Origin of the sequence: Thalassotalea sp. 1_MG-2023 (assembly GCF_030546745.1) — a bacterium.
In the GTDB taxonomy this organism is placed as follows: domain Bacteria; phylum Pseudomonadota; class Gammaproteobacteria; order Enterobacterales; family Alteromonadaceae; genus Thalassotalea_C.
Map to the genome: position 1 here is coordinate 1 of NZ_JAUOPD010000021.1, position 57,671 is coordinate 57,671.

51 protein-coding genes (1 of these 51 running past the window's edge) are annotated in these 57,671 nt (G+C 38.1%); 30 read left to right on the forward strand and 21 right to left on the reverse strand.

The genetic code is table 11. From position 1 onward, the window contains the following. Nucleotides 1-123 precede the first annotated feature (123 nt). The 7 genes from Q4489_RS14325 to Q4489_RS14355 form a co-directional block, all read right to left on the reverse strand. Nucleotides 124-1,278, reverse strand: a complete 1,155-nt coding sequence (locus tag Q4489_RS14325) for a serine hydrolase (protein WP_303481457.1) — start codon at nt 1,276-1,278, stop codon at nt 124-126. Nucleotides 1,279-1,794: 516 nt separating this feature from the next. Beyond that, nucleotides 1,795-2,259 carry a nuclear transport factor 2 family protein gene (locus Q4489_RS14330; protein WP_303481459.1) on the reverse strand — a complete coding sequence of 155 codons (465 nt, stop codon included), beginning with the start codon at nt 2,257-2,259 and terminating at the stop codon, nt 1,795-1,797. An 81-nt stretch (nt 2,260-2,340) separates the two neighbouring features. Then, nucleotides 2,341-4,032: a DUF2326 domain-containing protein gene (locus Q4489_RS14335; RefSeq protein WP_303481461.1), complete on the reverse strand. Its 1,692-nt coding sequence runs from the start codon at nt 4,030-4,032 to the stop codon at nt 2,341-2,343. Then, on the reverse strand, nt 4,022-4,246 hold the full coding sequence (locus Q4489_RS14340; RefSeq protein WP_303481463.1) for an ABC-three component system middle component 6: 225 nt from the start codon (nt 4,244-4,246) through the stop codon (nt 4,022-4,024). Before Q4489_RS14340 ends, Q4489_RS14335 begins: the two co-directional genes overlap by 11 nt. After that, entirely contained in the window at nt 4,236-4,820 is a 585-nt protein-coding gene (locus Q4489_RS14345) for an ABC-three component system protein (RefSeq protein ID WP_303481465.1), read from the reverse strand. The genes Q4489_RS14340 and Q4489_RS14345 overlap by 11 nt, the downstream gene beginning before the upstream one ends. A 10-nt stretch (nt 4,821-4,830) precedes the next feature. After that, nucleotides 4,831-5,070, reverse strand: a complete 240-nt coding sequence (locus Q4489_RS14350) for a hypothetical protein (RefSeq protein WP_096013089.1) — start codon at nt 5,068-5,070, stop codon at nt 4,831-4,833. 158 nt (nt 5,071-5,228) lie between these two features. After that, the gene (locus Q4489_RS14355; RefSeq protein WP_303481470.1) at nt 5,229-5,423 is read right to left on the reverse strand and encodes a hypothetical protein; all 195 of its coding nucleotides are present in this window, start codon (nt 5,421-5,423) and stop codon (nt 5,229-5,231) included. Nucleotides 5,424-5,690: 267 nt separating this feature from the next. Here Q4489_RS14355 and Q4489_RS14360 point away from each other — a divergent pair, with 267 nt between their 5' ends. Continuing rightward, complete coding sequence (locus Q4489_RS14360) at nt 5,691-6,656, forward strand: integron integrase (RefSeq protein ID WP_303481472.1); 966 nt, start codon at nt 5,691-5,693, stop codon at nt 6,654-6,656. A 114-nt stretch (nt 6,657-6,770) separates the two neighbouring features. Here Q4489_RS14360 and Q4489_RS14365 read toward each other — a convergent pair whose 3' ends face one another. Continuing rightward, nucleotides 6,771-9,005 carry an NADP-dependent isocitrate dehydrogenase gene (locus Q4489_RS14365; protein WP_303481474.1) on the reverse strand — a complete coding sequence of 745 codons (2,235 nt, stop codon included), beginning with the start codon at nt 9,003-9,005 and terminating at the stop codon, nt 6,771-6,773. A 144-nt stretch (nt 9,006-9,149) separates the two neighbouring features. On the opposite strand from Q4489_RS14365, the gene Q4489_RS14370 reads away from it, so the two are divergent. The 14 genes from Q4489_RS14370 to Q4489_RS14435 all read left to right on the forward strand — a co-directional run bounded on the left by Q4489_RS14370 (nt 9,150) and on the right by Q4489_RS14435 (nt 24,049). After that, complete coding sequence (locus tag Q4489_RS14370; RefSeq protein ID WP_303481477.1) at nt 9,150-9,293, forward strand: hypothetical protein; 144 nt, start codon at nt 9,150-9,152, stop codon at nt 9,291-9,293. A 219-nt stretch (nt 9,294-9,512) separates the two neighbouring features. Then, nucleotides 9,513-10,763 (forward strand): efflux RND transporter periplasmic adaptor subunit, encoded by a 1,251-nt coding sequence (locus tag Q4489_RS14375; RefSeq protein WP_303481479.1) that lies wholly within the window; start codon nt 9,513-9,515, stop codon nt 10,761-10,763. A gap of 23 nt (nt 10,764-10,786) precedes the next feature. Then, complete coding sequence (locus Q4489_RS14380) at nt 10,787-11,509, forward strand: ABC transporter ATP-binding protein (RefSeq protein ID WP_303481481.1); 723 nt, start codon at nt 10,787-10,789, stop codon at nt 11,507-11,509. Between the two features lie 18 nt (nt 11,510-11,527). Then, nucleotides 11,528-14,032, forward strand: coding sequence for an FtsX-like permease family protein (locus Q4489_RS14385; RefSeq protein ID WP_303481483.1), 2,505 nt, complete (start codon nt 11,528-11,530; stop codon nt 14,030-14,032). Between the two features lie 94 nt (nt 14,033-14,126). After that, nucleotides 14,127-15,500, forward strand: coding sequence for a sigma-54 dependent transcriptional regulator (locus tag Q4489_RS14390; RefSeq protein ID WP_303481485.1), 1,374 nt, complete (start codon nt 14,127-14,129; stop codon nt 15,498-15,500). Beyond that, the gene (locus Q4489_RS14395) at nt 15,497-16,831 is read left to right on the forward strand and encodes a PAS domain-containing sensor histidine kinase (RefSeq protein ID WP_303481487.1); all 1,335 of its coding nucleotides are present in this window, start codon (nt 15,497-15,499) and stop codon (nt 16,829-16,831) included. Before Q4489_RS14390 ends, Q4489_RS14395 begins: the two co-directional genes overlap by 4 nt. A gap of 80 nt (nt 16,832-16,911) precedes the next feature. Beyond that, a complete protein-coding gene (locus tag Q4489_RS14400; protein WP_303481489.1) occupies nt 16,912-17,586 on the forward strand; it encodes a pseudouridine synthase in 675 nt (224 codons plus the stop codon). Then, nucleotides 17,579-18,070 carry an NUDIX hydrolase gene (locus Q4489_RS14405; protein ID WP_303481491.1) on the forward strand — a complete coding sequence of 164 codons (492 nt, stop codon included), beginning with the start codon at nt 17,579-17,581 and terminating at the stop codon, nt 18,068-18,070. Before Q4489_RS14400 ends, Q4489_RS14405 begins: the two co-directional genes overlap by 8 nt. Before the next feature lie 108 nt (nt 18,071-18,178). Further along, nucleotides 18,179-19,021 carry a hypothetical protein gene (locus Q4489_RS14410; protein ID WP_303481493.1) on the forward strand — a complete coding sequence of 281 codons (843 nt, stop codon included), beginning with the start codon at nt 18,179-18,181 and terminating at the stop codon, nt 19,019-19,021. Between the two features lie 131 nt (nt 19,022-19,152). Beyond that, nucleotides 19,153-20,307, forward strand: a complete 1,155-nt coding sequence (gene mnmA / locus Q4489_RS14415) for a tRNA 2-thiouridine(34) synthase MnmA (protein WP_303481495.1) — start codon at nt 19,153-19,155, stop codon at nt 20,305-20,307. Between the two features lie 14 nt (nt 20,308-20,321). Then, entirely contained in the window at nt 20,322-20,945 is a 624-nt protein-coding gene (gene hflD, locus Q4489_RS14420) for a high frequency lysogenization protein HflD (protein WP_303481497.1), read from the forward strand. Between the two features lie 20 nt (nt 20,946-20,965). Beyond that, nucleotides 20,966-22,336 (forward strand): adenylosuccinate lyase, encoded by a 1,371-nt coding sequence (gene purB / locus Q4489_RS14425; protein ID WP_303481499.1) that lies wholly within the window; start codon nt 20,966-20,968, stop codon nt 22,334-22,336. 97 nt (nt 22,337-22,433) lie between these two features. Then, a complete protein-coding gene (locus Q4489_RS14430; protein WP_303481500.1) occupies nt 22,434-23,585 on the forward strand; it encodes a cupin domain-containing protein in 1,152 nt (383 codons plus the stop codon). Nucleotides 23,586-23,587: 2 nt separating this feature from the next. Further along, nucleotides 23,588-24,049 (forward strand): GNAT family N-acetyltransferase, encoded by a 462-nt coding sequence (locus Q4489_RS14435; RefSeq protein ID WP_303481502.1) that lies wholly within the window; start codon nt 23,588-23,590, stop codon nt 24,047-24,049. Between the two features lie 36 nt (nt 24,050-24,085). Here the strand turns inward: Q4489_RS14435 and Q4489_RS14440 are convergent, their stop codons facing one another. Beyond that, nucleotides 24,086-24,493, reverse strand: coding sequence for a DUF4826 family protein (locus Q4489_RS14440; protein WP_303481504.1), 408 nt, complete (start codon nt 24,491-24,493; stop codon nt 24,086-24,088). Between the two features lie 271 nt (nt 24,494-24,764). Here Q4489_RS14440 and Q4489_RS14445 point away from each other — a divergent pair, with 271 nt between their 5' ends. Then, nucleotides 24,765-25,808, forward strand: a complete 1,044-nt coding sequence (locus Q4489_RS14445; RefSeq protein ID WP_303481551.1) for a Glu/Leu/Phe/Val dehydrogenase — start codon at nt 24,765-24,767, stop codon at nt 25,806-25,808. 213 nt (nt 25,809-26,021) lie between these two features. Here Q4489_RS14445 and Q4489_RS14450 read toward each other — a convergent pair whose 3' ends face one another. After that, the gene (locus Q4489_RS14450; RefSeq protein ID WP_303481506.1) at nt 26,022-29,087 is read right to left on the reverse strand and encodes an FAD-binding and (Fe-S)-binding domain-containing protein; all 3,066 of its coding nucleotides are present in this window, start codon (nt 29,085-29,087) and stop codon (nt 26,022-26,024) included. A gap of 240 nt (nt 29,088-29,327) precedes the next feature. Between Q4489_RS14450 and Q4489_RS14455 the strand changes: the two genes are divergently transcribed. Continuing rightward, entirely contained in the window at nt 29,328-30,149 is an 822-nt protein-coding gene (locus tag Q4489_RS14455) for an alpha/beta hydrolase (RefSeq protein ID WP_303481508.1), read from the forward strand. A 64-nt stretch (nt 30,150-30,213) separates the two neighbouring features. Here the strand turns inward: Q4489_RS14455 and ppsA are convergent, their stop codons facing one another. After that, nucleotides 30,214-32,586: a phosphoenolpyruvate synthase gene (ppsA, locus tag Q4489_RS14460; RefSeq protein ID WP_303481510.1), complete on the reverse strand. Its 2,373-nt coding sequence runs from the start codon at nt 32,584-32,586 to the stop codon at nt 30,214-30,216. Between the two features lie 147 nt (nt 32,587-32,733). On the opposite strand from ppsA, the gene Q4489_RS14465 reads away from it, so the two are divergent. The 5 genes from Q4489_RS14465 (at nt 32,734) to Q4489_RS14485 (ending at nt 37,117) form a co-directional block, all read left to right on the forward strand. Continuing rightward, nucleotides 32,734-33,543, forward strand: coding sequence for a pyruvate, water dikinase regulatory protein (locus tag Q4489_RS14465; protein WP_303481512.1), 810 nt, complete (start codon nt 32,734-32,736; stop codon nt 33,541-33,543). Nucleotides 33,544-33,926: 383 nt separating this feature from the next. Beyond that, the gene (locus Q4489_RS14470; RefSeq protein WP_303481513.1) at nt 33,927-34,979 is read left to right on the forward strand and encodes a 3-deoxy-7-phosphoheptulonate synthase; all 1,053 of its coding nucleotides are present in this window, start codon (nt 33,927-33,929) and stop codon (nt 34,977-34,979) included. Nucleotides 34,980-35,078: 99 nt separating this feature from the next. Continuing rightward, nucleotides 35,079-35,495 (forward strand): Rcs stress response system protein RcsF, encoded by a 417-nt coding sequence (rcsF, locus tag Q4489_RS14475; protein ID WP_303481515.1) that lies wholly within the window; start codon nt 35,079-35,081, stop codon nt 35,493-35,495. Then, on the forward strand, nt 35,446-36,213 hold the full coding sequence (tsaA, locus tag Q4489_RS14480; protein ID WP_303481516.1) for a tRNA (N6-threonylcarbamoyladenosine(37)-N6)-methyltransferase TrmO: 768 nt from the start codon (nt 35,446-35,448) through the stop codon (nt 36,211-36,213). Before rcsF ends, tsaA begins: the two co-directional genes overlap by 50 nt. 7 nt (nt 36,214-36,220) lie before the next feature. Further along, nucleotides 36,221-37,117: a DMT family transporter gene (locus Q4489_RS14485; protein ID WP_303481518.1), complete on the forward strand. Its 897-nt coding sequence runs from the start codon at nt 36,221-36,223 to the stop codon at nt 37,115-37,117. 55 nt (nt 37,118-37,172) lie between these two features. On the opposite strand, the gene Q4489_RS14490 is transcribed toward Q4489_RS14485, so the two are convergent. The 3 genes from Q4489_RS14490 to Q4489_RS14500 form a co-directional block, all read right to left on the reverse strand. Continuing rightward, complete coding sequence (locus Q4489_RS14490) at nt 37,173-38,462, reverse strand: amidohydrolase family protein (protein ID WP_303481553.1); 1,290 nt, start codon at nt 38,460-38,462, stop codon at nt 37,173-37,175. Nucleotides 38,463-38,629: 167 nt separating this feature from the next. After that, nucleotides 38,630-39,112, reverse strand: a complete 483-nt coding sequence (locus tag Q4489_RS14495) for a peptidylprolyl isomerase (RefSeq protein ID WP_303481520.1) — start codon at nt 39,110-39,112, stop codon at nt 38,630-38,632. A 60-nt stretch (nt 39,113-39,172) separates the two neighbouring features. Beyond that, nucleotides 39,173-40,060 (reverse strand): DMT family transporter, encoded by an 888-nt coding sequence (locus Q4489_RS14500; protein WP_303481521.1) that lies wholly within the window; start codon nt 40,058-40,060, stop codon nt 39,173-39,175. 229 nt (nt 40,061-40,289) lie between these two features. On the opposite strand from Q4489_RS14500, the gene Q4489_RS14505 reads away from it, so the two are divergent. Then, nucleotides 40,290-42,335 (forward strand): TonB-dependent siderophore receptor, encoded by a 2,046-nt coding sequence (locus Q4489_RS14505; protein WP_303481523.1) that lies wholly within the window; start codon nt 40,290-40,292, stop codon nt 42,333-42,335. 206 nt (nt 42,336-42,541) lie between these two features. On the opposite strand, the gene Q4489_RS14510 is transcribed toward Q4489_RS14505, so the two are convergent. Together Q4489_RS14510 and sbcD are read right to left on the reverse strand one after the other, a co-directional pair. Beyond that, on the reverse strand, nt 42,542-46,285 hold the full coding sequence (locus Q4489_RS14510; RefSeq protein ID WP_303481524.1) for an AAA family ATPase: 3,744 nt from the start codon (nt 46,283-46,285) through the stop codon (nt 42,542-42,544). Then, on the reverse strand, nt 46,282-47,541 hold the full coding sequence (gene sbcD / locus Q4489_RS14515; protein WP_303481526.1) for an exonuclease subunit SbcD: 1,260 nt from the start codon (nt 47,539-47,541) through the stop codon (nt 46,282-46,284). Before sbcD ends, Q4489_RS14510 begins: the two co-directional genes overlap by 4 nt. 145 nt (nt 47,542-47,686) lie before the next feature. Between sbcD and Q4489_RS14520 the strand changes: the two genes are divergently transcribed. Both Q4489_RS14520 and ybaK read left to right on the forward strand, forming a co-directional pair. Continuing rightward, the gene (locus tag Q4489_RS14520; protein WP_303481528.1) at nt 47,687-48,055 is read left to right on the forward strand and encodes a VOC family protein; all 369 of its coding nucleotides are present in this window, start codon (nt 47,687-47,689) and stop codon (nt 48,053-48,055) included. A 15-nt stretch (nt 48,056-48,070) separates the two neighbouring features. Then, on the forward strand, nt 48,071-48,538 hold the full coding sequence (gene ybaK / locus Q4489_RS14525; RefSeq protein ID WP_303481529.1) for a Cys-tRNA(Pro) deacylase: 468 nt from the start codon (nt 48,071-48,073) through the stop codon (nt 48,536-48,538). Nucleotides 48,539-48,596: 58 nt separating this feature from the next. On the opposite strand, the gene Q4489_RS14530 is transcribed toward ybaK, so the two are convergent. Together Q4489_RS14530 and Q4489_RS14535 are read right to left on the reverse strand one after the other, a co-directional pair. After that, nucleotides 48,597-49,136: a hypothetical protein gene (locus Q4489_RS14530; protein WP_303481531.1), complete on the reverse strand. Its 540-nt coding sequence runs from the start codon at nt 49,134-49,136 to the stop codon at nt 48,597-48,599. A 210-nt stretch (nt 49,137-49,346) separates the two neighbouring features. Continuing rightward, nucleotides 49,347-49,520 (reverse strand): hypothetical protein, encoded by a 174-nt coding sequence (locus Q4489_RS14535; protein ID WP_303481533.1) that lies wholly within the window; start codon nt 49,518-49,520, stop codon nt 49,347-49,349. Between the two features lie 326 nt (nt 49,521-49,846). Here Q4489_RS14535 and Q4489_RS14540 point away from each other — a divergent pair, with 326 nt between their 5' ends. From Q4489_RS14540 to Q4489_RS14550, 3 genes are all read left to right on the forward strand, one after another. Next, on the forward strand, nt 49,847-50,302 hold the full coding sequence (locus tag Q4489_RS14540; protein WP_303481535.1) for a methylglyoxal synthase: 456 nt from the start codon (nt 49,847-49,849) through the stop codon (nt 50,300-50,302). Between the two features lie 87 nt (nt 50,303-50,389). Further along, nucleotides 50,390-50,749 carry a helix-hairpin-helix domain-containing protein gene (locus Q4489_RS14545; protein WP_303481537.1) on the forward strand — a complete coding sequence of 120 codons (360 nt, stop codon included), beginning with the start codon at nt 50,390-50,392 and terminating at the stop codon, nt 50,747-50,749. A gap of 290 nt (nt 50,750-51,039) precedes the next feature. After that, entirely contained in the window at nt 51,040-51,519 is a 480-nt protein-coding gene (locus Q4489_RS14550) for a DUF2947 domain-containing protein (protein ID WP_303481539.1), read from the forward strand. Here the strand turns inward: Q4489_RS14550 and Q4489_RS14555 are convergent. The 3 genes from Q4489_RS14555 to Q4489_RS14565 form a co-directional block, all read right to left on the reverse strand. Continuing rightward, nucleotides 51,516-52,571, reverse strand: coding sequence for an AI-2E family transporter (locus Q4489_RS14555; protein WP_303481541.1), 1,056 nt, complete (start codon nt 52,569-52,571; stop codon nt 51,516-51,518). The genes Q4489_RS14550 and Q4489_RS14555 overlap by 4 nt on opposite strands. A gap of 105 nt (nt 52,572-52,676) precedes the next feature. Then, the gene (locus Q4489_RS14560; protein ID WP_303481543.1) at nt 52,677-55,232 is read right to left on the reverse strand and encodes an ABC transporter permease; all 2,556 of its coding nucleotides are present in this window, start codon (nt 55,230-55,232) and stop codon (nt 52,677-52,679) included. After that, nucleotides 55,232-55,969 (reverse strand): ABC transporter ATP-binding protein, encoded by a 738-nt coding sequence (locus Q4489_RS14565; protein ID WP_303481545.1) that lies wholly within the window; start codon nt 55,967-55,969, stop codon nt 55,232-55,234. Before Q4489_RS14565 ends, Q4489_RS14560 begins: the two co-directional genes overlap by 1 nt. On the opposite strand from Q4489_RS14565, the gene Q4489_RS14570 reads away from it, so the two are divergent. Beyond that, entirely contained in the window at nt 55,968-56,585 is a 618-nt protein-coding gene (locus Q4489_RS14570) for an arylesterase (protein WP_303481547.1), read from the forward strand. The two genes, Q4489_RS14565 and Q4489_RS14570, sit on opposite strands and share 2 nt — an antisense overlap. Nucleotides 56,586-56,599: 14 nt before the next feature. After that, nucleotides 56,600-57,671, forward strand: the 5' portion of a protein-coding gene (locus Q4489_RS14575) for a cation:proton antiporter family protein (protein WP_303481549.1). The gene runs 512 nt beyond the window's last position; 1,072 of the gene's 1,584 nt are visible here — the first part of the coding sequence; the start codon lies at nt 56,600-56,602; its stop codon lies beyond the right edge, outside the window.

Below are 57,671 nucleotides of genomic sequence, written 5' to 3' on the forward strand. Positions count from 1 at the left end.
TTCGATGCTCAGAGACGGTGTAATGTGGGAAGCGCCAAAAGTGTAAAATTAACTATTGACGCCATAGTCTCTTGTTAGTTGCCGATACTATGAACTTTTATTTTTTGAATAACTAAAATCATACTAAAATATTGCAGGGTCAGTCACATCCCATATTCTAAGTTTAGTTAGAATTTTTGGTATTTCGTAAGTAAAAACATTTGCATCGAGTGAGGAGCTATTACACATAGCAACAAAGGCTACTTGCTCCTTGGGTCTACGGATATAACTAGTACTTGTGCCCATCCATCCGCCATTGTGCAGCGTATAATTTGGCTCGATATATTGCCCGTTAGCATAAAAAGTTATTCCGTTGTTTTCGTAGGAGTGTTGACTATTTGGCGTATTAAATTGAGTCATAATTTTGTTAGGGGCATCACCTAATTTCGGGGTATAAAAGTGATTATCCCAAATCAACATATCTTCGAGTGTCGTGTAAAGACCACCGTCACCCACAACAAAAATATTTGTTTCATAACGCTTTAATCCATTATCTTTGAATGTTCTATATCCTTCGGCACGGTTAGGTACTATCTCTCGCATATCATCAGCGAAAAAAGTGTTGCGCATACCAAGTGGTTCAAAGATGTATTTTGTAGTGTACTCACGCATGGACATACCACTGGCTTTGGCCACTAACTCCGACAATAAAAAGTAAGCGAAGTTGCTGTAGGCCTGCTGAGTATTAGGTTGATGCTCTAAAGGAAGCGATTTTATAACATCGTAGTATTCTTCTTTGGTCAGGTAGTCCTCATCACCAAGTCTGAACGGACCACCAGCGGGAGACAGTAATGGTTTGGGTAAAAGCGATTTTAGTGTATCGTAATCTGCCATCCCTGAAACGTGTCCTAACATTGAGTTGATAGTTACTTTTACACCATAGTCTTTCAAATCTGTAAGATGTTTCCGTATATCATCATCAAGGTTAATTTTACCTTTTTCGGCTAATAACAATACCGCAAATCCGGTGAATTGTTTGGATACAGATGCCATACGAAATACTGATAATGAATTGAGTGGAACCTGATGTTCGATGTTTGCCAAACCGTAGCTTTTCTTAAATAAAAATTGTTGATTCTTAATAATACCTACAGAGCACCCCGGTCCATTAGTTGGAATTGACTCTTCTGCAATTCTATCAATTTCCTTTTCCAGCAGCGTTAGTTGGGTTGGGTTTCCCATAGCAGCAAATGAAAATAACAAAATAACCCCAGCGATTCCTTGAACATTTTTATACATTAATTTTCCCTTTTTTTATTATTAATCATTCTGATATTTGTATCTCTTTCCTATACAGCAATCAGTTAAACCAACTACGTAGAACCTCGTAGGTTTGCTTTTTTTTTTGAAAAAGTCAACAAAGTGATGAAATAAGATAAACCGGATGCTCACAATTATTGTTATTGACACTGAAGACATATTTCGAAATTTTCGATTACGACAGCTTTAGTCTTACAGCCCCTTAAAATTAATAAATAGAAGATTTTCTCTTGCCAAATTTTACATTTTAAAGTGGCTAACCAAAATGCAATTGAATGGTTAGGCTTGATGCAATTGTATTGCACTAATGGTAGATATTTTCCATCAAAACTCAACGCCTAAGGCTACTAACGCCCTAATAATGGGCAAATATCAGTTGGTTAAAATAAGCGACGCAGGAGCAAAAACCAACTGTTATTTGTGATCTTCCCCCACAAAAGTGGAAGGTCTCCACTTTTGTGGGGGAAGATCACTATGCACCTTGTTAGGCATACATTAACCATGGTGTCGGCGGATATGCTTTACTAAACCTGATTCGTCAAACTCTAATGAGACAATATTAGTTTTACTATATTTAATGGTTTTATCTAAATGTGCTGGCTTAACTTTACCCATTTCAGTCATTTTTATAAAAACAACATTAGCTCCTACCATAATTTCGTTTATCTCAATATTGCTGCTTATAACTTCATCTTTTAGCTTACCAACCATATCTGAACGGAGTTTCGATTTATCAGTATACGTAAACTTGAATTTAACATGTTCATCGATGAAGTTATCAGATAATAGTGATATATAATGGTCTATTTCTTTAGTGGTTGTATTTGGTTGTTGGCGAGCATTTTTGGCTGATACAAATGCCTTTGCTTTCTCGATTAATTGATCTGCCGTGAATTTGTCATTTGCAGAACTTGAAAAAGATAAAATAAGGGATATGAATACTAAAGTTAATTTTTTCACTGAACTCTCCTTGTATGCCTAACGCCTCAAACATCGGCGCAGCTTCGCTGCGTCCGAGTGATTTGACTTGTTAGTTTTTGTTTAAACACAAAAGAACTTTTCATCCTCATCAAGAGATAAGATTACATTTTTGGATATCTTCTTGTAAGTTTCTTCTGATATTTTATCTGATAGCATTGACAGAATCTGTTGACCCGGTAGCTTCTTTGCTTCTTTGAAAATATCTTCAATCTGTTTTTTGTCAATATCCTCAATGCTGTCATGAAATATAAAATTTGGTCGATTCAGCTTTAACTCATTAATGGCATGTATATATGCAAAATCAAAAGCAATGACTTCAGCTTTCTTCTTCCCACCCTCAGGATTAGTTGCTGAGTTATTGAGCTCTATAGAACAAATACCGCTATCCTTATTGAATTCTAAGTCTATGCTGTATTCTTCATCGTGAAGACTTTTTGTAAGAGATCCTAAATGTGTATTGAATTTCTTCTCAAACTCATAAACATTGTCAATCTCTTTGGAAATAGCCTCAAGGATTTTTTGCAATTGAACTTCAGCTTCAGTTTGATCTAATTTTGCCTTGGACTGCTGTTCCATTAGACCTTCTAACTTTCCAAGTTCAACTTTAAGCTCACCAAGGCGTTTCAGATTTTTAGTCACATTGTCTAAGCTTTCCTTGGACCTCATATCAGAAAAAACTTGTAACTTATCTTTCCGTATTGAACTGAGCTCCGCTTGAAGACCTTCAGATTCCTCATTCAATTTAGGCAGGTCAATCGTAAGAAAGTGCCTCTTTTTTTCAACGAGATTTCTATGGAACAAAATAACGTCTTCAAGTTCTCTTAAGGCTCCATCAATTGCTACACCAGAGAAACTATATATAGCTTTAAGCTCGTTGATTAAATAACCATCTTTGTCTTTGGATAATAGCTCGATAGTATGATTGATATTGTCTACTTTTCGCTGTATTGATAGAAGCTCTTCGGTATATCGGTCTTCTTTTACTTGTAGTTCTGAAAGCCTTTCTATTGGATTCGAATATTCTGACGAGTATTCGAATGTTAAAAGGTTGCTCTCTAGCTCTTTAGCATCTGCCTTATATTTCTTGATCTCACTTTTTGGCTTTTGCTCTTTCACTAGAGCATTTATTGAAGTGGAATTCCTTTTTCGTCTATTAACCAGATTCGTTGCATCTCTTTTTTCTGTAAGTAGATACGTATTATTGAAACCGAAAAGGTATAAAAAAAGCTCGCTGTAATCTTTTAGCCCTTGTCGTTTATCAAGAAATTTGGTCGTACTTAACATTCTATGACTGTCATTTCTAATGAATTTAGGCGCTACAGCTCGAACAGAGGGCCTTCTAGTAGATATATTAAAGATTTTATCCTGAATAAATGACTCATATCCCTTTTCTTCAACAACTTCACCATTTACCCAGAATTTAGATTCAGATTCTCCACCAATACATAGATTTCGAGAAATTTGATTTATTTTATTTGAGAAGTCAAAAAAACTGAGAGAAGCAGTTACAATGTTGTTCTTAAAAAGCGCTTCTATCTCAAGATTTGGCTTTTTGAACTCTTCATCGATGTAAATATTGTCTATACTTCCTAGCATTAGAAAATCAACCACTCTTGATAATGTTGATTTTCCGACGCTGTTCCCTGTACGACCAGAGTTAGGCTTGTTTGTGATGAGGTTAAGGCCTGTCTCAAATTTAACCAATCTTTTTACTTCGCTATTTATCTTTATTTCAAGGGTATCAAGCTTCATTTATAAAAACCTCTGTTCCATTAACCCCAATAGCCTTAATTGCAAACAACCAATCTAATGACAATATAATGTGATCAATCGATACTTTTAGTTCTGAAGAACAGTCAGTGAGTATCGTATCCAAGGACGGATTTTCCTCTGCCAATTTCTTTAGAATTTTTGCCCCGATACTCACAACATTTATTTCTGGGTCACAACCATTTCTAGGAATCATAAGTTGGATTTTCCATAATTATGCACTCAATAAAAGCATGAGCGACGACGACATTCACGCCCAATTCTACTTGCTCTTTGTAAGCTGGAGTGTTTTTTGATTCAAATACAGTATTTTTTAATCTTTGAATAATAAAATCTAAAATAAACTCTGAGTTTTCTCTGACTTTAGCTATGTTTATATCGCAAGTTAGATAGTCGATTTCAACAGCATCTAAAGCAAGATAATATAAATCGTTTAAATTTTGCAGGATTGTATCTTTTCCAAAAGTTATCAGTGAGTCTATCTCGGAATAGGCTTCTTCTACTTTTGAGGAATGATCTAAGTATTGCTTTATGATATGACTTTTAGCTTTAAGATTATTGTGTTGAATCTTCACAACTGTTTCAGAGGACGGGCGTCTTCTGCTTTTCTTAAACGTAAACGGCTTATTAGCTAATGACTTTAGCAACTCATTTATAGCCGAGCTGATCTCATATTCGGGTGAATCCCCGATTATGATATTTCCAGCATTACGTTCAACTTGAACTGTTTTATTTACAGGGGGGTTACCCCCTTCATTTCCTATGGTCAAGATTCAGTCCTTACATGTCAATTTTCATGCCGCCAGAGTTGTTCTTTGTATAAACATTCTTCTGGCCGTTTTGCATAACACTATCCTGACTATTATCTACTGTCGAATTCTTAGTTATTTCACCAATTTTTATTTTCAACTGTTTATTTTTCTTTGATGTAATCACAGCAAACAATGTACTTCCTACAGTACATAGCCAAGCCAGCGTGACCCCAATGTCTGATTTTACAAATTCAATGAAAGTATCCATTTCTATCCTTGTTGATAAATGATGATGTTGATGAGAAAACTAACGCTCCATTCAGGGGCTGATAATAGCTTGCTAAAATGTGTAGCGAAGCGGAACCGAGCAAGCTGTTAGCAGTCCCGTTACTGTAATGGCTTGTTATGTGTTTGGTCTATTGATTGCTAATCAAAAGTTTCAGAGTTTGATTTAATATATAAGCGTATTAAAAAAGCAACAAACAAATAAAATATGGTCATTATTACGGAGCCTCCCAAAGTTATATTATCGAAAGTTCCTTGAAGATAAATACCTGCAGTAGCAAAAATACAAAATATAATAAAAATGCCCCAAAATGCTTTATTCTGATTATCACTCATAATTCCACTCCATAGAAAAACACATAACAGCTTATTCATAAGAACCGTTCTCGCAAGTAACGCAACGAACAGTTCCTCTTTTCATAAAATTGAAAATTTAAATTATCACTTCTTCCCAATTATATCAACGAGATAGTGCTTTGTTATTCTCGCTTTCTACGATTATTACAAGAATTAACCTCGATTTCTTGCTAAAAACAAGAAAATCACTAAACTGTATATTTGTACAGCAATTATTAGAATTAATTTTGATGAAGGATTATCAACATGGCCTCACCTTTTTTAGCCGCTATCAAAGAGTTTATGTGGACGCGTCGTTACGCGAAAAGAACAATTGAAACCTACTTACATTGGATAAAATACTACATTAACTTTAATAAACAGAAGCACCCTTTAGATTGTCACGACAAAGAAGTTGAACGTTTTCTTAATTATCTAGCAAACCAAGAAAATGTTGCGCCTAAAACGCAAGCAGTTGCATTAAACGCCGTAAACTTTCTTTACAAAGAGTATTTATCTAAGCCTTTGTCATTAGCACTTAATTACAATAAGTCTCGTGTGCAGCCTAAGTTACCTGTTGTATTAACACCAGACGAAATAAAAACGTTGTTTAAATATATTGATAATGATTACAAGCTTCCTTGCGCATTAATGTATGGCAGCGGATTGCGAGTAATGGAGGTAGTTTGTTTACGAATACACGATTTAGATTTTAATTTTCATTGTATTAATGTTTGGTTTGGCAAAGGCGGAAAACATCGCCGTGTTACCCTGGCACCTGAAATTATCAATGATTTAAAAACCCAAGTAAGATTTGCCACTACCTATGTTAAACGTGATTTAAGAAACCCGTCATATTCTGGTGTGTATATGCCTTTTGCATTAGCCCGTAAGTATCCTAATGCGAACAAAGAAGAAGGCTGGCATTACTTATTTCCATCACATAGATTAAGCGAAGATCCAGAAGTAGGCATGCTACGCAGGCATCATATTCATGAAACTATGCTAAGAAAGGTGATAAAGCGCGCCGCTAACAAAGCCTTATTAAAAAAGCCTATTAGTTGCCATACATTACGGCACTCATTTGCTACGCATTTACTGCAACGCGGGGCTGACATTCGTACCGTTCAGGAACAATTAGGCCATACTGATGTGCGAACCACACAAATCTATACCCATGTTATTGAACGAGGTGCAAATGGTGTGAGAAGTCCACTATCTGATTTATACTAAGTTATCCATTCGGTTACATAACACTAAGTTTACCCATGCGGTTACATAACAATAGTCAAACAGAAAAAACCCAGCGCAGGGCTGGGCTTTTTTATACGTGTACTTACTAAGCGCTTATAAAAGGCTAGAAAGAATCGTATTTAATGTTTCACTTGGGCGCATTGCTTTAGTCGCTAAGTCATCAGCAGGTTGGTAATAACCGCCAATGTCTTGTGCTGGGCCTTGTGCTTCATTTAACTCTGCAACAATTTTATCTTCTTGCTTCGTTAATGCTTGAGCCACAGCAGTGAACGCTGATTTTAACTCTTCATCTTCATTTTGAGCAGCAAGCTCTTGAGCCCAATACGTTGCAAGGTAGAAATGAGAACCACGGTTGTCTAACTCTCCTACTTTACGAGAAGGCGATTTATTCTCATCTAAGAATTTACCCGTCGCTGCATCTAAAGTATTAGCAAGTACTTGAGCTTTAGCATTACCTGTGGTGTTGCTTAAATGCTCTAAAGAAGCAGCAAGCGCTAAAAATTCACCTAGTGAATCCCAACGTAAGTGGTTTTCTTTCTCAAATTGTTGAACATGCTTAGGCGCTGAACCACCGGCACCGGTTTCAAATAAACCACCGCCATTCATTAATGGTACAATTGAAAGCATTTTCGCTGACGTGCCAAGCTCTAAAATTGGGAATAAATCAGTGTTGTAATCACGTAATACGTTACCTGTTACAGAAATTGTATCTTCACCTTTACCACAACGCTCTAAGGTAAATTCACATGCTTGTGTAGGAGCAAGAATACGTAGATCTAAACCTTCTGTATCGTGCTCTGGTAAATAGGTGTTAATTTTTTTGATCATTTCAGCATCGTGTGCACGATTTTCGTCTAACCAAAATACCGCTGGTGTATTTGATAAACGCGCACGTGTAACTGCTAATTTCACCCAATCTTGAATAGGTGCGTCTTTCGTTTGACACATACGGAAAATATCACCTTCTTCAACATCTTGAGAAAGTAAAACATCACCAGTCGCAATATTTACAGCACGAATAACACCTTCACCTTTTGCCATGAACGTTTTATCGTGTGAACCATATTCTTCCGCTTTTTTCGCCATTAAACCAACATTAGGAACAGTACCCATCGTGGTTGGATCAAATGCACCATTTTCACGGCAATAGTCTACAACAGCTGAGAAAACACCTGCGTAGTTACGATCAGGGATCATAAATTTAGTGTCTTTTTGCTTACCATCTGGGCCCCACATTTGACCAGAAGCACGAAGTGCAGCAGGCATTGACGCATCAATAATAACGTCACTTGGTACGTGTAAGTTAGTAATGCCACGGTCAGAATCAACCATCGCAAGTGGAGGCTGAACGTCATATACAGCATTTAAATCTGCTTCAATTTCTGCCTTTTGTTCTGCAGGTAAACGTTCAATTTTAGCGTAAACATCACCAATACCATTGTTTACATCAACACCTAACTGTTCGAAAGTAGCTGCATGCTTTGCGAACACATCTTTGTAGTATACTTTAACCGCGTGACCAAAAATCACCGGGTCAGATACTTTCATCATGGTTGCTTTCATGTGAAGAGACAGTAATACGTCTTCGTCTTTGGCTTTTTGTGTTTCCGCTTCAAAAAATTCAACAAGTGCTTTTTTGCTCATCACAGATGCATCAATCACTTCTTTATCTTCAAGCGCTACTTTCTCTTTTAAAACAATAGCGTTGCCAGCAGTATCTACGTATTCAATACGCATATCAGTTGCACCTGCAACCGTCATTGATTTTTCACTGCCGTAGAAGTCACCTGATTCCATATGAGCTACATGAGACTTTGAGTCTTTTGACCAAGCACCCATTGAATGTGGGTTTTTCTTTGCATAGTTTTTAACAGCAGTAGGAGCACGACGGTCAGAGTTACCTTCACGTAATACAGGGTTTACCGCTGAACCTAACACTTTAGCGTAAGTTAATTTAATTGACTCTTCAGCTTCATTTTTTGGCTCTGCTGGATAGTCAGGTAACGCATAACCTTTAGCTTGCAATTCTTTAATTGCAGCTTGCAATTGTGGAATAGACGCTGAAATGTTTGGTAATTTAATAATGTTCGCTTCTGGTGTTTTAGCAATATCACCTAATTCTGCTAATGCATCGCCAATGCGTTGATCTTCTTTTAAATATTGTGGGAAATTAGCAATAATACGACCCGCTAATGAAATATCGCGCGTTTCTACGCCAATATCAGAAGAAGCTGTGAAAGCTTGAATAATCGGGAGTAATGAATGCGTCGCTAATGCTGGCGCCTCATCAGTAATGGTATAAATGATTTTAGATGATTCTGTAGTCATTTTTGGTCCTAGTTATTTTCAGCGAGTATGCAATAAAATGAATAAAAACCCGTAAATGTAAAATTAACATTCATTTTATTGAAAAAAATATTTGCGCGCGCATAGTAAAGGAAACCGCGTTTTAACACAAGAATTCACTCTGCTTTGCTAATAAAAAAGCATGCTATTTTACAACAATTAGTAATGGATACCTTGTTAGCGTATGCGCCGCAATATCGCTATTTATGGGGGTCAACTGTCATTTTTCAAGTAGGCTATAACGCAATTATCGTCATGGAACACATTTAAAGGTTGATCTTCAGTGGTCGTCTCGATTTCGATATTAAACGCCCTATGTTCACGTCTCGATATCGAGACTGCCACAAAATTCTTATCTAACAATAAATGTAATTTATTGAATTTTATATACATTTACATTTTGGCACTGTCTTAGCTTTATCTAGGTTACAAATCGTTCACTGTACTTTAAGCGCCCTGTTCGCTTTCGTTGATGTAAAAAGGAATACGATGGATATCGTTAGAAAAAAACAAAAAAACTTCACCCCAATCATAAAGTGGGCCGTTATTGCCGTGGTTATTATCTCATGTATATGGGCATTAACTTATGCCAGTAATCGTGGTCATAAAGTGTCAGCAAACAATGTGCTGTTTGATACAGTGCAATCTGGCGATCTTACTCTTGACGTTCGAGGCATTGGCGTATTAGTACCAAAAGAAGTCTACTGGGTAGCAACAGAAGTCAACGGGCGCGTTGACAAAGTGTTTAAAAAAGCAGGGGCTGCTGTTAAAAAAGATGACTTAATCATTTCAATGAAGAACTCATCTCTTACCCAACAGTTAGAAGAAAGCCAATGGGAGCTTGAAGAAACAAAAGCACAACTTAACGCTCAGCGTGTTGCGCTTGAATCACAAGTGCTAGATCAAGAAACACTAGTGATAAACAGTCAATTAAACTATGAAAGTGCCCTGCTAACGCTTAACGCTCAAAAAACTTTATTAAGTCAAGGCATCGTTGCCATATCCAAAGTAGAGCATGAAGAAGTTAAAATTGAAGTGGAGCAATTGTTACAACGATGGCAATTAGAAAAAAAGCGCTACGCCAAAGCACAAGAAAACTTAGTAGCACAAAAGCGAGCGTTTAACGCGCGTTTAAAACGGATGGAACGTGGTACAGCAAGAATTCAACACTTGGTGAACAGTTTAGAAATACGTGCATCAATCGATAGTATCGTACAAGAAATGCCATTAGAGTTAGGACAACAAATAACCGCAGGAACGAATGTGGCGCGGTTAGCTCGTAATGATGAATTTATTGCAGAAATTCGTGTGCCTGAAAAACAAATTTATCAAATCGGATTAACTCAAGCAGTAACCCTAGACACGAAAACCAGCAAAGTAAGCGGCGAGGTTATTCGCATTGATCCATCCGTTGTCAATGGTTCTGTACAAGTTGATGTAGCTATTACAGGAACATTACCCAAAGAAGCAAGGCCTGAGCTCAGTGTTGACGGTATTATTCATGTCGCCCATCTAACAAACACTCTTTATGTTAAGCGCCCAATGTATGCCAAAGCAAATGAATCAAGTGCTGTATATGTAGTAAACACTGAAAATAACAGCGTGGCTTTACGAGACGTAACTTTTGGCCGCTCTTCTCAAACTCACATTGAAATTATTTCTGGTCTCTCTGTTGGTGAAAACGTTGTGGTATCAAACGTATCGTCTTGGAAAGACAAACAAATTAACGCAATACAATAGTTAACAATAATAAGGAAAGCACAATGCAAAACCAAGATAATACCCTCGTGGCCTTGAATGCCTTAGACAAAATATTTTATACCGACGATGTAGAAACCCATGCATTAGAAGGAATTAATTTAACTATTCGCCAAGGTGAATTTATTTCAATTGCCGGCCCATCGGGTTGTGGTAAATCTACTTTATTATCTATTTTAGGTTTATTAGATACGCCGACTAACGGTAATTACCAATTATCAGGACACAACGTAACTAGTTTAGATAAAGACGAACGCGCGCTGATCCGCAATGAGAAAATTGGTTTTATTTTCCAAGCATTTAATTTAATCAGTGACTTAACCGTTCAAGAAAATGTAGAGCTTCCTTTATCTTATCGCTCAGATATTAGCAAAAGAGAACGCCAACAACTGGTAGCTGATGCTTTAAAACAAGTAGATATGCAACATCGTGCCAATCATTTTCCCTCGCAATTATCAGGGGGGCAGCAACAGCGTGTTGCAGTAGCACGAGCCATAGCCGGTAAACCCGCTATTATTCTTGCCGATGAACCAACCGGTAATTTAGACTCAAAAAATGCAGGAGCAGTCATGGAATTGCTGGATAAACTTCATGCTAATGGCGCTACCATTTGCATGGTTACTCATGATCCTCGTTCTGCAAGCCGCGCCGATCGCATCATTGAAATTTTCGACGGTAAAGTAGTTGCCGACCGCCCTTCTGAAACCCCAAGCGCTATCGCTATTTAGTGGGCTGAGGATATAAATATGAGCTTATCAATAGAGTTTAAGTATTCAATGCGTATGTTGTTAAAAAAGCCATTGTTTACTTCATTAACTATTTTAATCGTTGCCATAGGGCTCGGTTTAACCGTTTATACTTTTTCATTATTAAACGGCTTGGTCTTCAAACCACTTTATTTAAATGGTGAAAACGAAATTGTCGCCATTGAAGCACAGTTTGATCACAACCATTTATCGCGTCGTGCAGCTGATCCATATCACGTTAATTTAGCGGCAAAACAACTAGGCATTTTCGAAAACCATGGTTTTTTTACTGAAGGTACTACTTTCATTGGTGGAAACTCTAGCCAGTATTCAGCACTTTTTACGGCTAAAAAAATGAACGCCAGCTATACCAGTGTCAACATATTCGACATGACAGGTATACAACCATTACATGGAAGAGGCTTTATTCAAGATGATTTTGTTGATGGTGCAGAGCCTGTGGTGGTACTTAGTTATGACGTATGGCAACAGTATTTTAATGCCGATCCAAAAGTAATAAATCAACAAGTCGCTCTAGATGCCATGCCTGGTAGAATTGTTGGCATTATGCCGGAAGGTTTTTCATTCCCAGATAAAGCACAAATATGGCAACCATTAAATGAACGTATTGTTAATCCCGTTGAGGCTACTTTTAGTAGTTATTTGGCATTTGCTCGTTTAGCTGAAGGAGTAACAATAGAAGAAGCGCAAGCTGGTTTAGATGCTATAAATCAACAAATTGCATCTTCCATAAAAGAAGACTTCAATTTTCGTATTCCAGATGACGGTAGGTACTTAAATGTTTTACCGTACAAACAAGCAAGCATTACCCAGTACTACAACATTTTTATCGCTTTATTAATTGTTGTTTTTCTCATTCTACTACTTGCCTGTATTAACGTGAGTAATTTGTTACTTGCTCGAGTGAATGAAAGAATAAAAGAAGTAGCTATTCGTTTAGCACTAGGTATTCCACGTAAAAAGCTCATGATTCAAATGCTTTGGGAAAGTGTGTTTATTTGTACCATTGGTGGTTTTCTTGCCCTACTCTTCGCTGCATATGGCATTGAACTGACTAACAACATGTTCAACCAAGCGTTTGCCATTAATAATGAAAAACCGTTCTGGTGGACCTTAAACATTGATAGTCAAGCTATCGTTATTTTGGTGTTTTCCATTATAGCAATGGTATTGATCACCGGTCTATTTCCAGCTTATAAAGCATTAAAAAGTGATTTTAATGCGGTAATACGTGACGGTACTCGAGGAGCATTAGGTAAAAAAGCAGCTAATATTGGTAAAGCATTGGTCATTTCTGAAATTGTTTTATCTTGTGTAGTGCTCGTAATGGCAACCGTTTTATTATCAACAGGCTATTTCGCAAGTAAAGCTGACTACGGTGTTGAAACGACTTCGCGTTTAACTGCTCAGTTACAGTTACCACCCGAAAAATATCCAGTAAGACGTGATACCGAGCATAATTATCAAGATCGTATCAATCGCTCACAGGTTTTTTATCGAATTAAAAGCGCAATAGACGCCATGCCTAACATTAATGCAAGTGCCATGATGACGCAATTACCTGGTACAGGTGAAGGTACTAGTTTCTTTGAAATTGAAGGTAGGGCTGCCGCTGTTTATAATGAAAACCCTTACAGTAATAATGAATTAATAGCCAGTGACTCTTGGCGAGCTTTAGGTATGAAAGTCATTCAAGGGCGAGACTTTGATCACCGTGATGCCGAAGATGGTGCGCTTAGTATTATTATTAATCAATCAATCGCAAGTGCTTTCTTCCCAAATGGTGATGCCGTTGGAAAACGCGTTCGGCGTGCAGGTCGAAATGGCCAACGTGGTGATTGGTTTACTATTGTCGGCGTAGTGTCTGACACTTTCCATGGTTCAACCATGAGCTCGTCAAGTGCTTCATATAACTCGTATCATTCTATGGACAACTTGGGCCCAATGAGACAATACATTGCCGTACATTATACGGGTGATGAAAAAACAGCGACCGCAGCGTTAATGCAAGCGGTTGCAAGTGTAGACTCTGATGTCGGAATTTATCATATTCAAACTTACGACAACCTGATCCAACAGCCAATGAAACTGTTACTTTCCGTCAGTAAAATATTTCTATTTTGTGGGGTTGTTGCAGTAATTCTAGCGGCAAGCGGAATATATGCAATGGCTTCAAACAGCATATTAACGAGAACACAGGAGATCGGTGTTCGTCGTGCAATTGGTGCTCCTGATAAAAAAATTATGCTGATGTTTTTAAAGCAGGCTGCAACACAGTTGCTTATTGGTTTAGCATTAGGCATTACTTTATCTATTGTGTTAACAGATTACATGTCTAATACTATTGTGATCAATCCTGAAAGCTATGGAATTGCGCTAGTTGGTATTCCATTATTGATCACATTTATGGTGATAATAGCTACCTATATTCCATCACGTTCAATTTTACGGTTGGAACCAAGCGACGCATTACATTATGATTAACAAAACATAACAATCCTACAAGTGGCGGTCATTGACCGCCTTTCTAATGTTAACAATGTCTTGAGCAACAAGCAGTAAAGTGAATGAAAATATAATGAGCCATTCCAAACCGAGTATTTTAATCGCAGACGACGATGAAAACGTGCTTTCAGCATTGACGCTTGCGTTAAAGAATGAAAATTATCAAATAATCAAAGCAACAACCCCTCATCAGGTAATCACCCTTTTATCACGCAAACAGTTTTCCTGCTTATTGCTCGATTTAAATTATACTCAAGATACCACCTCTGGTTCTGAGGGCATGCAACTAGTTGAAGCGATACGTAATATCGATAGCCATGTGCCAATTATCGCAATGACAGGCTATAGTAGTGTAGATATTGCTGTTGAAATGATGAAACGTGGCGCAAATGATTTTATCGAAAAGCCATGGAGAAATGCTCAGTTAAGCAATAAAATAAAACAGCAAATTGAACGAGTAAACATTGTTCGTAAAAATGAAAAGCTATCGCAAGCTAACGCCCTGCTGACTAATAAACAACGAGGTGTTATTGCACATTCTGCTGAAATGCGTCAAGTATTAGCACAAATAGAGCGTATTGCAGTAAGCGATATGAATGTATTGTTTACCGGTGAAAATGGTACCGGTAAATCTATGCTGGCACATTATTTACATCAACATTCAACGCGAAACAACAATAGCTTTATTACTGTAAATATGGGCGCGATCAGTGAACCTTTATTTGAAAGCGAAATGTTTGGCCACGTTAAAGGTGCATTTACCGACGCAAAAGAAGATCGCATAGGTCGATTTGAGCTTGCATCACAAGGCACTTTATTTTTAGATGAAATCGCCAATATTCATCTTAACCAGCAAGCAAAATTACTTCACATTTTAGAAGAACGTAAGTTTGAGCGTGTTGGTTCCCACATCACATTAGACGCTGATGTTAGAGTGGTTTCTGCAACCAATGCTAATCTTGAACAATTGGTTTTAGAAAAGCAGTTTAGGCAAGACTTATTGTATCGGTTAAACACGGTAGAAATTCGTATCCCGTCACTAAAAGAACGCGTAGATGACATTATTCCCCTAGCAAACTACTTTATAGAACAGTATTGCCAAAAATATCGTATGCAGACAAAAACATTAAGCAAAGAAGCAGCACAAGCAATGATGTATTACCAATGGCCAGGAAATATTCGTGAGTTAAGTCATACCATTGAACGAGCATTATTTTTGTCACCTGAACAAACCATACAACTAAACGATTTAAATTTACCCACAAACAAAGCGACCATTAGCCAATGTTTACATGAGAAAACCCTTGAAGACATAGAAAAGCAAATTATTATTGAGCGTTTACAACGTTTTCAGCATGACCCACACAATACGGCTAAATCTCTTGGGCTTTCGAGAAGTTCGTATTACCGCAGGCTTGAAAAGTACCAGTTAACGAACGCTCAATGACCGATAAAACCTCATCAAGCTCATTTGAAAATAAACTTACTCTACAAAGTTTATATATTGCCTTAGTCCCTACTTTATTATTATTGATAGTACTTTGGCAGATATCTTTATCGTTTTATCTGAAACTTATTATCACTATTTTCACTTTATCCTTTGTTGCTATCGGTAATTTATTAATTTGGCGACGTATTCGCAATCAATTACGAACAACAACCAATGTGGTTGAAGCATTAATTACCGGTGATACAACCATGCGTCCGAGCTCGGCAATCAAAAGCGGAGCACTTGCCGAGTTAAATTCAGTGATCAACACCGCGGCTATTCAATTAGCCGAACAACGTTTAGTGTCTAAAGAGCATCACATTGCCATGGCAAAAGTATTAGAACACATTAACGTTGCCGTGATTTGTTTAGATGAACATGCTGTGGTTACACTATTAAACCCAAAAGCCAAGCATCTGTTTGCACTGCAAAATGAAATGATAGGTATGCCAGCACGAAGTTTCGGCATTGATAAATCTTTATTAACACAACAAGTACAGCAAGTCGTTACAATTACCACAGATAAAATAGAAAAACGGGTATACCTTCAAACAGATAGCTACCGATTGTATGGCAAAACTTATACCTTATTATTTCTTAACGACGTACAAAAACTATTGCAAAATGAAGAGCGCGTTGCATGGCAACGTTTACTGAGAGTGCTTAGTCATGAAATTAACAATTCCCTAGCGCCCATTGCTTCCATCGGTGAATCACTCACTCAAGTGGTTAGTACGGCTAATTTGGAAGCTGAAATATCTGATGACCTTAGCGACGGCTTACGGATCATAACAGAACGAGCATTAACATTAAATAGTTTTATTAAGCAATATCAATCACTAACACATCTACCTACTCCTGATAAAATCACTTTTTCAATCAAGAACTTTATTTACGATCTCTGTGAATTATTTCCGGAAACTTCCATTGAAATAAACACACACAATGATATGGAAATTTTTGCAGATAAAAGCCAGCTATCACAAGTAGTCGTAAATTTATTAACAAACGCAATGCAAGCCAACCCACCAAATGAATATTGTCTTATCGAATTAAGTTGGCAAGTTAACAACGACATGGTGCAAATTATTATTTGCGATAACGGTGATGGTATAAAAAACCCTGACAACATTTTTGTGCCATTTTACACGACTAAAAAGCATGGTAGCGGTATAGGGTTAGTGTTATGCCGTCAAATTATGTTTAATCATGGTGGTGATTTAACCTTGACCAATAGACAACTACAAACGGGTGCAGTTGCCACTATTTCATTACCAACAACAATATGATCATTACTTTAATTGCAATGAATTGGGCAGCATCAACAATTAACGCTAGCGAAAAATTTCTCACCCTCTAAAATAGTGGGATGAAACAAGAATACTCAAGAACTTCACGTAAAACTGCCACAACCAAAAAGCGGCTAACCAATCAGCGTTTACGTCAGAACAAAAAAGTTAGTAAACCGCCCATTGCAGAAAAAGATCGTATAATTGTGCTGTTAAACAAGCCGTTTAATGTGCTCAGTCAGTTTAGTGATAATAACGAATTACATCACGAAAACCGACAATCATTAAAAGCCTTTGTTCCCATTAAAGATGTATATCCTGCAGGACGCTTAGATCGTGACAGCGAAGGATTATTACTATTAACCAATGATGGAAAGTTACAGCATAAGCTGGCTAACCCAAAACAAAAAACAGAAAAAACTTATTGGGCACAAGTAGAAGGCGCTCCAACAGATCAAGATATTCAACAATTAAGAGACGGTATTACGCTTAAAGACGGAGATACCTTACCGGCGAAAGTTAGCATTATTAATGAGCCTACACTTTGGCCAAGAACCCCACCCATACGTGAGCGTGCAAATATTCCAACAACTTGGTTAGAGATAAAAATTACAGAAGGACGTAACCGACAAGTACGCCGAATGACAGCACATATTGGCTTCCCTACGCTTAGACTGATCAGATACGCCATTGGTAAATACACCATTGAAGGGATTAAAAACGGTGAATACCAGGAAATACAACCTTATGGATAATTCGAGTTACTGCACACCATCGGTCCACGGGAGCGAGCAATTTAAACCAAATACAACGGTCGCTGCAGTAGTATTTGCAGAAAATAAATTCTTATTGGTAGAAGAAAAAGAAAATGGACAAACGGTCTATAACCAACCGGCAGGTCATCTTGAAGCGAATGAAAATTTAGTATCAGCTTGCAGCAGAGAATTATATGAAGAAACAGGCTTAGCTTTAACACCTGATTACTGCTCAGGGATTTATTATTTTCATCGTCCTGAATTAAACCTATATTTTTTAAGGTTTTGTTTTGTAAAAACCTTAAGCAAAATACAAACATGTACGCCGCACGACAATGAAATCATTGCCTGTCATTGGTTTACTTACGAACAAATAATTGCAATGAAAGAACAACTGCGAAGCCCTATGGTGTTGCAATGTATTGATGATTTTTTGTCAGGGCAAAAAATTCCTTTATCAATGCTTAGCTCTAATCTTCAATAAAAACATTGCTAAATAAAATTTTTTGTATAAATTAAGAACATATACTGTTGATTTATAAATCACTTACGTACTTGGTAATGAAATAAACGGCGAGTAAAAGGAGATGATATGGTATTCAGTCGATTAGTCGCTAGTTTTATTGTGTCTAGCACTTTATTGTTCTCGATTAGTCATGCAGCTGAACAACCGATTCAAATCAATATCGCTGCCTTCGATAAAAACCACTTATTCAGAGAACAAGGACCCATTAGGCTGTTATTAACTGAACATGTAAACACCTATTTACCACAATATCAACTAGCGTATATTGATACAAATTTCACTGAATTTTGGCATTCGGTTCAGCGTAAAGAATCTATTTGTCACGTATTTGCCAATCCCCATATTAGCGATTTAAACACAATTAGAAGCAAACGCGCAACGCTATTAACACCTATGCCAGCGGTAGTTATGCATAATCGTTCACTGGAAAAACTATCATCGCAAAACGCCTCTGCTGAAGCTATTTTACAGCAAGAAAAATTCGTTGGTGGTTATAATGCAGGCCGTCGCTACCCTAGCTATTTACAACAGTTAATCGATGATAAAATAAGCGATAGAAACTCATCTTTATTTGGCGGACATTTCGCCATACACCAACTGCATCAGCACACAAACGATGGCCAGCTTGATTATTTTATTGGGTTGCCACAAATTATGCCGACAATTTCAGGTATCAGCCTTAACGATTTCACCATTATTCCCTTTGAAGTACAAACACCACAAGCGTTGTATTTTGTCTGTAATGACTCCCCTAAACACAAAACGTTTTTAGAGCATTTCGATCGCACCGCTTTCCATTGGTATCATAATGCGCAGTTTCATCAGATTTGGCAGCTTCTATTCCCATTAGACACCGCAAAAGAATTCTCTTTATTAAATCAATTTATTGATCAACAAATGCGTGATTAATTCAATATAATGTAATGGTCCATTCATTAAGGAAATTTAATCTCGAAAGTTCACTCCTCGCTAGTGAATTTCTCTAAGATAAATGCTACAATCTCGCGCCATTTTTTAGCAAGTTTGATTAAATTTTCAAAATGACCAATAGCTGTTTAACTGCAAACTCACCCGACACACGCGCACCAAAAGACATTCGCGTTATTGTTGGTATGTCTGGTGGTGTTGATTCTTCCGTTTCTGCGTACTTATTACAAGAACAAGGTTATCAAGTAGAAGGCTTGTTCATGAAAAACTGGGAAGAAGACGACACAGACGAATACTGTGCTGCTACAGAAGATTTAGAAGATGCCCAGAAAGTATGCGAAAAATTAGGTATAAAATTACACACCATCAATTTTGCCACTGAATATTGGGACAATGTGTTTGAGTATTTTCTTGCTGAGTACAAAGCAGGAAGAACACCAAATCCTGATATTATGTGTAACAAAGAAATCAAATTTAAAGCGTTTCTCGAATTTGCTTGCGAAGATTTAGGTGCCGATTACATTGCAACGGGCCATTATGTACAACGTGAATATCGCGATGGACAATGGCATATGTTACGTGGCCTCGATCAAAACAAAGATCAAAGTTACTTTTTGTATACCTTAGATGACAAACAAGTTGGGCAAACACTTTTTCCTGTTGGAAATATTGAAAAGCCACAAGTACGTTCGATTGCTGAACAAGCTGATTTGATCACACACAACAAAAAAGACAGTACAGGTATTTGTTTTATCGGTGAGCGCAAGTTCAAAGATTTTTTACAGCAATATTTACCTGCACAGCCTGGCAAAATAGAATCTGCAGAAGGTGATGTCATTGGTGAGCATGATGGTTTAATGTACCATACGCTTGGCCAAAGAAAAGGTTTACGCATTGGCGGCTTGTCAAATGCTGGTGAAGCTCCGTGGTATGTTGTTGATAAAGATTTAACGCGTAATGTTTTAATTGTTGGTCAAGGGCATGATCACCCACGTTTGTTTTCAACAGGCTTAATTGGTAATCAGTTACATTTGGTCAGCAGAAAACCACTTACCGATTCTATCTCCTGTACAGTGAAAACGCGCTATCGACAGCAAGATGTACCGTGTACCTTATCCCCTATTAAACAAGATGATGAATATACTGATGAATATATCGTTACCTTTGAAACACCACAAAGCTCAGTAACCCCTGGACAATCAGTGGTTTTTTATCAGGGTGATGTTTGTTTAGGTGGCGGTATTATCAACACTTTAATTCGCCAATAACGTTGACGAACACTATGCAAAATATACAAGAACAAACAATTACTTTAGCCGCAATTTGCCAAATTAGTTTTCTCGTGCAAAAGCTTGCACGCCAAGGACAAACTGACAATGAATCATTGTCTACCATGCTCAATAGCATCATGGTAACGTCTCCTGAAAACACGATGGAAGTGTATGGCGGAGAACTACAAAATATTCGTAAAGGGTTATCAACACTGGTAAGCCATTTAGGCAATGGTGAACAGCAAAAAGATCCTGAAGTGACTCGATATGTTGTTAGCCTTTTAAGCTTAGAACGCCGACTAACAAAAAATAATAAGCAACTAGCAGCGCTTGGTAGTCGAATTGAGCAATGCCAACGTCAATTAGATCATTTCTCTATTGAAAGCGATACGATCATTGCAAGTTTAGCGAGTATTTATAGCGATATAATCAGCCCGTTGGGTACGCCTATTCAAGTGGCAGGAAACCCCGAAATTTTAAAAAACACAGCAAACCAGCATAAAATCAGAGCGTTACTCCTAGCAGGAATGCGTTCTGCTGTGTTATGGCGACAACTAGGCGGTAAACGCCGCAGTATTTTATTTTCACGTGCAAAGATTGTTGCATGTGCTCAACAGTTACTTAAACAAATGTAAATATTATTCAGGAATCTACTATGGAACTTTCAGCATTAAGTGCTATTTCACCCGTTGATGGTCGATACGGCAGTAAAACCAAAGCCTTGCGTCCTATTTTTAGTGAGTTTGGTCTGATTAAATACCGTGTAACGGTAGAAGTGCGCTGGTTACAGAAACTTGCTGCTACGGCTGAAATTTCAGAAGTACCTGCATTTGGTGATACTGAAAACGCCCTGCTTGACGCCATTGTTGCTAACTTCAATGAAGAAGACGCACAACGTGTTAAAACCATTGAAGCAACCACAAACCATGATGTTAAAGCGGTTGAATACTTCTTAAAAGAAAAAGTAGCCGCAAATGACGCATTAAATGCCGTTTCTGAATTTATTCATTTTGCCTGTACTTCTGAAGATATCAATAACCTATCACACGGTTTAATGCTTAAAGAGTGTCGTGAACAAGTTTTGTTACCTGTTCTTGATGAAATATTAGCGGAAATTAAAGCTTTGGCGATTGAATATCAAGCCATTCCTATGATGTGTCGTACACATGGACAGCCGGCTTCTCCAAGTACTATGGGGAAAGAGTTTGCTAACGTTTATATTCGTTTAAAGCGTCAGCGTGACCAAATTGCCAACGTTGAATTACTTGGTAAAATTAACGGTGCTGTCGGTAACTACAATGCTCACCTTTCTGCATACCCTGAGGTTAACTGGCACCAATTTTCAGAGCAGTTTGTTACCTCATTAGGTTTAAGCTGGAATGCATTTACCACACAGATTGAACCGCATGATTACATTGCTGAGCTGTTTGATGCTGTTGCACGTTTTAATACCATATTAATTGATTTTGATCGTGACGTATGGGGATATATTGCTTTAGGTCACTTTAAACAAAAAACCGTTGCGGGTGAAATTGGCTCTTCAACTATGCCGCATAAAGTTAACCCAATTGACTTTGAAAACTCAGAAGGCAACTTAGGCATCGCTAATGCCTTGTTTGCCCACCTTGCGCAAAAATTACCTATTTCGCGCTGGCAACGTGATTTAACAGACTCAACCGTTTTGCGTAATTTAGGTGTTGGTTTTGGTAACTCGCTTATTGCCTACGCTGCAACCCTTAAAGGCATGAGCAAACTTCAAGTAAACGAAGAAAGCTTACGCGCTGAACTAGATAAAAACTGGGAAGTACTTGCTGAGCCAGTACAAACAGTTATGCGCCGTTACGGTATTGAAAAACCATACGAAAAGTTAAAAGAACTTACTCGCGGTAAGCGAGTTGACGGCGATGCAATGCGTGTGTTCATCGATAACTTAGCATTACCTGAAGAAGCAAAAGCTGGCTTACGTGAAATGACACCAGCAAGCTATATTGGCCGTGCAGTTTCTTTTATCGCTGAGCTTGACTAAGCTTTATAAACTGTTGAAAAAAGGAACCTCAGGGTTCCTTTTTCTTTGCAGAAATGCCAATACCTATTTGATCTAGAATGAACCAAGGAACACAGTGATGATGGAAATTTCTTGGGGTGACTTAACACCCGAAAAATTTTTACAAGAATATTGGCAAAAAAAGCCATTGTTAATCAAACAAGCGGTAGCTAACTTTCAAGACACTATCGAAGCAGATGAGCTTGCCGGCTTAGCTATGGAGCAAGAAATAGAGTCCCGTATTATCAGTCATGATGGTAATAATCAGTGGCAGGTGAAACATGGCCCCTTTACTGATTTTAATCAGTTTGGTGACAATAACTGGACTTTACTCGTTCAAGCCGTTAATAACTGGTCACGTGAAACTAACCAACTGTTATCTTTAGTTAATTTTATTCCTCGATGGCGCGTCGATGATGTCATGGTCAGTTTCTCAACACCTGACGGCGGTGTTGGTGCACATTTAGACCAATACGATGTATTTATTTTACAAGGTGAAGGACGTCGTCGTTGGCAAGTAGGTGCACCTGATGAAAGTTTAACGACGTTATTGCCCCACCCTGATTTAAAACAAGTATCAGCCTTTACGCCTATCATTGATGAAATTACTGAGCCCGGTGATTTGTTGTATATTCCACCCAATCATCCACACAATGGGGTAGCGATTGAAAATTCATTAAATTTTTCAATCGGTTTTCAAGCACCAAACAGCCAAGATCTTTGGTCTGGCTTTGCCGATATGTTAATTGACAAAAATCTCGGTGAAGCACGATTTGCTGATAAAGATCGTAACGTGTGTAACGATCCTAGTTTACTTGATGAAAATGACATTAGTGGTTTACAGCAATTTATGCTTACGCAAGTCAACCAACCAGACGTATTCAATGAATTTGCAGGGAAGTTTTTAACCCAAAGTCATCACGCCCTTGAGTTGTTAATTCCAATGGAGCCTTTTGAACCTTCATATGTCATCGAACTTTTAGATAACGATGAAATACATTTAGCGTCTGTTTCTGGCGTTAAAGCATTGATAATTAATACCCCAACACCACAACTTTTTATTAATGGAGAAGTGTTTAATTTAAGTGAGGAAACGAAACAACTCGCAATTAAATTAACAAAAAGCGAACCTTTGACTACAAAAGAGCTAAAAAGTTTCACCGTTTGTTTGAAAAACATACAATTGTTAACTAGTGTTTTAAATAAGGGCTATTGGTTCATCGAAGAGTAAGCATGTCATATAGTATTAGTCGGGTAAAATGGGAGCAAGCGGCTCCCTTATTAAAAGATGTTAGAGAAAAGGTATTTATATGTGAGCGGCGAATACCAAAACATATCGAGTTTGATCGAAAAGATAGATTTGCCTCTCATGTATTGGTTTGCGACGATAAAACACAAGAGCCAATAGCAACAGGTAGAATACTCGCTACTGGCGAAATTTCTCGAATCGCCGTATTACTGCCATATAGAAAAAAACAAGTTGATGCTATTGTCATGCAAGGCTTACTCTGTATTGCTCAGGAGTTACGGTTAGATGAAGTATTTATTTATAGCCCCCTTGATACAGTTGAATATTATCGACGATTTAATTTTAATAGTGCTGGTGCTGTATTCATGGAAGCAGGCATGCCTCGACAACGTATGGGATGCCAGTTAGACGATATACAACATGCCAACTATTGTTATACCCATTAACACTCCCTCTTTACCACCCTATTTTAATTTTACTCATTAACTTGATTGCCAAACGTTATTATCATCAAACAATTGATATAAACCTTCAGCACGAGAAATTAAATGATTAGCCAACCTTTTACTTTCTTCTTTTTCATCTTTAAGTAAATTTTCAGCTTGTAACTGCCACTTCAACGAAAAATGCCTTACAGCTTCTCGTGCATCAGGCGCAACAGAGGCGGGAGAATAATCTGTAGGTAAATCACCTGAAATTGCCCATACAGTGGTGTTATCAGTTAAGTTAATTTTCCATACCGACATCAAGGGGATTAAATAGCGACTTTCTTTGTCGGCAACACTTTTAGTGATCAAGCCGCGATCAGCGAGAAACTTAGTTGCAGTTTGATATTGCTCTCTTACCCACTGTTGTTGCTCTAATTCAGTCATGGTTTGTGTTTCTGTCATGGTGTTTATAAAAATATTACTACTAAAAGAGGGTTAGACTAGCCAAAGAAGAACCGATCTACAAGTGCATTATTTTTCACTATCAGAATGATGTTCATTTTTATGAACAAAGGTGCAAATTTTGCTCGTGGAAACTATTGATAATTATCACTGGTTCGACTGGATAAAGCCCATAACTAATGGTATTGTGCGCGCCAAGAAATATTACACCTTTGGTTTCATTTTATCTCTATTTTCATTATGAAACCCTTTGATGCACGGAGAAGTAGAAGTGGCTTTTTTCGATTTAGTTGATTTTGATAATCACGAGCAAGTCGTTTTTTGTAGTGATAAAGCAACAGGTTTAAAGGCAATTATCGCTGTTCATAGTACAGCGTTAGGTCCTGCTGCGGGCGGTTGTCGTTTTTGGGATTATGCCAATGATGAGCAAGCATTAACTGACGTACTGCGATTATCAAAAGGAATGACTTATAAAAATGCCATGGCGGGCCTTAAACTTGGTGGCGGAAAAGCTGTTATTATTGGAAATCCAAAAGCGCTTAAATCGACAGCATTATTTGAAGCCTTTGGCCGTGCAGTTAACAATGTTGGTGGTCGCTACTACACAGCTGAAGACGTAAATATTACCACCAGCGACATGGCTACGGTAAATAAAGTGACTGACTATGTTGCAGGTTTGGATGGTAAAAGCGGAAACCCAGCACCCTTCACAGCGTTAGGTACATTTTTAGGTATTAAAGCTGCGGTTAAATTTAAGCTCGGTAAAGATGATTTAAACGGTATAAAAGTCGCAGTACAAGGCCTTGGCAGTGTTGGTTACGATTTATGTGCCAAGTTACACGCTGCAGGCGCTCAATTGATTGTCTCGGACATAAACCATGAAGCATTAGAGAATGCAGCGGCAGAGTTTGGTGCAACTATCGTAGAACTTGATGAAATATACAGCCAAGATGTAGATGTATTTTCACCTTGTGCATTAGGTGCTTCTATTAATGACGACACCATACCACAATTAAAAGCTTCTATTATTGCTGGTTGTGCAAACAATCAATTAGCTGCTGATAAACATGATCAAATCTTAAAAGATAAAGGTATTTTATATACGCCAGATTATGTGATTAACGCTGGTGGTATTATTAATGTGTCATTAGAAATTTATCCAGAACCTTACTGTGCAGATGAAGCAACACGATTAGTTGAAAATATCTATAACACTTTAACGACAGTTTTTACTACTGCAGCAGAACAAGATAAACCAACGGGTATTGTTGCAGATCAAATGGCACAAGAAATCATCGCAAAAGCCAATCAGTAAGATTGATGCGGTAATTAACATCTGGTTAGTAAGAATGGTGTTCTAAAAAAAGAAGGTGGCCAAGGCCACCTTTTTAAATACTTCAATTTGGGATGAAATGTGAGCGCAAGACAACCCTGTCCTGCTAAACAATAGCCTAAGTTAAACGCAGTAAAATGGCGAGATTAAAAGCTTGTATTAATGTTGTGAAAAACTTGTATGTCGATACAACATTTAATCACTTAATTGGGCCAATAACACTTCAACAGGATGTTTCGTTTTCTTATTCGACAAACGTTTTATTTGCGAACGACATGAATAACCTGTCACAACAAGCTGCTCTGCTTTAGCATTATCAACCTTTTGTTGCCAACTCATTTCATAGAGTGCTTTTGAATTAGCAAAATTGACTTGCTCATGACCATAGGTACCAGCCATTCCGCAACAGCCAACAGATTGTTTTTCTAACGATAAACCAAAGTAATTAAAAATATCTGACCATTGTTTATCACTACCTGCTAAAGCCGTTTTTTCAGTGCAATGCGCAAACAACTTAAATGTGGTTGTATTTTTTGTAAACGTAAACGGATTATTTTTTGATTTAAGATGATCGATCACCGTTAACAGCCATTCATGTGCTAGCTGCACATGAAAGTTACCTCGATCTTCTTTTAGCACCTGTTGATATTCATCTCGAAAACACAAGACTGTTGATGCATCAGTGCCGATCATAGGTATGGCTAATTGTTGTAATTGGTTAAGAAAATCTGCTGTATTTTTGGCTGTTTTAGCAAACTTGGTTAAAAACCCTTTAACATGTTGTGGTTTGCCATTCGGTTTAAACGGCAATAATACGGGGCGATAACCTAACTTTTGTACCAATAGCATTAAGTTTTCAACAACTTGAGCATCATAAAAAGAAGTAAATGGATCTTGTACAACAAATACATAGTTTGCTTTTTCTTCACTATCCATTTGCTGGAACTTGCTCAATTGAAACGGTTCAAATTGCAATGAATTAACACGCTCAGATAATGTAGGCACTGATAACAGCGGTGTATCAATGTAGCCTATAGTAGCTCGACTCGCTTTGTCATAAAGCTTTGAACTTAACACACTATTGACGAATTTTGGTGATTTTGCCATTAACGGCGCCATATGCTCTACGTTGGCAACGAGGTGATCTTTTAACGGTCTAAAGTAACTACTGTGATAAAGATTTAAAAAACGTGCCCTAAAATCAGGCACGTCTACTTTTATTGGACATTGGCTAGCACAGGCTTTACAGGCTAAACAACCTGACATTGCTTCCATCACCTCATGAGAAAAATCTTCATCGCGTTGTGATGAAAGTGCATTTTTCACTTTGTCTAGTAAACGCTTTACCGACCAGCCATTGATATTTTGTTCTAATTGTAAAACATCAACGCCCTTATTCTGTAACAAACGCAGCCATTCTCGCATCAAGCCTGCTCTACCCTTGGGTGAATGCCTTCTATCGCGTGTTACTTTGCTCGACGGACACATCGGGCTTGCCGTATCATAGTTAAAACATAAGCCATTACCATTACATTCCATCGCAGATTTAAACGATTCTTTAACGGCAATTGGAATTTGTCGATCAAAAGTACCACGTTTAACGCCATCCACTGACACCAAAGACTCTGTTGAATCAATTGGCGTACAAATTTTCCCCGGATTCATTTTATTATCGGGGTCAAACGCTGTTTTAATTTTTCTTAATTCGACAAACAACGCCTCACCAAAAAATTCAGGGCCGTATTCACTTCGGTAGCCTTTACCGTGCTCACCCCACATTAAACCACCGTATTTCGCCGTTAGCGCAACGACTTTATCTGAAATTTCGCGCATGGTTTTTTCTTGTTCGGGATCACACATATCGAGCGCTGGCCTTACATGTAAAACGCCGGCATCAACATGACCAAACATGCCATAATGTAATTGATAGCTATCAAGGAGTTCACGAAATTCAGCGATAAAGTCAGCCAGCTTTTCTGGAGGTACAGCAGTATCTTCCGCAAAGGCTAAAGGTTTTTGCGCACCTTTAGTGTTTCCAAGTAACCCTACGGCTTTTTTACGCATCACATAAATTTTGTTAATACTGGCTAAATCGGTCGTCACCTGATAACCAATAACACCAGTTTTATTAGCTATATCTTTATCTAGCTGTGCGGTTAATATCGCTACTTGTTCTGCTAAGCCTTCAATTGATTGACCGTTATACTCAACGATATTGATACCATCCATGACCTGGCCTTCAACGTCAGTGATCAAATCACTAACTGAATGCCAAACAATATCCTGTTTAGCAAGATTTAATACTTTGCTATCGATGGTTTCTACTGATGTAGCTTTAGCTTCAACAAGTGTTGGCGAATGCCTAAGCGCAGAATCAAAACTATCATACTTAATGTTAATGAGTGTTTTTGCTGGTGCTATTGGCGTTAAATTTAATTTAGCTTCACATACAAAAGCAAGTGACCCCTCAGAGCCCGTGATCAAACGCGATAAATCTATCTGAGTTAAGTCGTCAGATACAGCATGCTCTAAATCATAACCGGTTAGAAAACGGTTTAGTCTGGGAAATTTAGATAAGATTTGCTCTCGCTTTCCAATGCTAGTTGCAATCACTTGTTTAACAATACTACCTATGGTGGAATCTTGCTGTGCAAGCTCGTGTGCTTGTTCAATTGCCATTGGTGAAGTCGATAATAATTCACCATTTGCTAACACACTTTCAAGTGCTAAAACATGATCAGAGGTTTTTCCATAGATTAACGAACCTTGACCAGAGGCGTCTGTGTTGATCATTCCGCCAACAGTTGCGCGATTACTTGTCGACAAATCAGGAGAGAAAAAGAAACCATGAGGACGTAAATAATCATTGAGCTGATCTTTCACTACTCCCGCTTCAACACGCACCCAGTTTTCTTCAACATTAATTTCAAGAATACGGTTCATGTATTTAGATAAATCAACCACAATGCCCGGCGTTAAACTTTGGCCATTAGTGCCTGTTCCGCCACCGCGAGCGCTAAACTTTATTTCTGCAAACTGTGACTGATTTGCTAATGTTGTGATTTCTTGAACGTCTTGTTTACTTCTCGGATGTAACACCAGTTGCGGTAACTGTTGATAAATACTGTTATCTGTAGCTACTGCAAGCCTTGCACCATATTGAGTACTAATATCGCCATTGTAGGCTTGAGATTTAAGTGCTTGTGCGAATTGTTGATAAAGTGGTTCAACAAGTTCCTGAGGATCTAACCGAGGTAACATAAGGCCTAGTATATATTTTTCGAAAGATAATAGGTGGTTAGTATATCACGGTATTTTTTTAAAAAGAAAATACCGCGCTATATTGTTTATCACTGATTAAATAGCATTATCTTCTAACAATAGTTAAGGTATTATTTATTTTTCACTTTTTCTGCTATCAATTATTTTGGATATTAAAGCGGTGGAGTTCTTAAAAAGTAATCAGTCGTAGTGTTGAAACATTTCAGTAAGGAAAATTAAATGTTTAAAAATATTATACTAGCAGTATTACTGCTAAGCAGTTTATCTGCTCATGCTCATAACCCTCTAAAAATTACAGAAAAAAGCCAATTTTCAATCGGAGATCGCATTACATTTAACTCTACGGTGTTAAGTGAAAGTAGGATACTCAATATCTACCTGCCCAGCAGTTATGAGGGTTCGCCAGATAAAACATACCCTGTTATTTATCTTTTAGACGGTTCTGCTGAGGAAGATTTTATACACTTAGCAGGCTTAGTACAATTTGGTTCATTTTCGTGGATACAACAAGTACCAGAAAGTATTGTGGTAGGTATTGAAAACGTCGATAGAAAACGTGATTTCACTTACCCTACTAATCACCCTCAAGATCAAAAAGACTTCCCAACAAGTGGCGGTTCTGCCAAATTTATTGAATTTATTGGTGCAGAACTTCAACCAATAATAGAAGAAAACTACCGAACCAATGACAATAAAACAATTATAGGTCAATCATTAGGCGGTTTGCTTGCTACTGAAATATTATTTAAAGCGCCAGAATTATTTGATAATTACATTATCATTAGCCCGAGCTTATGGTGGGATGATGAATCGTTACTAGCGCAACCCCTAAAAACTTCAGCCACTGAGAAATTAATCTATATAGGCGTTGGTAAAGAAGGAGACATTATGGAGCGTACCGCGAAGGAGTTATTTGTCAAAGTTAATAAACAAAAACCTAAGCATTATTCAACGTTTTTTAAATTCTTCGAACAATTAAGCCATGGTGATACTTTACACTTAGCAGTATACAACGCCTTCGATAAACTCTTTAGAAAATAAAAAAGAAAAAAGGGGTCAGGTACAATTATCTGAAAATTAATGTACCTGACCCCTTTAATTGTGTTTAGCTATGTTGTTCAGCTAAGTATAACCAAGTCGGTAAAACGGTATCAGGATTAAGCGATACACTATCAATACCCTGCTCGACTAACCATGCAGCAAAGTCTTCGTGATCAGATGGACCTTGTCCGCAGATACCAACGTATTTACCACGAGCTTTACAGGCTTTAATTGCCATTTCTAATAGCTTTTTAATCGCCGGATTTCGCTCATCGAATAAATGCGCAATTAAGCCTGAGTCACGGTCTAGGCCGAGGGTTAGTTGCGTCAAATCATTCGAGCCTATTGAAAAGCCATCGAATATATCTAAGAACTCATCAGCTAATAACGCATTAGAAGGTAGTTCACACATCATGATGACACGTAACCCGTTTTCGCCGCGTTTTAAGCCATTGTCAGCAAGAATATCAATAACCGCTTGGCCTTCTTCTAATGTTCGAACAAAGGGGATCATCACTTCTACATTAGTGAAACCCATTTCATTTCTTACCCGTTTAATTGCTTCACACTCCAGTGCAAAACAATCACGGAAATCTTCAGAAATATAACGTGAAGCGCCGCGGTAACCAATCATTGGGTTTTCTTCGTCAGGTTCGAATTCTTCACCACCAACGAGGTTAGCATACTCATTCGATTTAAAATCGGACATACGCACGATGACTTTCTCTGGCGCATAAGCACAAGCAAGTGTAGAGATACCTTCGGTTAACTTGGCAATGTAAAACTCAACTGGATCACTATATCCTGCCATGTAATCGCCAATTTCTTCTTGTAAATCAGCTGATTGTTGATCAAAATTTAGTAAAGCTTTAGGGTGAACACCGATCATTTTATTAATAATGAACTCGAGTCGCGCTAAACCAATGCCGGCATGTGGTAGTTTTGCAAATGCAAAGGCGCGATCTGGGTTACCAACGTTCATCATTATTTTTAATGGCAGTTCAGGCATTTCATCAACTTGTGATGTTGTCACGGTAAAATCTAATTTACCTTGATAGATAAAACCTGTGTCGCCTTCTGCGCAAGAAACTGTCACTTCATCACCCGCACTAATTTTACTGGTTGCATCACCACAACCTACCACCGCTGGAATGCCCATTTCACGTGCAATAATGGCAGCATGACATGTTCTGCCACCACGATTAGTGACAATAGCAGATGCTTTTTTCATGATGGGTTCCCAATCAGGATCTGTCATATCAGTAACAAGTACATCTCCTGGCTGAATTTTATCCATTTCATCAAGTGACGCTAATACTTTTGCCGCACCACTACCAATTTTATGGCCAATAGAACGACCTTCACAAATTATGTTTCCTGAGCTTTGTAATTGAAATTGCTCCATTACATTTGCTTGTTCACGACTACGTACTGTTTCAGGACGTGCTTGCACAATATATAGTTTGCCGTCTAAACCATCTTTAGCCCATTCTATATCCATCGGGCGTTGATAATGTTTTTCTATAATAACGGCTTGTTTCGCTAACGACTGAACTTCTTCGTCAGTTAATGAAAATTGATTTGATAAGCTTTCATCTACGTCAACAATTTCAACTTGCTTACCATGTTCTTGTGTATCGGTATAAACCATTTTTATTGCTTTACTACCAATATTACGGCGTACTACGGCAGGCTTTTCGTTAGCAAGTGTAGGCTTATGAACATAAAATTCATCAGGATTTACAGCACCTTGCACGACCATTTCACCTAAACCGTAGCTAGAGGTAATAAAAACAACATCTTCAAAGCCAGACTCAGTATCAATAGAGAACATTACGCCACTTGAAGAAATATCACTTCTCACCATTCTCTGGATACCCGCAGATAGCGCTACACCACGGTGATCGTACCCTTGGTGGACTCGATAAGAAATAGCGCGATCATTAAACAATGAGGCAAATACGTGTTTTATCGCAATCATTACTGCATCTAAGCCACGCACATTGAGAAAGGTTTCTTGCTGGCCTGCAAAAGACGCATCTGGCATATCTTCGGCTGTTGCTGATGAACGAACAGCAAACGAAGCATCTTGAGAGAATTCACCGGCAAGTTGCGCATACGCTTTTTCGATATCCTGCTGCATAGCAGGTAAAAATGGTGTATCAATAATCCACTGTCGAATTGTGCTACCACATTGTGCTAGTGCATTAACATCACTGACATCTAAAGTGTCTAGAAGCTGATAAATTTTATCATTTAAGCCACTTTGCTCAAGAAACTCATTAAAGGCAAACGCTGTAGTAGCAAACCCTCCAGGCACTTGAACACCAACATTTGCTAAATTTGAAATCATTTCACCAAGTGATGCATTTTTACCGCCAACACGGTCTACATCACCCATCCCTAACTCTTGATACCAAAGAACGTTTTCTTGCACAGCTAATTCTCCACAATGGACAAATAAATTTAAGTATAGTTATATCTAACGTGTTCGTGCATTTTACACATAGCAATTTAATTCTGAAAGCTTTAATGTAACCTTTCAGTGTTAATTTCATCTATATAATAATTATCAGGAATATTCATGAGAACAGCATTTTACATATCAGACGGTACTGCCATTACCTCAGAAGTTTTTGGTCATGCATTATTGTCGTTATTTCCTTTAGAGTTTAACCACGACACCATTGCTTTTGTTGAAACTGAACAACAAGCGCTTGCCGCAAAAGATAAAATTAATCGCGCTGCAAAAGTTACAGGAGAAAAGCCCTTGGTCTTTCATACTTTTGTAAATCCAAAAATACGAGAGATTATTGACAGCTGCGATGCCATTATTTACAACTTCCTTGAGCATTTTATCTCTCCGATAGAACAAGAATTAGGAGTTTCAGCAAAGCCTAAAGCACATAGAACCCATAGCATTCACGAAAATAGCTATGACAATCGTATTGATGCAGTTAATTATTCACTTGCCAACGACGATGGTTCAAATATCACCAATTATGAGCAAGCAGACTTAATTTTAGTGGGGGTTTCACGATCGGGTAAAACCCCAACCTCTTTATACTTAGCCCTTCAATACGGCATAAAGACAGCGAATTACCCTTTTATTGATGAAGATATGGACGCGTTAAAAATTCCTGATTTTTTAAAACCACATAAGAAAAAGCTTTTTGGTTTAACAATCGACGCACAGCGATTGATGGATATTCGTGACGGTAGAATGGCAAACAGTAAATATTCATCTGCAAGACAATGTAGAATGGAAATACGCGCGGTTGAAAATCTGTATAAAAAAGAAAAAATTCCTTTTATCAATACCACCAAACTTTCAGTAGAAGAAATCACCGCAAAAATACTCGCACAAACAGGTTTACAGCGCTATAAATATTAGGGGCTGTTGACCTTTCGAGATTAAATTTTGTTCAATCTAAACGCTTTTTGTGCAAGACGTGAGCAATGTCGCATGGTTATTCCATGTAAATTGCGAACAACGATGAAGAAATAGCGTGTAACTGAACCCAAAGGGCAGCGTTTTTTGGTATTTATACGTTGTTATTGCTTTTTCATGGGGAATAACCACATATTAATCGCAATGCCTTGTCTAAATACCAATAAACTGCTGCAAAAATAAACGCGAAAGATCAATAGCCCCTAATTAATAGTAATTTATTCTTTGTTTAATGTTCACAACGCCACCGAATTTAGGTATGTTAGCGCGATAATTTAACCAAGTGTATTACCTTAGCTGTAATACCTTGCATATCTAGGTTTATTATGACCATCAAAACAGACGAATTTAGAACGACACTGATAGACAGTTTAGTGTCGCCGCAAGAACTAGCAGATCAAATACCTTTGTCTGACAACACCGCTAACTTTATTATTGAAAGTCGCAAGCAAATTGAAGCCATTATTAACGGGGAAGATGATCGTTTACTTATCATTATCGGTCCTTGCTCTATTCATGACACAAAAGCAGCGATTGACTACGCAAAGAAGTTAAAAGAATTGCATGAAAAATATAAAGAGAGTCTTTATATCGTTATGCGAGTGTACTTTGAAAAACCTCGTACCACCGTTGGTTGGAAAGGCCTGATTAGTGATCCTGACTTAGATAAATCATTTAAAGTGGCTAAGGGCTTAAACCTTGCGCGCAGTCTGTTAATGGAAATTAACGAGTTAGGTTTACCTGCAGGTACTGAATTTTTAGACATGGTGACAGGTCAATACATTTCAGATTTGATTTCTTGGGGTGCTATTGGCGCAAGAACGACAGAAAGCCAAGTACATAGAGAGCTAGCTTCAGCGTTATCTTGTCCGGTAGGTTTTAAAAATGGTACTGATGGCAATATTCAAATAGCTGTAGATGCGATTAAAGCCTCAAGCGTTCCACATGTTTTGTACTCACCTGATAAAAGTGGCCAAATGTGTATTTATCAAACACATGGTAACCCTTTTGCTCACGTTATTTTACGTGGTGGCAAAACGCCAAACTATCATCCAAGTGATGTGCAAGACACATTAGAAAAGTTAACAGCTAATGATATAAATACCGGTATTATGGTTGATTGTAGTCACGGAAATAGTGACAAAGATCATCGAAAACAAATCAATGTTGCACGATCTATAGCCGATCAAGTTGCCAATGGCACCAAAGGTATTTCAGGTGTAATGGTGGAAAGTTTCTTAGCGGAAGGTAAGCAAAAAGTTGTTAGTAACGAATCGTTAGTATACGGACAAAGTATTACCGATGCCTGTGTTGATTTAACCACTAGCGAAGATATGCTCGATATACTTGCCACAGCCGTTAAAAATGCAAGAAGTTAACATGTTAAATTAACTAAGCATTAGGTGGGAATTATTTCCGGCTTAATGCTTAGCGTGTTATAAATACTCTATTCGATAAATTCTCAAATGATTCACGCTATGAAGCACTTCACTTTTTCAATTTTCGTATTAGGATTTTGCTCGTTACTGATCAGTGCATGCACCAACCAGTACGCTGTTAACACCAATCTAGATAAAGAGAATTTTTCTCAATATTTTTCACCGGCTTCAGTTACTATTTATCAAAATGAACAAGAGTTTACAGCAAAGTATAAATCACTTGGTGGTGTTGAAGGTGAGTCTTGTCAGCGTAAAGCGCACCATGAACTGCCAAATGAAATTGATGCAAGAACCCAAGCACGCAGTGCAGCTTATCAACTCGGTGCTAATGCCATAATTTTCTCAGGTTGTACTTTGATAGAAGATAACCAAGCGAACAAACAATGTATTCGCACACGGGTATGTTATGGCAGAGCATTTTTTATCGACAACAAACATTCCCCTGATAATGAGTAGTTATCAATTTTCCCCGATTGGTTATGTACATTCTCCCTATAAAGAGAAATTTGCGATACCACGTCAACCTGGTCTTGTTAGCGCAGCACAAGGAACTATTGAACTAATAAACGACTTCAACCAACAAGAGTTAACTCGAGGTTTAGCTGACTTTAGTCATATTTGGGTATTGTTCGTGTTTCATCAAACGGCAGAACAAGGTTGGAAACCGTTAATTAGACCACCACGCCTTGGCGGGAATAAAAAAATTGGCGTGCTTGCTTCAAGATCTACGTTTAGGCCAAACCCTATTGGCATGTCTGTATTATCGTTAGATGATATTCGTGTTACAAATAAACAGTGTTTATTGCATGTGTCTGGTCTTGATTTATTAGAGGGAACGCCGGTTTTAGATATTAAACCCTACGTGCCATACTCTGATTCAGTACCACAAGCAAATGCAAGCTATGCTACCCATGCCCCTAATGAAACAATTTCTGTCAGTATCAGCGAGTCAGTCAATGAGTTTCTATTGAACGTTAATTCACGTTATCCAAAATTATCTTCATTGATCATACAAGTACTTGAACAAGATCCTCGGCCTGCTTATAAACAGCAACAGGTTGACGATAAAATTTATGGCATTCGTCTTTATGAATTTAATATAAAGTGGCGACTGATTTCCGCCAGAAAAATACAAGTATTTGACATAACCTATCACGATAACGCCACAAGATAACTTTACTATGAAAACGCATCCGGTTATTGAGTTTATATTACTTGCTGCTATTTGGGGCGCTTCTTTTCTGTTCATGAAATTAGGCGTGCCTGAATTTGGCCCTATCACCTTTATGGCAATTCGAACGTTAATCGGTGCGCTTGTGCTGATGTTGGTACTGATGATAAAACAACAAACACGTACTTTACTTCATGCGCCATGGCAGCTTTTTATTGTTGGACTCTTTAACACGACTATTCCTTTTGTATTATTTGGTTGGGCGACACTTAGCTTAACGGCAAGTAACATTTCAGTGCTAAATGCTACAACCCCGCTATTTGGCGCGATTGTGGCATTCATTTGGTTAAAAAGTCGTTTAACAAAGTTACAAGTATTTGGTCTTTTACTCGGCTTTATTGGTGTTTATGTGTTGATGTACCCTCAGTTAACTACAACACCCACTGATACACTTTTACCGACGCTAGCAGTACTATTAGCGGCAGCTTGTTACGGTATTGGGGCAAGTGTTAGCAAACAATATTTAACGAACGTTAAGCCACTTGCTTCTGCCGCGGGAAGTCAAATAGCAGGCAGTTTAATATTGGTGCCAATAAGCCTGTTTTACTTACCTCAATCAATACCCAGTATCACAGCGATTAATGCTGCCTTAGCAATCGGCATTTTATGTACCGGGTTTGCCTATATCCTGTTGTTCCGCTTAATTAGTGACATTGGCCCAACTAATGCTATTTCAGTGACGTATTTGATCCCGGTTTTTGGCATATTCTGGGGAGTGGTGATCCTAAATGAAACGATCACTGAGTTTACCTTTTATGGTAGTGCATTAATTTTAATTGGGGTCGCCTTTTCAACTGGAGCACTTAAATTGAACACTCTTTTTAACAATAAAAAAAGAGCACAATAATTGAAACTGATGTGCTCTCATTCTCGTGTTCTCAGATATTTAACAGGTAATGTGGTTATTTTTGTTTATGAATAACACCAGACTTCATCACAAAATCAACATCCATTAATTCTTTAATATCTTGTAATGGGCTGCCATGCGTTGCAATAATATCAGCGTATTTTCCCACTTCAATCGTACCTAAATGCTGCGACTTACCAATTAAATCAGCGCTATTAACGGTTGCTGTAACAATAATATCTTGCGCTTTCATACCTGTTTCATGCATTAGTAACGCTTCTTTCGCGTTATTACCATGGGGTGAAACGCCACTATCGGTACCATAGGCTATTTTAACGCCAGCTTTATATGCACGGGTGAAGTTCTTGGTCATATCACCGCCAACACGAATGGCTTTAGCGCGAATGGCTTCAGACATAAAGGTGGTGTTTTTAGCAAGCTCAACCACCGTATTACCCGCCATTAATGTAGGTACTAGATAAGCGCCCGATTTTTTGAACAGTTTAATGCTGTCTTGATCTGCGTAGCTACCATGTTCAATGCTGTCAACACCAGCGCGTAGTGCAGCATTTATGCCTGCAGACGCGTGCGCATGACTTGCCACCTTTCTTCCTAATGAATGCGCAGTCTCTACCACTTCTTTAAGTTCGTCGTCTGCCATTTGTTGTCCAGTGCCGGTATTAGTATCTGATAATACACCACCTGTAGAGGTAATTTTGATCACATCAGCACCGTATTTAATCGCATGTCGTGTTGCCCTGCGACAATCAGTAGCACCGTCACAAATCGTTTCAGGTGTGCGCATTTTTAATATATCAGGATTCATACCATCAACATCACCATGACCACCGGTAACAGCCACACTGCTACCCGCAGCAACAATGCGTGGCCCTGCAATTAAGCCTTTATCAATGCCGTCTCTTAACGCATAAATTTGTTCTGGTTTACTCCCCAGATCTCTTACGGTAGTAAAGCCTGCTAATAATGTTTTTTTAGCAAAATGAATGCTTTTCACTAAGTAATCGGCGTCTGATGCGCGGAGGCTATCACTATCATTGCGTGGCCCAAGTTCTCCCTGTAAGTGAACATGCATATCCATTAATCCGGGTAGTACAAAGCTTTGTCGCAAATCAACCACCTGCGCGTTTTCAGGGGTTATAAAGCCTTGCTTAACAGCGGAAATTATCCCTTCATCAATGACAACTGAATAATTAGTTAACGGGGCTTCACCAGGCGTAGCTAAAAGCTTACCGGCGTGAATAACGGTAGTTTGAGCAACACTATTACCTGAAACAATACTACTGGTAACGATAGCTAAACCTATCAATTTGATGGCAGTTTTCATCATATGCTTTCCTATTTTTATTGTTTTACCTGACGGTGGATAATGAATATACGACGATTAAAATTCACTAACTACAACCATAGCAAGATTCACCTATTGTACAAAGCAGAGTTTAAATTTGCGCAAAAAAAAGCCAGCTTTCGCTGGCTGTTTTAATCAATGACTTTTTAATGTTGATGACCACCAACGCCATGTGCATGACCATGTGATATTTCATCTTCGGTAGCTTCACGTACATCTATCACTTCGATGTCAAAGGTAATCGTTTTGCCCGCTAATGGATGATTTACATCAACATCAACCATAAAGCGACCGGCTTTGATCACGGTCACTTGACGCGCCCCCTGTTCTGTTTCCACGACGGCTTGCATACCAGCGCGCCATTTTTTAGCACCTTGTAAATGTTTAGCCGGTACTCGTTGTACCGCATTTTCATCACGTTCACCATAACCATCAACCGGCTTTACAGTAACAGAAAACTTATCACCAGTTTGTTTATCTGTTAATGCTTTTTCAACACCTACAATCATGTTTTTATGACCATGAAGATATGCAAGAGGTTCATTACCTGATGAAGATTCAATCTCTTCGCCTTGATCATCTTTTAATGTGTAATGAAACTGTACAACTTTGTTGTCTGAAATGTTCATAAATTACCTTACATACGGGATTTTAATGGCGGCGATTTTACCAGAGTTATAACGCTAACACTACGCCCACAATAAAAGAATAACTACGCTAAGCATGATCAAAAACATACCAACATATTCTTTGAGACTAATACGTTCTTTAAAAATGCGATAGGTTAATACCAAAGTAATAAAAAACTCTACCTGTCCGAGTGCCTTGACATAAGCAGCGTTTTGAAAACTTGCAGCAGTAAACCAACCAATTGACCCTAAAACGCTGGTTATGCCAACAAATAAGCAAAGTCGCCATTGGCTAAACATCACCAATATTTGTTGTTTGTTTTGAATCGTTACGTACAACAACGAGATAATTGATTGCACCGTAATCATAAAGACCAAGGTTACGGCTGCACTAATCATTAGATCACTGTTTAATGCTAAGCTAGACTCTCTGATCAGCAATGTTGTGATCGCAAGCCCTAAACCAGAAGCTAAACCAAAACCCGCCCCAGGATTTTTAAACACATCATTAAAAGTAAATTGTACCTTTGAGACAATAAGCACACCTATAACGCCAATTATTACCGACAACCAACCTAACACACTTAAAGATGCTGAAAATAACAATGCACCTAAAATTGCCACCTGTATCGCTTCTGTTTTTGCTAAACTGGTAGCAACGGCAAAATTTCGGTAATTAAAGGCAGCAACTAAGCAGGCTGTACCAATAATTTGCATTACGCTAGCGATTAGCGCATATACAAGGAAGGTATCATTCAAACTTGGAATTGATTGCTCGCGAATATCAAGTAGTATAAATAAATATAGATACGCAAAAGGTAACGCATACACATACCTTACACTCGTGGTTGCCATCGCACTAAGGTGTTGACCAAGTTGTTTTTGCCCAGCCGTGCGAATCGCCTGCATAAATGCAGCCAGCAAGGTAAAATAAATCCAAATTTCCACAGTGAGTATCTACACGTTTAAGTCAATAATTGGTTTATTTTACCATAAGTTACAATCAACCCTTTAGTAAAAGTTAACTCACTAATCAAATGTTTTATCAGAGTATAAATTAGCTATTACATTTGTGATTGATATACATCAAAAGACGTTATATCATTACACCCAAACACAATTAAGAATCATTTTTATTAAGATTATGAAAAAAGGATTTAATCTTCTGCTTTTTACTTTGAGCAGCCTTCTATACCCTCTTTATTCAGAAGCAGAAACATCAAAGCCTGATCTAGAGGTTATCGAGATAACAGCTGATAGAAACAATAGTTTCAATGCACAATATGTACAAGCCGGCACTTTTAATAATGCGCACTTTCTAGATACTCCATTAACAACAACTATTTTAACAAAAGACTTACTTGACTCTCAGTTAACCTACTCACTAGCTGATGCTATGCGAAATACAGCAGGTGTTAGTGCAGCTCAAATAAATTCGACAATCTATAGTAACTTAAGCATTAGAGGTATTAGGTTAAATAACACCACAAATTATCGACTTAATGGCTTATTACCTATTGCAAATTACATACAAGTGCCAATGGAAAATAAGTATAGAGTTGAAGTATTAAAAGGTGCAGCTGGCCTTTATTATGGTTTTGGTGCTCCTGCAGGTATTGTCAATATGGTTACCGAACGCGCATACAAAGATCACGTGGAAGGTACAGTGTTTGCTAATCAATTAGGCACACTTGGTGGTACAATTGATATTAGTACCATATTTAACAATGCCGGTTTACGCGTAAATTTAACTACCGCGGATGAAGATATAGGGTTAATGCGAACCTCAGGAAAAAGAGATTTTGCCTCAGTCGGATACCACTGGGATGTTTCTGATCAATTTCGTATTGAATTTGATGGTGAATATATTACCCGAGAAATTACCGAGCCAACACAGTACTATTTGTTAGCTAATGATGACGGTTCAGTGACTCTCCCCCCGCTATTAGATACAGATATACACCATGGTGCTGATTGGTTTAAGGCCACAACCGACGCTTACAATCTATTATTTCAAACACAGTATCAAATTCTACCTCAGTTACAGTTAAATGTTTCACTTGGAAAAGCCTACGCTGAAGCCACAAGACGATACTCAGCATTTTACGGCTATGATATTTCATCTGGGACAGGCGGAACAGTAAGTTTATCGACATTTCCCGATACAGAGTACGATAATCAAACATTTGACATCAAATTAGCAGGTGGATTCGCGCTTAATCAAACTGAAAATCAATGGGTTATAGGTTTTAGTCAACGAAACAATGAATCTATTATCCCTGAAAAAGAGAAACAAGGGGCATGGCAACAACATTTATATAATCCCAGTAACATTGAACCCCTTCCAAAACCGAAACGTACCATTAAAAATACCATAGAAACTCAGGATAAAGGTTTCTATGCCCAACTAAGAACAGTGTTGAATACACAATGGCAAACCACACTTGGTTATCGTTATGCCGACTATCAAAACAACAATGACAGTTCAAATTATAGCGAAACTCAAGGCACTATTTCCGCAAGTGTTATGTATAAACCCCAAGATAATTTGTCGTTTTACACAAGTTATATTGAAGGCTTAGAAGAAGGTGGGATAGCACAAGGTATTGCAAAAAATGCAGGTGAAGTATTACCTGCAGCCTTGAGTGAACAATATGAATACGGAGTCAAATATGAGACACCAGAACAACTATTATTCACTTTGGCATATTTTGATATAGATAGAGTATCTGCATTTATTCACCCGGATACAGAACTTTATGTACAAGATGGCCGAGCGAATTACTCAGGTGTAGAATTAAGTATGGTAGGTAGTTTATCTGACAACTGGTCTATTTCTTCAAATGCCACATATATCGATGCACGCCAAAAACGTACTTCTAGTGAAGCGTTAACAAACAAAACCATTGAAAACACTCCTAATAAAACAGCTTCTGTGTACTTACAATATCAAGTGCCTAATGTAGATAGCTTGCAATTATCTGTTGGCGGTTTCTATACCGCAAGTAGGTACATAGATGCGTTAAATACCACATCCGCCGGCGGCTATACATTATTTGATTTAGGTGCAAAGTATGCAGTAAACATTGCTGGTTATAATTTCAAACTAGGTTTATATGCACAAAACGTCATGGACAAAGCTTATTGGGCTGCCACAGGGTCGCGCTTGTTAGCGCAAGGCCACCCAAGAACGATTAAATTCGAAATTAAAACCTTGTTTTAACAACCATTTATGTAAACGGGTGTAATACGCAATATATTACACCCATTTTTGTTCATTAACTCTTGAAAAATATCGCACAGCAAAAGTAGTTTTCACGTATAGGAACTTAATTTATGGTGGTCTTCTAACATTTAAGCTTGTATAAACCTTGCCACTATTTACTAAGTTTCTGTTAAATGAAAGTTACACCTACATCGCTTCAATGGTCAACTCACGCTATATATTGACGACAATTCGCTGTAACCTAAGCCCGATTTTTTATGTACCTTAACCTGTACATCAACCCGCTCTTTTAACGCATCAACATGACTAATGATGCCGATCATCTTACCGCTGGCATTAAGGCTATCTAGCGCATCTAATGCTATTTCAAGCGTTTCATTATCTAAAGTACCAAAACCTTCATCAAGAAAAAGTGAATCTATCTGTGTTTTAGCGCTAGCAAGATCAGAAAGCGCTAATGCAAGTGCCAAACTGACCAAGAATGATTCGCCACCTGATAACGTTTTAGTATCGCGCACGGTATCAGCTTGCCATGTATCAACCACTGATAGGGCAAGCTTTTCTTCGTTATTACACTGCAATTGATAACGACCGTGCAGTTTCTCTAATCTATGGTTTGCCAGATACACTAAATGACTTAGCGTTAACCCTTGAGCAAAGCGTCTAAATTTATCACCATTAGCCGAACCAATTAGCCCATTTAAATGCGATAAATCATCAAAGTGTTGTTGCAACGTTTCAATATGTTCAAGCAGTGTTGACTGTTTTTCACGTTGTTTATCATCTTGTAATAGTGTTGCTTGAAGTTGTCCTAAATTCAGTTGCAATTGCTTTAAAGACAACTCAATTTCAGCCAACTTTTCTTCGCATTGTGACCTATTTTCTGCAGAAACGTCTTGTTGCTTCAATTGCTCTATCTCTGGTAACAACGTAGCATTTCGCGTTTTAACTTCATTTTGCAAATGTTCAGCCTGTTGCTGGTGTTGTTCTATGTTTTTTGCAATAACAGTAATGGCTTGTTTTTGTTCGTTATCCATCAACGCTTGTTCAAATTCTTGCTGACTAGAAAATTGACTTTGTGTTAAAGCATCTTGCCAAGCGGCATTAGCTTGCTCTGCTTTTATACGTTGCTGTTGATGTTGTTCCTTTAAGTTTTCAATGATCGCTTGAGTATTAGTGAACAATGCTTGTGCAGTGTTTAATTCATCTTGTTTTAATTTTAACGTATTATCAGCATCGTTTTTTTGACGAATCAATTGCGCACGAATCTCTTCAATTGTTTGCTCACCCACTAACTCAACGCGGCGCTTTTGCAGCGTAGTTAATTCATCAGCGACACTATTTAGCTGTTGTTGATGTTTATCGTGTGTTTGCAAAATAGTGGTAATTTGCTGGTTTAATTGTTCTATTTTGTAGTTAAGATCAAGCAGCGACTTTTCTAACGACTCTAATGAACCCTTATCTCGTCGCCAGTTTTCCAGTAATACCGATTTATCCGTTAACCAATGTTTAAATCGTTCAAATAACACATCATTTTCAACATCTGATAAGAATGGTAATGTTTCATCCCCTACTAACATCTTAATTTCTGCTATTAACTGCTGAGCATTATTTTGCTGTTGCTGTTCAAGTTCTTGTATTTGTTTCGTCAGTTGTTGTAATGATTGTTGTTGACTAACAAGTTGGTTACTTATTATCGCTTGTTGACTAATTTTTTGATCTAATTGCTTTTGTTCATTTTGTGTTATTAGTTGTAACTGATCTTTTTCTTGGCTAAGAACGGATAGTTTATTCAATGCCTCCTGCAGGGTATTAATTGAACCGTTATTATCGGTAATAAACTGATTAAGATTAGCAATGCGTTGATTATTATCACCTGATAAGACATGTTCAGGTAAACCCTGCCCTTTATCTGAAAATTGATTTGTGCAGTTTATCAGTTGCTGTTGTAATTGCTGCTGTTGATTATTAAGGGTTTCAATCGCACTTACTAGACGGTCAAAGTCTGAATTAATGCTTTTTCCTTGCTTTTCAATTTGCTGTAACTCATTTGTCAGCGCAACTAAGCGTTGTTGATGTTCATCTGGCTGCACATGCTTATACTCGTTAATCAACGGGTGTTCCGTTGAACCACATAACGGGCAAGCTTGATGCGGTGATAAACTTTCTCGATGATGACTCAACGACATAATTGCCTGCTGTTGAGTAACAATCAGTTCTACATCTTTTACTTGTTGTTTAACCTGTTTAAAACGTGTTCTACATTCTAAAAGTGCTTGTTCAGTCGTTTGACTTTGCGTGGTTTTTTCAGATATTTGCTGATTTATATCACCTAATTGTTGTTCTATAGTGGTGATATTTGTCGTTATATTGACACAATCGTTGAGTTGCTGCCCGTATTGTTGTTTTGCTGAAAGCTGCTGGTGTAAATCATTTTCTGACTGACATTCAAACGCCGTTAAAAGCGCTTGATGACGCCCTATAATTTCTTGTAATTGATTTTGCTGTTGCTTTAAAGGTGTTTGCGCAGATTCAATATCAGCTAATAAGGTTTTTTCTTGGATAATCGTTGATTGGTGCTTTTGTTCATCCTCAACGTATTGTTGTTTTAGCTGTGAATAGTGCTGTGCTTGTTGCGCAAGTGATTGTTCTTGATGATGCCAAAGCGGTAATTTATCGCTTAACGCTTCTGCATAGGTTAGTTTACGTAGGCTTTGTTGAGTATCATTAACTTGAGTTTGTTGCTGCTGTTGTTCTTGCGTTAACGTTACTAACTGCTGTTGAACATTTTCATGCTCTGTTTTGGCTTGTAATACCGTTTGTTCTAGCGTTTTATGTTGTTCTGTTAATAAGGTTATTTGGCTATCAAGTGGTATCACCTTAGTGTTTAATAATGTCTCTTTCTCTGTAATGACTTTTAGCTCAGCATCATGCAACTGTTTCTGCTTATCTAATGTTTGTTGATGCGTATGAACAACATGTTGGGTATCTAATAAGTTGTTATTTCTTTGCTCAATCGTATTTGTTAATTCAGTTAATTGAGCTTGGTGATGGCTAAATTCTCCAAAAACGGATCGAAGTTGTTCTGCTGGTTCAGCAAGGGTTAATTGCGTTAATTGCTGCGCATGTTTCTCTGCCAATTCAGTTGCAGATTTTTGTAACTCAGCGGCCTTGAGTGCTTGTTGTGTTAACTCATCTTGCTGTCTAAGTTTATCGGCCAATTGCGACCAACGTTGTTTTTCAGCGAGAAGCGTTTGTTCATCTGTTGCTAGTGTTTTTTTCTCTTGTACGTACGCTTTTTTAGCATCATCATCAAGTAACTCTAATTGGTCTAACTGGCTTTTCGATAAGGTTAATTGCTCTTTCGCTTGACGAAAGTTCTCATAAACTTGTTGAGAGATCACACTATAAATTTCTGTGCCTGTTAGTTGTTCTAGCAATTCCGCACGATCTTTATCGCTGGCATTTAAAAAGGCAGCAAATTGACCTTGTGACAGCATCATTGATTTAGTAAACCTTGAAAAGTTGAGCCCTGTTATCTGCTCAACCTGTTGCTTTACTTCAGAAATTTTATTCGCAATGATAGTACCGTCTTGTTGAGCAAGTTCCGTTACCTGTTTTTGTAACTTGCCATCAAGCTGATTTTTAGCACGTCGTTGACTCCAAAAAGCACGATAGCTGTTATTATTTACCTCAAACTCAACCTCTGCCATACAGTTTGCTGTGTGACGTGTCATTAGTTGATTTTGGCTTTCTGAAATCGCGATTCGTGGCGTTTGATGATAAAGTGCTAAGCAAATCGCGTCTAAAATCGTTGTTTTACCTGCTCCAGTGTCACCTGTTATCGCAAATAATGCGCTTTCATCAAACGGCGCTTGCGTGAAGTCGATAAACCATTGACCTTTAAGCGAATTAATATTCTCAAAGCGCAGCGACAATATTCTCATGATGTCACCTCGGCTTGTTCATTTTCATCTGAGTTTTGTTGTTCGCATTGTTCTACGGCTTGATTAAATAACAGCGTTAAACGTTGTTTTAAATCGTCTTCATTTGACCAATCTTCAAGTGCTAAACGTGCTTGAAACACATCATCAACCTTTAATTCTTCTAAGGTTACTTTATCTTGCGGTGACATGTTTAAGCGGGATTTTTTTGCTTTTCGTACCAGTAATATATCAACAGGATAATCAGCAAGTATCTCTTGAACTCTAGCCGTTAAATCTAATAAATAATCCCCTTGACTAAGCTCTATATCGAGCCAAAGTTTATCGTCACCTTCCAATGACAATTGCGCTAATGTATCAGCTACTTTGTCTTCTAATTGCTCTAATGATGTTTTCACTGTCGCCATCGCTTGAAACATGGGTATCTCTATGGGGGTGCATGCCGACATTTTACCTTGTTCAAAACAAACCATATTGACACTTTTCGCTTGTGCTGTTTCATCAAAACTTAACGGAATGGGTGAACCACAATAGCGAATATGCGTTTGTTTACCGATAATTTGTGGCCGATGTATATGGCCAAGGGCTAAGTAGTCTACGTTTGGAAATTCACTAGCAGGAAAAGCATCTAACGTACCAATATAAATATCTCGAACAGAATCACTACAACTTGCCCCAACGGTGGTTAAATGGCCGGTAGCGATAACGGCAGTGTTTGGTGCTATTTTCGCCTTCGCTGCTTTCACTAATTGCTGATAATGTTCTGCAATAGCATGCTGTAGCTGTTGTTGCTTTTCTTTTGCTGATTGCCCAGCAGTACTTTGTAAAATATCGCGTGGTCGAATAAAAGGTACCGCACATACAACCGCTTTTTCTTGTTGAGCATTTTCTAAGTATATTAATTGTTCGGGTGCTGCTGCAATATCTTGTGCTTTAACCACAACATGACAATTTAACGTGTTTAATAAACGAGAAGACTCATTTAGCATCGCGACTGAATCATGATTGCCGGCTAAAATAACCGCTGAACAATTAAGTTTGCTAAGGGCGACAATAAAGTTAAAGTACATTTCTCGGGCATAACTTGGCGGAGTGCCAGTGTCAAAAATATCTCCAGCAACAATCACGGCGTCAATCTGCTGTTTTTTTACTTGTTCTAGTAGCCAATCAATAAATTGTTGGTGCTCATTCGCTCTGCTTTTACCATAAAAGTGTTGGCCTAAGTGCCAATCAGAAGTGTGTAATATCCGAAATGCCATGTGAGAAAATAATTGATTTTATAATAGCTAAAATTCTATCGCAGATCGCATACAATAAGAATCATATTTGCAAAAACTATCAAAGCTCGTTAGGTTGTTATGGTACAAATAGCACAAAGAATCATCATAAAAATAAGGAAATATTATGGATAATCAAATTGTATGGGTAGACATTCCTGTGATTGATTTAGATCGCGCCATTTCATTTTATTCTGCTGTTTTGGCCGCAGAGGTCAAAAAAGAAGTTTTTGAAAACTTCCGCTTTGGTTTGTTACCCCACAGTCATACCAATGTATCGGGCTGTTTAATTGAATCACCGGCTGAGCATATAGCCCCTTTTGGCCCTTTACTTTATTTTAATGTTGAAGGCCGATTAGATGATGCTGTTGCACAAGCAAAAACCTTTGACGTCGACATTATTGAAGAAAAATTTAAAATGGGTGAGCATGGTATCAGAGCAGTAGTTAGAGATACCGAGGGCAATCGTATTGCCTTACATAGTACAGTTAGTTAAATATTAAGGTAAACGATGACTCCGGCAGTAAAATTACTTGATAAGGCAAAAATCAGCTACCAATTACACAGTTATGAGCATGACACTTGTGCACAAAATTACGGGCTTGAAGCGTCAGAAAAGCTCGGTATCAACAGCAATAAAGTCTTTAAAACCTTAGTGACTGAAGTGGATAGTAAACAGCTGGTTGTCGCAATTATTCCCGTTTCACAAAAACTGAGTTTAAAAGCCGTGGCAAAAGCTATTGGTGGTAAAAAAGCGATAATGGCTGAGCCGGCAAAAGTACAAGCATCCACAGGTTATGTATTAGGCGGTGTTAGTCCTTTTGGACAAAAAAAACGCTTAAAAACGTTAATTGATAAGAGTGCAATGGCTTTTGATACGATATATGTCAGTGGTGGGAAACGGGGGTTAGAAATTGAAACGTGTACAGCAACATTTGAACAAATACTCGCCGCTAAATTTTATGATATAGCGGCGTAGTCTTGTTAGTTGATGTTGATATATGCTTACAACAAGTTATTAATGCCTGACGCACAGTTTAACATTGCTTTACTTGCATTTTGTATGCTGAAACATTCACGTCAATAGTATTGCCAAGGGCCATTAACGTCGCTTGTAATCCGAAGATAACGGGTTCTTTTATTGAGCATTCTAGCGTAGTTTTAACAGTCATGTATGTGTTAGGCATAACTGGCGACTCATCTTTGTGATAAAAAAATATGTCTTCGCTGTGCACATTTCTACCTGTTTGAATAACGCCTTCTTTAAGTAATCTCTGGTTTAACTCTGAGAGTTGGCTATTCAATTGGTCAGCTGAATTTTTGGTCATTTGACTGTGAAGGTGAATTGATACAATTTCCTGATTATCGACACTAATTTTTAACGTTGTCTTGGCTTTTTTATTAGAAAAAGAACGACATGTCCAATAACTTACACCAAAACGTTCTTTAGTACTGCATTTAAAGCTCCCTTTTACCAGCGCTTCTAATTCCTCTACAGAAGAATTAAGTGTCAGCCCATTTATCTCAAAAGACTCGATATTATCTCGAACAAAGATATCCGATGCGAAAGTTTGCATCGAAATACAGGTAAAAATAATAAACAGAACACGATATATATATTTAAGGTATTTTTTCAGCATGGCTTTGTTTCTCCGAAGTGATTAACATTAAAACGTTACCCAATGTCTCACTCAATGCAGTTATTAATTTACAAAAATGCAAAACGAAGTGACACCGAAGAAGTTATTAATAATTCCTCTTCTGTTATGGCTTGTTAGCTGTAGTTTTTACGCTTTAGAATGCCTACTTTTTCTTGAAAATATACCAAACCAACATGCCAACTCAAATATGCCACCTAGTACAATAAAAACAAATAAACCCGTTGAGCTACCATAAGAATAACAAGCAATGGCAGCAATAATTAAAGCCACGAAAAAGAACCATCTGATAAAACTATTCATACATTATATCCTTATACGATTAGAGAAAAAGTCTCGCTTTCCGCGCAATGTCGCCCCCAACTAGTTCATCATAATTTAAATAAAAAATTAATCAATAAAGTAAAAACGATAAGATGCAACACGCTTTGATGAAAGCGAGAATTATTCTCTATTTCTTATGGAAACCTAACCAATACGTTGCCTGTGTAAAAATCAAAAACCATTGTGAACAAAGAAGACCGTGATAATTCGTGTATAAGGCTAAAACAATTCACTCTAAGTAAGCGCTAGCATTTTATTTTATGTTCATGCTACGCTCAAGTAGATAATTGACGATGAGAAACGCTATGAATTATATGCAAATTACCGCACCTGCCAAAAAGTCCATTGCTTTAGTTGCACACGATAATATGAAACCTGAATTGATCTTATGGTGTAATAAGTATAAGGCTAAACTTGCAGAACACACTTTATACGCGACCGGCACCACAGGTTTACATATTGAAAAACAAACGGCATTACCAATACAAAGGCTGATCAGCGGCCCATTGGGTGGCGATCAACAAATTGGCGCGTTAATTACTGAACAAAAAATTGATATTATGATCTTTTTCTGGGATCCCCTTGAAGCACAACCTCATGATCCTGATGTTAAAGCGCTGCTTCGTTTGGCTGCTGTGTGGAATATTCCCGTTGCTTGTAATCGATCTACCGCTGATTTTTTAATTGAATCGTCACTTTTTAGCCAATGTTATGATAAGTCAGTGCCTGATTATGAAAAATACATTGCTTCACGAAGCTAAGCCTTAAATGTTATTGCTACATCAAGCAAGTATTCAAACTAATGCAGCAATGAAATTTGACAAATTTGATTTTCACTTCTAGAAATAATGCCAAGTGTCGAATTGGTTGGCACTTATTTGGAATTAACATTAACCATCAAGGATATGATGATGAAAATCAAAACACTCGTATTATTGACGGCATTATTGTCGTTAAACACCATTGCCGATGAAATCGCTAGCAAAGAACCTACATCAGCAAACCAAGCAAGCATAACTAAAATAGCCTTAAACAATGCTGACGCAGCGCAGTTATCTACACTAAAAGGTATTGGTACAAAGAAAGCGCAAGCGATTATTTTATACCGTGAACAAATTGGTCAATTCTCATCTTTAGATGATTTGCTCAACGTTAAAGGTATCGGTAAAAAAATATTGCTCGACAACCAATCACGGTTAATTCTTTAATCTAATACTATTCGGCCCTGTTGATCTTTCGCGTTGATTTTTACAACGATTAAATCGTTTTAATCTCAAAGGTAAACATACTCTAGAAAGATCAACACATGCTAAAGTAAGTAACCTTAGCTTAGGTTAAATAATGATTTATCAATATTGATTGTGGTAGTTACTTACTTTAATTGACGAATACCATTTTCCTCAATAAATGCTCATTTATGTTATCGATTTATAGATTCAGTATGGTTTACTATCAGTTCATTGTTATACTACCGCTTTTTACGTCAACCTGAGATCACATGACTCATTTACCGCTTGAACAATTTAAACATGCTTGGATATTTCGTCATCAAAGTATGCCTTTAACAGCAGAGCAACTGGCTCAAATCAAGCCAATGTCAGAAGAAAGAGCAGCAACGTTATGGGATACGTTTATCAGTAAAAACGCGGTTCATCCTGAATTGTTTACTAAACATGACTGGCCAGCTCAAGAAAAACATTTAACAGAGCAAATAGCATGGGAGCCTCGTTGGGAGAGTGAAAACCCAAGCTTGCCTGACGAACTATTGCTACATATAAACTGGGAAGAAAACACAACAGTTTATTACTGTTTGAATCGTCAATGTGTACTTGAAACAACTTGGGGGTTATTTAAGCAGTGCTGGAAGAATTTTTTATTTTTAGATGATGGCAGCTTGCTGATCGGTAAAAAACGTCAACAAGCTGTGCAATTTAGCTCTAATGGAATGTGTCGCTTTGGTGAAAAGCCTAAAACTTAAGCAGCTTTAGCTTCGGTTTTATGCTCTTCATCGCCCGACAATAATACCGCAAGCCACTTTCCTTCCTTAGTACTTTCCAGGGCTATTTTTATGATCATCGTTAACGGTACCGACAATAACATACCTACGGTACCCAATAACCAGCCCCAAAATATTAATGACAAAAACACGACTAACGTTGACAAACCCACGCCTTTACCTAAAAAGCGTGGTTCAACCATATTACCCATGATGGTATTAATCAATAAATAACCTAAACCAATAAAGCCAGCATGCGCAGGACCTAATTGTAAAACCGCTAATGACATTGTAGGAACAGCCGCAATGATTGAACCAATATTAGGAATGTAGTTAAGTAAAAAAGCTAACACGCCCCAAAGCACGGGAAAATCTAAACCAAAAGCCCAAAGCATCAATGAAACACACACGCCTGTAGCGAGGCTTACTAAAGTTTTAATGGCTAAGTAATCATTAACAGAAGTTAAAAATTTACCGATTTGCTTTAAACGCATTTGCGGATCATCAAGTGCAACGTGAAGTTTATGTGGCATTGATGGCGCTTCAAATAACATAAAAACAACAGTAATGATGATCAAAAACAAATTCGCCATCACATTACCTAAACCGCTGAGCATATCAGCAGCAAGACCCATTGCAGCTGAAGGGTCAACATGCTCCATAACTAACTCTTTTGAAAGAATTACGTTAAATTGCGCAATGTATTCTACTACCCAGACAAGTTGCTCGTTAAGTTGTTCACGATACGTAGGCATCTCTTCGGAAAGTTGCGACAATGAAGTACCAACTAGCCCAGCAAGCGATAACACAATACTAACGAAAATGAGTACTACCAACAGCACTGCTAGCGGTTTCGGTATTTTGTATCGCTCCATTCGATAGACCAATGGATTACAAATAATCGCGATAAAGGTCGATAATAAAAACGGCACTAAAATAACAGAAGCAGATTTCAACCCTGCTAGCACGACAAATAAAGCCGCCGTAATCAATAACCCTTTTAGTACACCAGAGCTCGGTTGTGATATTCCCATAGTAGCTTTTTCTTATACTTTTGTGTTTGCAATATAACTGATTAAAATGAAAAAGTATCGCTAATGTCTTAATAAAGCGATACTTTCCATAGCGTTAAAACAGTATTACATTGTTCGCCTAATCAATGTCACACTGGTAAGGTTTAGTAATCGCCAACAACTAAGCATGCCAATGGTACCAACAAAAGCCGCACCGGATAAAATACCTACCAGCCAATAACTAAAATGAAATGTTGGCTCCATTTCAAAGGTTTGTGTTTGTAAAATAAACACACCTATTTCCATGCCGACACTAGCCATAAAACCAGCAATCGCACCCAACGCAATAAATTCAAACAAAACACTATTGCGTAGTAATGACCCTTTCGCGCCGAGTGTTCTTAAAATTGCTAACTCACGTTCTCGCTCTTCCATACTTGCCTGAACTTGAGCCACTAATACTAAACTGCCAGCTAATACAACAAGCACTAAGATTAGTTCAATTGCGATGGTTACTTGCTCAATCATTTCATTGAGTTGTTTCATAATTGCGTCAAAATCTATCATGGAAATAGTGGGGTATTGAGCAATTAAATTATAAAATGCATCCTTTTTCTCTGGTGCTACTTTCCATGCGGAAATTGATGTCGAAGGGAAATCAGCAAATACAGCCTGATTAAACACCATGATGAAATTCAATTGGCGTGTTTTCCAATCAACCTCACGAATGCTCGTCACAGATACTGTAAAGGTTCGTCCGCCAATATCAAACGCTAACTCGTCACCAAGTTTTATTGCTAAACGCTCTGCAACACCAGATTCAATTGACACTTGAGGTGTTTTATCTTCAGCTTGCCACCAACTACCCTCGATGATTTTATTTTGGTAAGGAACATCATTTCGCCACGTTAAACCGAGTTCACGCCCCATACCACGTCGTCCTTCACTTTCTTGTTCACTCTTTTCTTCCTGTTTATCTTGGCTAACCTCTTCTTCAGTTTCATCGCGTCTAACCCTAATGGTTTGTTCACCATTAATAGCCGTTAAACGTCCACGATATACGGGATAAAAACCACGATGAGGAATATCGTATTCTTCCGTAAATGCTTGTAGCGGCGCGATCTGTTCTTCGGTAATATTGACCAAATATTGATTTGGTGTATCGTCAGGAAATTGCGACTGCCATTCATCAATAATCGATGTTTTCATCACCGTTATTAACAGTAATAACTTAATGGCGATGGTGAAACTAACGAGTTGCACGCTATTTTCACTAGCACGACGTTTTAAATTCGCTAATGCTAAGTGCCAAGACTTACCTGCTTTCGTACCCACACTGCGCCCAGCACTCATCACTAATCGGCCAATTGTTAGTAACAGTGCAGACACTAATATACCTCCCGCTAAAAGCGAGATACTCATAATAATATCGCCACTAAACATGAGCAATAATGCAAATAAAGCAATTAATGGAATTAGTTGATGACTACCAAATTTAGGTAGTTTTGTAACTGAAAAGCCACGAATAACTGATAAAGGCGAAGTTTGTATAAGGTCTTTTATTGGATGAATTGCAAAGGCAACAGCGCAAATTAAACCGGTAATAATAGCGGTAATAAATGGCACAATGGTTAACGGTGTATTATCTAACGATAAGTAACTTTCTATAGCGTTAGCGCCTATCAGCAATAAAAGGTAGCCAAGTAATAAACCGACTGCAATGCTGATCACGCTTAGTAGTGTCCAATGTAGGCAATACAAATTTCTCACGTGGGATATGGTTGCACCAAGCGCACGAAATACCGCAACTACCGACTGGTGACGCTGCCCGTAACGTCGGCTAGCAACCGCAACGGCGACTGCAGCTAAAACAATGCCTAACATGCTTGCTAAAGAGAGAAATCGCTCAGCACTGTCTAAGGTTGTAGACAAGCGATTTTGCGCGCGTTTGGCGTCATACCAGCGTTGTGTGTCATTTACCTGAGGTTTTACCCATTCTTCGTATTCTTCAACATTGTCTTGTTCACCTGCAAATAAATAACCGTGACTGAGACGACTACCGGGTTGTATTAGTTCAGTCTTAGCTAAATCATCAACATGCATGATAATACTAGGTCCAGCCACTAAAAACCGGTATGAACGATCCGGCACATTGACTAATACACCAGCGATAGAAAATGGCGCAACACCAATTTCTACAATATCGCCAATTTCAACCCCTAAACGACTTAACAAACTCCTTTCGACCCATAACTCACCACGTTTAGGGCCGCCAACGACTTCTTCGTCGCCATTAATAGAACGCTTGATGGTCAACTCGCCTCTTAGAGGGTAATTTTCGCTCACCGCATCAAGTTCACTGAGTATCATATTATCGCCATGAAATACCATGGAATCGGTAGACACTTTTTGGGCAACGGCTAAATCCAATGATTTAGCCTTTTCAATAAACTTATCATCTATTGGCCGGTTTCCGCTAAACACACGATCAGCAGCAATGGTGTTGGTGCTGTTTGCGACAATAGCGTGTTTTATTTGTCCTGAAAAACCGGTTAATGAAAACACTGTAGCCACAGCTAACACGATGGCTAAAAAGATAATAGTTAGCTCACCACGCCTTAATTCATGATCAAGTAAACGCAATGATTGTTTGATCCAAATAGTATTTTTTGCTGTCATCATTAACCCATATTTGCCACGTTAATTGCCGATCTATCAACAAAGTCACTATCCGATCGCGCCTCAGTTAAAACACCGCTATCCATTTCTACTTGTCGTTGACAACGTGCAGCTAACTTAGGGTCATGGGTAACAAGCACAAGCGTAGTACCCGTTTTTTCGTTTAAAGCAAAAAGTAAGTCGGTCACCGTAAGCCCTGTTTTGGTGTCAAGGTTACCAGTAGGTTCATCAGCAAATAAAATATCGGGTTCAGTTATAAACGCGCGAGCAATGGCAACGCGTTGCTGCTCGCCACCAGAGAGTTGGCTAGGATAATGTTCCATTCTATCGCCTAACCCTACCTGTTCTAATAGCGCTTTACCTCTTTCGACAGCATTTTCTGTATTGGCGAGCTCAGCGGGTAACATCACATTTTCTAGAGCCGTTAAGCTATTAACCAATAGGAATTGTTGGAAAATAAAACCCACATGCTGCGCCCTTACTTGGCTACGTTGTTCTTCATTAAGCTGGTGTAACGGGTGGTTTTTAAGATACACTTCTCCTGAGCTTGGTAAATCTAATCCCGCTAGAATTGATAATAATGTTGTTTTACCTGAACCAGATGAACCAACTATCGCAAGGGTTTCACCAGCATTCACCGTTAATTCGGTTGGCTGTAAAAGTGATAATGATTTATCTTCTAACTGAACCGATTTGGTCAGCGCATTAACTTTGAGAATTGTTTCGGAATTTACCTGCATGAAAAACTACCTACTTTTTATTTACTTAATACTATTTTCTTTAATCATTGGATCAAAAGCTCAAGCATTTAACACTATTTTACTATTAGGTGATAGTGTCAGTGCAAGTTATAGGATGCAACAGCATCAAGGCTGGGTGCATTTACTTAATCAAAAGCTCGCAAAACAAAACGCCCCCTACTCCATCCTTAATGCTAGCATAAGCGGTGAAACAACAAGCGGCGGTTTATCTCGACTTCCTGGCATTTTAGCGGAAAATAACATAGATCATCTAATTATTGAATTAGGTGGTAATGATGGTTTACGAGGTTACCAACCCAGCGCAATAAAACATAATTTGTTACAAATGGTTAAAATTGCGCAAGAAAAAAACATCCCCGTTACGTTGATGCAAATTAAGATCACTCCTAATTATGGACCACGCTATAACAAAATGTTTGAAGCCGTTTTTAAAGAAGTCGCAAAAGAAACCAACGCAACATTATTACCATTTTTTATGGAACAAGTCGCACTTAACCCAGAGTTAATGATGCAAGACGGTATACACCCTAATGTAAAAGCACAACCGATCATTGCTGATTATGTTGCTGAACAACTTAAAAACCTTATGAAATAAACGAGTAATATTGAATGGAATTTATCTGGATTTTATTTGCCTTTCTTTGTGGCTTCGCCGCTAAAGTGATTACCTTACCACCTTCAATCGGCTATTTATTAGCGGGCTTTATTTTACATTTCCTCGGCTTTCAAGCAGATGATTTAGTGTTAACACTTGCGAATATCGGCATTACTTTAATGCTTTTTACCATTGGCTTAAAACTAAACATAAAAGACTTAATAAAAGCAGAAGTTTGGGCAGGCAGTTTATCGCATACGTTAGTGTGGATGATCGTTGGTATTGCTAGTTTTAAATTACTTGCCTTGCTTTCTGTTACGTTCTTCGCTGATGCTGATTACCAGATAGCAGCCTTAGTTGTTTTTGCACTCTCTTTTAGTAGCACTGTTTGTGTCGTAAAATTACTTGAAGACCACGGTGAAATGAAAACTCGTCACGGCAAGTTAGCCGTTGGCATATTAGTCATGCAAGATATTGTTGCCGTTGCATTTCTTGTAATTGCAACAGGAAAAACACCAACAGTATGGGCTTTACTATTACTTGTATTTATTCCCCTTAAACCCCTTATTAATCAACTAATTTCAAAGGTTGGTCACGGTGAATTGTTACCATTAACTGGATTTTTCTTAGCTTTTGGTGCTTATGAGTTATTTGAACTGGTTAAAATCAAAGGCGACTTAGGCGCCCTGCTTGCTGGCATGTATTTAGCTAGCCATGTTAAGGCCACCGAAATTACAAAGTCACTAATGAGTTTTAAAGACATTTTTTTAATAGGCTTCTTTTTATCAATTGGCTTTACGGCATTACCCACGTGGGAAATGTTCGCAATTGCCTGCGTTCTTACCTTAGTGTTGCCAGTAAAGTTTGCCATATTTTTTGTATTATTTACCAAATTAAAACTACGCGCACGCACGGCATTCTTAGCATCATTAACCTTAAGCAATTTTAGCGAATTTGGTTTAATCGTTGCTGCATTAAGTACCAGCGCTGGTTGGCTACCAAAAGAGTGGTTAGTTATTCTTGCACTTAGTGTATCTATTTCCTTTGTTATCACTAATGTACTCTATAACTTCGCTCATGAATTTT

What these genes read in the sequence shown, in the direction of transcription:
- Q4489_RS14325 (WP_303481457.1), bottom strand. Translation starts at nt 1,278, where the DNA reads ATGTATAAAAATGTTCAAGGAATCGCTGGGGTTATTTTGTTATTTTCA.
- Q4489_RS14335 (WP_303481461.1), bottom strand. Translation starts at nt 4,032, where the DNA reads ATGAAGCTTGATACCCTTGAAATAAAGATAAATAGCGAAGTAAAAAGA.
- Q4489_RS14340 (WP_303481463.1), bottom strand. Translation starts at nt 4,246, where the DNA reads ATGATTCCTAGAAATGGTTGTGACCCAGAAATAAATGTTGTGAGTATC.
- Q4489_RS14350 (WP_096013089.1), bottom strand. Translation starts at nt 5,070, where the DNA reads ATGGATACTTTCATTGAATTTGTAAAATCAGACATTGGGGTCACGCTG.
- Q4489_RS14355 (WP_303481470.1), bottom strand. Translation starts at nt 5,423, where the DNA reads ATGAGTGATAATCAGAATAAAGCATTTTGGGGCATTTTTATTATATTT.
- Q4489_RS14360 (WP_303481472.1), top strand. Translation starts at nt 5,691, where the DNA reads ATGGCCTCACCTTTTTTAGCCGCTATCAAAGAGTTTATGTGGACGCGT.
- Q4489_RS14365 (WP_303481474.1), bottom strand. Translation starts at nt 9,005, where the DNA reads ATGACTACAGAATCATCTAAAATCATTTATACCATTACTGATGAGGCG.
- Q4489_RS14375 (WP_303481479.1), top strand. Translation starts at nt 9,513, where the DNA reads ATGGATATCGTTAGAAAAAAACAAAAAAACTTCACCCCAATCATAAAG.
- Q4489_RS14380 (WP_303481481.1), top strand. Translation starts at nt 10,787, where the DNA reads ATGCAAAACCAAGATAATACCCTCGTGGCCTTGAATGCCTTAGACAAA.
- Q4489_RS14385 (WP_303481483.1), top strand. Translation starts at nt 11,528, where the DNA reads ATGAGCTTATCAATAGAGTTTAAGTATTCAATGCGTATGTTGTTAAAA.
- Q4489_RS14390 (WP_303481485.1), top strand. Translation starts at nt 14,127, where the DNA reads ATGAGCCATTCCAAACCGAGTATTTTAATCGCAGACGACGATGAAAAC.
- Q4489_RS14395 (WP_303481487.1), top strand. Translation starts at nt 15,497, where the DNA reads ATGACCGATAAAACCTCATCAAGCTCATTTGAAAATAAACTTACTCTA.
- Q4489_RS14400 (WP_303481489.1), top strand. Translation starts at nt 16,912, where the DNA reads ATGAAACAAGAATACTCAAGAACTTCACGTAAAACTGCCACAACCAAA.
- Q4489_RS14405 (WP_303481491.1), top strand. Translation starts at nt 17,579, where the DNA reads ATGGATAATTCGAGTTACTGCACACCATCGGTCCACGGGAGCGAGCAA.
- Q4489_RS14410 (WP_303481493.1), top strand. Translation starts at nt 18,179, where the DNA reads ATGGTATTCAGTCGATTAGTCGCTAGTTTTATTGTGTCTAGCACTTTA.
- mnmA (WP_303481495.1), top strand. Translation starts at nt 19,153, where the DNA reads ATGACCAATAGCTGTTTAACTGCAAACTCACCCGACACACGCGCACCA.
- hflD (WP_303481497.1), top strand. Translation starts at nt 20,322, where the DNA reads ATGCAAAATATACAAGAACAAACAATTACTTTAGCCGCAATTTGCCAA.
- purB (WP_303481499.1), top strand. Translation starts at nt 20,966, where the DNA reads ATGGAACTTTCAGCATTAAGTGCTATTTCACCCGTTGATGGTCGATAC.
- Q4489_RS14430 (WP_303481500.1), top strand. Translation starts at nt 22,434, where the DNA reads ATGATGGAAATTTCTTGGGGTGACTTAACACCCGAAAAATTTTTACAA.
- Q4489_RS14435 (WP_303481502.1), top strand. Translation starts at nt 23,588, where the DNA reads ATGTCATATAGTATTAGTCGGGTAAAATGGGAGCAAGCGGCTCCCTTA.
- Q4489_RS14440 (WP_303481504.1), bottom strand. Translation starts at nt 24,493, where the DNA reads ATGACAGAAACACAAACCATGACTGAATTAGAGCAACAACAGTGGGTA.
- Q4489_RS14450 (WP_303481506.1), bottom strand. Translation starts at nt 29,087, where the DNA reads ATGTTACCTCGGTTAGATCCTCAGGAACTTGTTGAACCACTTTATCAA.
- Q4489_RS14455 (WP_303481508.1), top strand. Translation starts at nt 29,328, where the DNA reads ATGTTTAAAAATATTATACTAGCAGTATTACTGCTAAGCAGTTTATCT.
- Q4489_RS14465 (WP_303481512.1), top strand. Translation starts at nt 32,734, where the DNA reads ATGAGAACAGCATTTTACATATCAGACGGTACTGCCATTACCTCAGAA.
- Q4489_RS14470 (WP_303481513.1), top strand. Translation starts at nt 33,927, where the DNA reads ATGACCATCAAAACAGACGAATTTAGAACGACACTGATAGACAGTTTA.
- rcsF (WP_303481515.1), top strand. Translation starts at nt 35,079, where the DNA reads ATGAAGCACTTCACTTTTTCAATTTTCGTATTAGGATTTTGCTCGTTA.
- tsaA (WP_303481516.1), top strand. Translation starts at nt 35,446, where the DNA reads ATGGCAGAGCATTTTTTATCGACAACAAACATTCCCCTGATAATGAGT.
- Q4489_RS14485 (WP_303481518.1), top strand. Translation starts at nt 36,221, where the DNA reads ATGAAAACGCATCCGGTTATTGAGTTTATATTACTTGCTGCTATTTGG.
- Q4489_RS14490 (WP_303481553.1), bottom strand. Translation starts at nt 38,462, where the DNA reads ATGAAAACTGCCATCAAATTGATAGGTTTAGCTATCGTTACCAGTAGT.
- Q4489_RS14495 (WP_303481520.1), bottom strand. Translation starts at nt 39,112, where the DNA reads ATGAACATTTCAGACAACAAAGTTGTACAGTTTCATTACACATTAAAA.
- Q4489_RS14510 (WP_303481524.1), bottom strand. Translation starts at nt 46,285, where the DNA reads ATGAGAATATTGTCGCTGCGCTTTGAGAATATTAATTCGCTTAAAGGT.
- sbcD (WP_303481526.1), bottom strand. Translation starts at nt 47,541, where the DNA reads ATGGCATTTCGGATATTACACACTTCTGATTGGCACTTAGGCCAACAC.
- Q4489_RS14520 (WP_303481528.1), top strand. Translation starts at nt 47,687, where the DNA reads ATGGATAATCAAATTGTATGGGTAGACATTCCTGTGATTGATTTAGAT.
- ybaK (WP_303481529.1), top strand. Translation starts at nt 48,071, where the DNA reads ATGACTCCGGCAGTAAAATTACTTGATAAGGCAAAAATCAGCTACCAA.
- Q4489_RS14530 (WP_303481531.1), bottom strand. Translation starts at nt 49,136, where the DNA reads ATGCAAACTTTCGCATCGGATATCTTTGTTCGAGATAATATCGAGTCT.
- Q4489_RS14535 (WP_303481533.1), bottom strand. Translation starts at nt 49,520, where the DNA reads ATGAATAGTTTTATCAGATGGTTCTTTTTCGTGGCTTTAATTATTGCT.
- Q4489_RS14540 (WP_303481535.1), top strand. Translation starts at nt 49,847, where the DNA reads ATGAATTATATGCAAATTACCGCACCTGCCAAAAAGTCCATTGCTTTA.
- Q4489_RS14545 (WP_303481537.1), top strand. Translation starts at nt 50,390, where the DNA reads ATGCCAAGTGTCGAATTGGTTGGCACTTATTTGGAATTAACATTAACC.
- Q4489_RS14550 (WP_303481539.1), top strand. Translation starts at nt 51,040, where the DNA reads ATGACTCATTTACCGCTTGAACAATTTAAACATGCTTGGATATTTCGT.
- Q4489_RS14555 (WP_303481541.1), bottom strand. Translation starts at nt 52,571, where the DNA reads ATGGGAATATCACAACCGAGCTCTGGTGTACTAAAAGGGTTATTGATT.
- Q4489_RS14560 (WP_303481543.1), bottom strand. Translation starts at nt 55,232, where the DNA reads ATGATGACAGCAAAAAATACTATTTGGATCAAACAATCATTGCGTTTA.
- Q4489_RS14570 (WP_303481547.1), top strand. Translation starts at nt 55,968, where the DNA reads ATGAAAAACTACCTACTTTTTATTTACTTAATACTATTTTCTTTAATC.
- Q4489_RS14565 (WP_303481545.1), bottom strand. Translation starts at nt 55,969, where the DNA reads ATGCAGGTAAATTCCGAAACAATTCTCAAAGTTAATGCGCTGACCAAA.